The 56935-nt window shown below is 61.0% G+C and carries 51 protein-coding genes (1 of these 51 cut by a window edge); 17 read left to right on the forward strand and 34 right to left on the reverse strand.

What is annotated here, in order from left to right:
• Positions 1-101: 101 nt before the first annotated feature.
• The 4 genes from KGB24_RS04240 to KGB24_RS04255 are packed head-to-tail and all read right to left on the reverse strand — an operon-like array spanning position 102 to position 5231.
• Positions 102-1691, reverse strand: coding sequence for an ABC transporter substrate-binding protein (locus tag KGB24_RS04240; protein WP_223416156.1), 1590 nt, complete (start codon positions 1689-1691; stop codon positions 102-104).
• A gap of 4 nt (positions 1692-1695) precedes the next feature.
• Positions 1696-2904, reverse strand: a complete 1209-nt coding sequence (locus KGB24_RS04245) for an LLM class flavin-dependent oxidoreductase (RefSeq protein ID WP_223416155.1) — start codon at positions 2902-2904, stop codon at positions 1696-1698.
• A 15-nt stretch (positions 2905-2919) separates the two neighbouring features.
• Positions 2920-4143, reverse strand: a complete 1224-nt coding sequence (locus KGB24_RS04250; RefSeq protein WP_032828708.1) for a lipase family protein — start codon at positions 4141-4143, stop codon at positions 2920-2922.
• A 14-nt stretch (positions 4144-4157) separates the two neighbouring features.
• Positions 4158-5231 carry an ABC transporter substrate-binding protein gene (locus tag KGB24_RS04255; protein ID WP_008028127.1) on the reverse strand — a complete coding sequence of 358 codons (1074 nt, stop codon included), beginning with the start codon at positions 5229-5231 and terminating at the stop codon, positions 4158-4160.
• 538 nt (positions 5232-5769) lie between these two features.
• Here KGB24_RS04255 and KGB24_RS04260 point away from each other — a divergent pair.
• Together KGB24_RS04260 and KGB24_RS04265 are read left to right on the forward strand one after the other, a co-directional pair.
• Positions 5770-6843, forward strand: a complete 1074-nt coding sequence (locus KGB24_RS04260) for a sigma-54 interaction domain-containing protein (protein ID WP_008028129.1) — start codon at positions 5770-5772, stop codon at positions 6841-6843.
• A gap of 49 nt (positions 6844-6892) precedes the next feature.
• Entirely contained in the window at positions 6893-7912 is a 1020-nt protein-coding gene (locus KGB24_RS04265) for an ABC transporter substrate-binding protein (protein ID WP_008028131.1), read from the forward strand.
• Between the two features lie 413 nt (positions 7913-8325).
• On the opposite strand, the gene KGB24_RS04270 is transcribed toward KGB24_RS04265, so the two are convergent.
• Genes KGB24_RS04270 through KGB24_RS04285 form a run of 4 tightly spaced genes read right to left on the reverse strand, consistent with a single transcriptional unit; the run spans position 8326 to position 10514 of the window.
• Positions 8326-9024 (reverse strand): dienelactone hydrolase family protein, encoded by a 699-nt coding sequence (locus KGB24_RS04270; protein WP_223416154.1) that lies wholly within the window; start codon positions 9022-9024, stop codon positions 8326-8328.
• A gap of 37 nt (positions 9025-9061) precedes the next feature.
• Positions 9062-9685 (reverse strand): glutathione S-transferase family protein, encoded by a 624-nt coding sequence (locus tag KGB24_RS04275; RefSeq protein ID WP_008043943.1) that lies wholly within the window; start codon positions 9683-9685, stop codon positions 9062-9064.
• A 56-nt stretch (positions 9686-9741) separates the two neighbouring features.
• Complete coding sequence (locus tag KGB24_RS04280; protein WP_223416153.1) at positions 9742-10257, reverse strand: DoxX family protein; 516 nt, start codon at positions 10255-10257, stop codon at positions 9742-9744.
• A 53-nt stretch (positions 10258-10310) separates the two neighbouring features.
• A complete protein-coding gene (locus KGB24_RS04285) occupies positions 10311-10514 on the reverse strand; it encodes a hypothetical protein (RefSeq protein WP_008043946.1) in 204 nt (67 codons plus the stop codon).
• 377 nt (positions 10515-10891) lie between these two features.
• Here KGB24_RS04285 and glsB point away from each other — a divergent pair, with 377 nt between their 5' ends.
• The 3 genes from glsB to KGB24_RS04300 all read left to right on the forward strand — a co-directional run bounded on the left by glsB (position 10892) and on the right by KGB24_RS04300 (position 14022).
• Positions 10892-11800, forward strand: a complete 909-nt coding sequence (glsB, locus tag KGB24_RS04290; RefSeq protein WP_008028142.1) for a glutaminase B — start codon at positions 10892-10894, stop codon at positions 11798-11800.
• A gap of 295 nt (positions 11801-12095) precedes the next feature.
• Positions 12096-13598, forward strand: coding sequence for an aldehyde dehydrogenase family protein (locus tag KGB24_RS04295; protein ID WP_223416152.1), 1503 nt, complete (start codon positions 12096-12098; stop codon positions 13596-13598).
• Positions 13599-13671: 73 nt separating this feature from the next.
• Positions 13672-14022 carry a BON domain-containing protein gene (locus tag KGB24_RS04300; RefSeq protein WP_008028148.1) on the forward strand — a complete coding sequence of 117 codons (351 nt, stop codon included), beginning with the start codon at positions 13672-13674 and terminating at the stop codon, positions 14020-14022.
• 119 nt (positions 14023-14141) lie between these two features.
• Here the strand turns inward: KGB24_RS04300 and KGB24_RS04305 are convergent, their stop codons facing one another.
• From KGB24_RS04305 to cynS, 3 genes are all read right to left on the reverse strand, one after another.
• Complete coding sequence (locus tag KGB24_RS04305) at positions 14142-14801, reverse strand: carbonic anhydrase (protein WP_223416151.1); 660 nt, start codon at positions 14799-14801, stop codon at positions 14142-14144.
• A gap of 28 nt (positions 14802-14829) precedes the next feature.
• Positions 14830-15066 (reverse strand): DUF2790 domain-containing protein, encoded by a 237-nt coding sequence (locus tag KGB24_RS04310; RefSeq protein ID WP_223416150.1) that lies wholly within the window; start codon positions 15064-15066, stop codon positions 14830-14832.
• A gap of 87 nt (positions 15067-15153) precedes the next feature.
• Positions 15154-15621 carry a cyanase gene (gene cynS, locus KGB24_RS04315; RefSeq protein WP_008043963.1) on the reverse strand — a complete coding sequence of 156 codons (468 nt, stop codon included), beginning with the start codon at positions 15619-15621 and terminating at the stop codon, positions 15154-15156.
• Between the two features lie 121 nt (positions 15622-15742).
• Between cynS and cynR the strand changes: the two genes are divergently transcribed.
• Positions 15743-16639, forward strand: a complete 897-nt coding sequence (gene cynR / locus KGB24_RS04320) for a transcriptional regulator CynR (protein ID WP_008043965.1) — start codon at positions 15743-15745, stop codon at positions 16637-16639.
• Here the strand turns inward: cynR and KGB24_RS04325 are convergent.
• From KGB24_RS04325 to KGB24_RS04345, 5 genes are all read right to left on the reverse strand, one after another.
• The gene (locus tag KGB24_RS04325; protein ID WP_223416149.1) at positions 16625-16927 is read right to left on the reverse strand and encodes a hypothetical protein; all 303 of its coding nucleotides are present in this window, start codon (positions 16925-16927) and stop codon (positions 16625-16627) included. The two genes, cynR and KGB24_RS04325, sit on opposite strands and share 15 nt — an antisense overlap.
• 256 nt (positions 16928-17183) lie before the next feature.
• Positions 17184-17513, reverse strand: coding sequence for a hypothetical protein (locus KGB24_RS04330; RefSeq protein ID WP_008028159.1), 330 nt, complete (start codon positions 17511-17513; stop codon positions 17184-17186).
• 521 nt (positions 17514-18034) lie between these two features.
• Complete coding sequence (locus KGB24_RS04335; RefSeq protein ID WP_223416148.1) at positions 18035-18538, reverse strand: GNAT family N-acetyltransferase; 504 nt, start codon at positions 18536-18538, stop codon at positions 18035-18037.
• A gap of 31 nt (positions 18539-18569) precedes the next feature.
• Positions 18570-19199 (reverse strand): glutathione S-transferase family protein, encoded by a 630-nt coding sequence (locus KGB24_RS04340; protein WP_223416147.1) that lies wholly within the window; start codon positions 19197-19199, stop codon positions 18570-18572.
• Between the two features lie 78 nt (positions 19200-19277).
• Entirely contained in the window at positions 19278-21227 is a 1950-nt protein-coding gene (locus KGB24_RS04345) for a DNA topoisomerase III (RefSeq protein ID WP_223416146.1), read from the reverse strand.
• A gap of 348 nt (positions 21228-21575) precedes the next feature.
• On the opposite strand from KGB24_RS04345, the gene KGB24_RS04350 reads away from it, so the two are divergent.
• Positions 21576-21944 (forward strand): DUF427 domain-containing protein, encoded by a 369-nt coding sequence (locus KGB24_RS04350; RefSeq protein WP_008028168.1) that lies wholly within the window; start codon positions 21576-21578, stop codon positions 21942-21944.
• A gap of 36 nt (positions 21945-21980) precedes the next feature.
• Here the strand turns inward: KGB24_RS04350 and lldD are convergent, their stop codons facing one another.
• Positions 21981-23135, reverse strand: coding sequence for an FMN-dependent L-lactate dehydrogenase LldD (gene lldD, locus KGB24_RS04355; RefSeq protein WP_008028170.1), 1155 nt, complete (start codon positions 23133-23135; stop codon positions 21981-21983).
• A gap of 914 nt (positions 23136-24049) precedes the next feature.
• Here lldD and KGB24_RS04360 point away from each other — a divergent pair.
• Positions 24050-24994: an aldo/keto reductase gene (locus KGB24_RS04360; protein WP_008034051.1), complete on the forward strand. Its 945-nt coding sequence runs from the start codon at positions 24050-24052 to the stop codon at positions 24992-24994.
• Between the two features lie 12 nt (positions 24995-25006).
• Here the strand turns inward: KGB24_RS04360 and KGB24_RS04365 are convergent, their stop codons facing one another.
• From KGB24_RS04365 to KGB24_RS04400, 8 genes are all read right to left on the reverse strand, one after another.
• Positions 25007-25810, reverse strand: coding sequence for a 2OG-Fe(II) oxygenase (locus KGB24_RS04365; protein WP_223416145.1), 804 nt, complete (start codon positions 25808-25810; stop codon positions 25007-25009).
• A 56-nt stretch (positions 25811-25866) separates the two neighbouring features.
• Positions 25867-26694 (reverse strand): glycosyltransferase, encoded by an 828-nt coding sequence (locus KGB24_RS04370; RefSeq protein WP_008034047.1) that lies wholly within the window; start codon positions 26692-26694, stop codon positions 25867-25869.
• A 67-nt stretch (positions 26695-26761) separates the two neighbouring features.
• Positions 26762-27649: a YghX family hydrolase gene (gene yghX / locus KGB24_RS04375; protein WP_223416144.1), complete on the reverse strand. Its 888-nt coding sequence runs from the start codon at positions 27647-27649 to the stop codon at positions 26762-26764.
• Positions 27650-27785: 136 nt separating this feature from the next.
• Positions 27786-28187, reverse strand: coding sequence for a heme-binding protein (locus KGB24_RS04380; RefSeq protein ID WP_223416143.1), 402 nt, complete (start codon positions 28185-28187; stop codon positions 27786-27788).
• Positions 28184-29425, reverse strand: coding sequence for a glycolate oxidase subunit GlcF (glcF, locus tag KGB24_RS04385; protein ID WP_223416142.1), 1242 nt, complete (start codon positions 29423-29425; stop codon positions 28184-28186). Before glcF ends, KGB24_RS04380 begins: the two co-directional genes overlap by 4 nt.
• Before the next feature lie 3 nt (positions 29426-29428).
• Positions 29429-30493 (reverse strand): glycolate oxidase subunit GlcE, encoded by a 1065-nt coding sequence (gene glcE, locus KGB24_RS04390; protein ID WP_008034042.1) that lies wholly within the window; start codon positions 30491-30493, stop codon positions 29429-29431.
• Positions 30493-31992 carry a glycolate oxidase subunit GlcD gene (gene glcD / locus KGB24_RS04395; protein ID WP_223416141.1) on the reverse strand — a complete coding sequence of 500 codons (1500 nt, stop codon included), beginning with the start codon at positions 31990-31992 and terminating at the stop codon, positions 30493-30495. The genes glcE and glcD overlap by 1 nt, the downstream gene beginning before the upstream one ends.
• Positions 31993-33009: 1017 nt before the next feature.
• Positions 33010-34773 carry an L-lactate permease gene (locus KGB24_RS04400; RefSeq protein ID WP_223414182.1) on the reverse strand — a complete coding sequence of 588 codons (1764 nt, stop codon included), beginning with the start codon at positions 34771-34773 and terminating at the stop codon, positions 33010-33012.
• Between the two features lie 182 nt (positions 34774-34955).
• Between KGB24_RS04400 and KGB24_RS04405 the strand changes: the two genes are divergently transcribed.
• The 5 genes from KGB24_RS04405 (at position 34956) to KGB24_RS04425 (ending at position 41014) form a co-directional block, all read left to right on the forward strand.
• Positions 34956-35192: a hypothetical protein gene (locus KGB24_RS04405; protein WP_032829165.1), complete on the forward strand. Its 237-nt coding sequence runs from the start codon at positions 34956-34958 to the stop codon at positions 35190-35192.
• Positions 35193-35282: 90 nt separating this feature from the next.
• Positions 35283-35900 carry a transcriptional repressor LexA gene (lexA, locus tag KGB24_RS04410; protein WP_008042565.1) on the forward strand — a complete coding sequence of 206 codons (618 nt, stop codon included), beginning with the start codon at positions 35283-35285 and terminating at the stop codon, positions 35898-35900.
• On the forward strand, positions 35900-36517 hold the full coding sequence (imuA, locus tag KGB24_RS04415; RefSeq protein WP_008034486.1) for a translesion DNA synthesis-associated protein ImuA: 618 nt from the start codon (positions 35900-35902) through the stop codon (positions 36515-36517). The genes lexA and imuA overlap by 1 nt, the downstream gene beginning before the upstream one ends.
• Before the next feature lie 7 nt (positions 36518-36524).
• Positions 36525-37940, forward strand: a complete 1416-nt coding sequence (locus KGB24_RS04420; RefSeq protein ID WP_223414183.1) for a Y-family DNA polymerase — start codon at positions 36525-36527, stop codon at positions 37938-37940.
• The gene (locus tag KGB24_RS04425; protein WP_223414184.1) at positions 37916-41014 is read left to right on the forward strand and encodes an error-prone DNA polymerase; all 3099 of its coding nucleotides are present in this window, start codon (positions 37916-37918) and stop codon (positions 41012-41014) included. The genes KGB24_RS04420 and KGB24_RS04425 overlap by 25 nt, the downstream gene beginning before the upstream one ends.
• A gap of 697 nt (positions 41015-41711) precedes the next feature.
• Here the strand turns inward: KGB24_RS04425 and KGB24_RS04430 are convergent.
• From KGB24_RS04430 to KGB24_RS04460, 7 genes are all read right to left on the reverse strand, one after another.
• Positions 41712-42374, reverse strand: a complete 663-nt coding sequence (locus KGB24_RS04430) for a flavin reductase family protein (RefSeq protein WP_008031517.1) — start codon at positions 42372-42374, stop codon at positions 41712-41714.
• Between the two features lie 12 nt (positions 42375-42386).
• The gene (locus tag KGB24_RS04435; RefSeq protein WP_223414185.1) at positions 42387-43874 is read right to left on the reverse strand and encodes an amidohydrolase family protein; all 1488 of its coding nucleotides are present in this window, start codon (positions 43872-43874) and stop codon (positions 42387-42389) included.
• Positions 43871-45067: an amidohydrolase family protein gene (locus KGB24_RS04440; protein WP_223414187.1), complete on the reverse strand. Its 1197-nt coding sequence runs from the start codon at positions 45065-45067 to the stop codon at positions 43871-43873. Before KGB24_RS04440 ends, KGB24_RS04435 begins: the two co-directional genes overlap by 4 nt.
• A 131-nt stretch (positions 45068-45198) precedes the next feature.
• On the reverse strand, positions 45199-46251 hold the full coding sequence (locus tag KGB24_RS04445; RefSeq protein WP_223414188.1) for an extracellular solute-binding protein: 1053 nt from the start codon (positions 46249-46251) through the stop codon (positions 45199-45201).
• A 20-nt stretch (positions 46252-46271) separates the two neighbouring features.
• On the reverse strand, positions 46272-47060 hold the full coding sequence (locus tag KGB24_RS04450; protein WP_008031524.1) for an ABC transporter permease: 789 nt from the start codon (positions 47058-47060) through the stop codon (positions 46272-46274).
• Positions 47057-47974, reverse strand: coding sequence for an ABC transporter permease (locus KGB24_RS04455; RefSeq protein ID WP_223414189.1), 918 nt, complete (start codon positions 47972-47974; stop codon positions 47057-47059). The genes KGB24_RS04450 and KGB24_RS04455 overlap by 4 nt, the downstream gene beginning before the upstream one ends.
• Before the next feature lies 1 nt (position 47975).
• Positions 47976-49061 (reverse strand): ABC transporter ATP-binding protein, encoded by a 1086-nt coding sequence (locus tag KGB24_RS04460; protein ID WP_008031528.1) that lies wholly within the window; start codon positions 49059-49061, stop codon positions 47976-47978.
• Between the two features lie 140 nt (positions 49062-49201).
• Here KGB24_RS04460 and KGB24_RS04465 point away from each other — a divergent pair, with 140 nt between their 5' ends.
• From KGB24_RS04465 to KGB24_RS04480, 4 genes are all read left to right on the forward strand, one after another.
• Complete coding sequence (locus KGB24_RS04465; protein ID WP_008031530.1) at positions 49202-49891, forward strand: GntR family transcriptional regulator; 690 nt, start codon at positions 49202-49204, stop codon at positions 49889-49891.
• Positions 49892-50192: 301 nt separating this feature from the next.
• Positions 50193-52256 carry a PAS domain-containing sensor histidine kinase gene (locus KGB24_RS04470; RefSeq protein ID WP_223414190.1) on the forward strand — a complete coding sequence of 688 codons (2064 nt, stop codon included), beginning with the start codon at positions 50193-50195 and terminating at the stop codon, positions 52254-52256.
• Positions 52257-52421: 165 nt separating this feature from the next.
• Positions 52422-55055, forward strand: a complete 2634-nt coding sequence (locus KGB24_RS04475; protein ID WP_223414191.1) for an excinuclease ABC subunit UvrA — start codon at positions 52422-52424, stop codon at positions 55053-55055.
• A gap of 128 nt (positions 55056-55183) precedes the next feature.
• On the forward strand, positions 55184-55417 hold the full coding sequence (locus KGB24_RS04480) for a hypothetical protein (protein ID WP_008031536.1): 234 nt from the start codon (positions 55184-55186) through the stop codon (positions 55415-55417).
• Between the two features lie 155 nt (positions 55418-55572).
• Here KGB24_RS04480 and KGB24_RS04485 read toward each other — a convergent pair whose 3' ends face one another.
• Together KGB24_RS04485 and KGB24_RS04490 are read right to left on the reverse strand one after the other, a co-directional pair.
• Positions 55573-56664 carry an SMP-30/gluconolactonase/LRE family protein gene (locus tag KGB24_RS04485; RefSeq protein WP_223414192.1) on the reverse strand — a complete coding sequence of 364 codons (1092 nt, stop codon included), beginning with the start codon at positions 56662-56664 and terminating at the stop codon, positions 55573-55575.
• Positions 56661-56935, reverse strand: the 3' portion of a protein-coding gene (locus KGB24_RS04490; RefSeq protein ID WP_223414193.1) for a sterol desaturase/SRPBCC family protein. 865 nt of this gene lie beyond the right edge of the window; 275 of the gene's 1140 nt are visible here — the last part of the coding sequence; its start codon lies off the right edge, out of view; it ends in the stop codon at positions 56661-56663. The genes KGB24_RS04485 and KGB24_RS04490 overlap by 4 nt, the downstream gene beginning before the upstream one ends.

Consider the following 56935-nt stretch of genomic DNA (forward strand, 5'->3'; position numbering starts at 1 on the left):
CGATGGCGTCATAACGGCCACCACCGCCATCGCCAGCAAGCCGGCTCCTACAGGGGCGTGGTGTGTCAGTTGAATCGCATCAGCAAGCTGGCTGCGGTGGGTTACGCCGTGTCTTTCAACCAGAGCTTTTCAAACCGCCAGGTGCTGAACAGCGACTCTTCTGCCGCCGCGCCGCCTACGCGGTTGGCCACGCTGTCGAGCAGGTCGGCGTAGCCCCAGATCAGCATGCCGCCGCGTTCGTACTGGATCTGTTGAACCTGATGCACCAACGCTTTGCGTTTCTCCAGATCGGGCTGGGCCATGGCTGCCAGAAACAGCTCGCTGAACTGTGCATCCTTGAAGTGCGTCTTGTTGGCCACGGCAAACGGCGCGTCGGTGTGGATCGCACTGGCCAGGAACGGCGCGCCGATGCTGCCGCCGGTGCTCAAGGTCCAGTCGGTGCGCAGCGGTCCCTGGAACGTGGCCAGGTCCACTTGCTTGACCTTGAGCGTGACGCCAATGCGCTTGGCCTGTTCGGCCAGTACCAGCGCCGACGTCAGCCCCGGCCCCGGCGTGGTCACCAGTTCCAGTTCGAGGTTTTCGTAACCCGCCTCCTTGAGCAATTGCGCCGCGCGCTGCGGATCGTGGGGACGCGGCCCGAGCGTGTGGTTGAAGGTCGGATCGCTCGGCGCATACAGGTCGTTGGCCACGCGGCCCTGACCGTTGAGCGCCCGGCGCACCAGTTCTTCGCGATCCGCCAGCAGGCGGAAGGCCTCGCGCACCCGTGGATCGTTGAACGGTGGCTTGTCGAGGTTCATGTCGAACGACAACCAATTGCCGGTCACCGATTTCAACACCTTGAGCCGAGGATCGTGCTGCAGCACTTCCAGCTGTTCGGTGGGCATCACATTGGCCATGTCGATCTGCCCGGAACGCAGGGCCGCCAAGCGCGAAACTTGATCCTTGAAGTCGATGATTTCCAGCTCGTCGGCGTAGGGTTTGCCGTCCTTGTAGTAGTTCTCGAAGCGGGTGAACAGCGAGCGCTGGCCTGGGGTGAAGCTTTTCAGTTTGTAGGGGCCCGCGCCCACCGGGTTGCTCACCGGGTGATAGTCCACCGGCACGATGCCGCCGAAGTTGACCCAGGTTTCCGCCAGCGGCATATAGCTGCGGCCTTCGCGGAAGTTCAGGCGCACGGTGCGCGAGTCAAGCTTGACCAGGTTGTCGCGGTCCACCCAGTGCAACAGCGCGGCATAGGGCGAGGCCAATTGCGGGTCAGTGAGGCGGCGGATCGAGAAGATCAGGTCATCGGCATCGATGGTCTTGCCATGGTGGAATTCCAGCCCGGGGCGCAGGCGCAATGTCCAGCTGCTGGCGTCGGCATTCGGCTCGGCGAACTCGGCGAGGGCCAGGCGCGGCTGCATCTGTTCGTCCCATTCCCACAGCTTGCTGTACAGCGCAAAGCCGCGAACGATGCCGCTGCCGATGGGTTTGTGCGCATCGAGGTTGCCGCTCTGGTTGCCGTCGAGAATCCCCAGGCGCAGGCGTCCGCCATAACGCGGCTGATCGTCGGCAATGGCAATCGCCGCCGCCGGTTTTTCGCCGCTCGGGCCACACCCGGTGAGCAGGCCGCCACCGAGCAGCAAACCGCCGCCAAGCAGTGCGCTGTGACCGAGAAAATCCCGGCGACTGAACAATGAATGATCCTCGCTCATGGCATCAGGCTCCGGCCGGGCCGTTGGCGGAACGCAGTTCCAGCGGCGCCGGCAGCGGGCGGCTCAGTTCGGCGCGCTCGCCGCGAAAGTGCGGCAGGATGTGCTCGCCCAGGCGATAGGCTTCCTCCAGATGCGGGTAACCGGCGAGGAAGAACAGGTCGATGCCGATGGCGTTGTACTCACGAATCCGCGCCACGACATTTTCATAGCTGCCCACCAGCGCGCAGCCCGGCGGAATGCCGATGTAGCCGAAACCGGTCCACACATTCGGGTGGATGAAAAAGTCATCGAAACGCTGGGTTTCCGTCTTCTGCGCGAACTCGTTTTCATAGCTGAGTTTGCGCGCGGTGCGCAGCCCGGCATGCGCGGCCACGGCCTTGACCGCGCCCCTGGCGATGCCTTCATCGAAGAAGCGCCTGGCTTCGGTGCGGGCCAGTTCCTCGGTTTCGCGGGTGATGACGTCAATCGACAAACCGAAGCGAATGTCGCTGCGCCCGTACTTCAGTGCGCGCTCGCGAATGTCGGCGATCAGCGCGGCAATCTCGTTCGGGTGCTCGGCGCGCATCAGGTAGAAATCAGCGTGTTTGGCAGCGAATTCCCGGGCCGGAATCGACGAGCCGGCGGTGCAGATCAGCGGCAGCTCGGCTTTCTTCAACGGCCCGCGCAGGCCACCTCCCTCGGCCTTGTAGAATCTGCCCTCGTAGTGGAAATTCTCGTTGTGCCAGTAACCCTTGACCACGTCCATGAACTCGATGGCGCGCTCATAACGTTCATCGTGATCACTGAAATCGCCGACCTGGCGCTGAATCGCATCCGAACCACCGTTGATGATGTTCCACACCAGCCGGTTGCCGGTCGCCCGTTGATAGGTCGCGGCCTGCTGCACCGCTACCCACGGCGTGTAGTGATAGGGCTGGAACGCGGTGACGAATTTCAGCGTGCGGGTTTCCCGGGCCAGCAGCGAGCAGACCGTCCACGGCTCCTCGCCGGAGGGCGCGTTGACCATCAGCGCACCGCCGAAACCGTTGATCTCGGCAGCCTTGGCGATCTGCCCGAGGTAGTCGATGTAGGTGAAGTGATCGCCGACGCTGAACCCCGAGACCGCGCCGGTGCTCGGGCCGCCACGGTGCCAGTCGCCACGGTTGCGCGGGTCGCCGGGGAGGAATTGGGTTTCGCCATGCAGGGGCAGGCGGGTGAAGAATTCAATACTCATGTCGAAGGCTCCGTCTTACTGCACGCTGGGGCTGCAGATCGGGGTGATGGGCTGGTCGTTGATGACCTTGTGCGCGAACGGCACCGAGTCCTTGAGCGAGGCGTTGACCGTTTCGCTGTGGCCCAGCCCTTTGTAGAGATGGCCTTCAACCACCGAGCCGGTCTTGCAGGCGTCCTGCATCAGCGCGACTTGCGTCGAGGCGGCCGGGGTTTTGTCTTCGGCGCCGGTGCCGATGAAGATCGGCTGGGCCAGTTTCAGCGTCGGGTAGGAGACCTGTTTTTGCCACGCGGCGAGCTGGTCGCCCTTGTAGTCTTTCTTGGCATTGGCCGGGGTCAGGCCGACGCCGACCACATCGCTGACCAGCGCTGCCAGGCAACTGGTGCGCGCTTGTTCGAACAGCGGCAGGGCCTTGTCGGTATAGAAATCCTTGGGGTTGATGCTCGGGTCGTATTGCTGGGCCGCGAGCAGGGTGTAGAAGCCGTAGGCGAGGGACGCATCGACTTTGTTGACGTCCTGTTCACCGACGTTTTTCGCGCCGACGGTGTAGATCACACCAGTGCCAATGCTGCCTTTGACGCCGAGGTCCGGTGCATAGGTCGGTGCATACGCCGCCGAGGCGAAGGCGCCTGCGCCACCTTGGGACTGACCGACGATCAGCACTTTGTTGGCCAGCCCCGGAACACCCGCAACCACGGCTTTTGCCGCGTCGAGAATGCCGTAGGCGGCCATGCGATTGTTCAGCAGCGGGTGACCGCCGGGGACGCCGAGGCCCTGATAGTCAGTGGCGACGATGGCATAACCTTCATCCAGCCAGCGGCTGAGGTATTGCACGTCACGGTAGGAGCGACCTTGCCAGGACGGCGCGCACACATCGGCCACACCGACCGTGCCATGCCCCCAGCTGGCGACCGGCCAACCACCGGCGGGCGCCTTGCCTTTGGGCAGGAACAACGTGCCGGAGACCACGATCGGCGTCTTGTTGTCGATGCCATCGGTGGAGGTGTAGAGAATCCGCTGCGCGCTGGCGGCGTTGGGCAGGCTCAGGGTTTTTTCCAGCGGCTCGCTGCGCAGCAGTTTGCCTGGCGTGGCCGGGATCACCTCTTGCCAGGTGTAGAACGCCGAGACGCGGCCATCGCCTTGTTGCGGGTCGGGTTTGGGGGCGTGGGCACCGGCGGCCATGGCACTCATGGACAGCGCCAGGACGCTCAGACCGAAAACGAATTGTTGCGGCAGTTTCATCTGGATTTCCCTATTCATGGATTGTTGCTGACCTGGCCGCGCAGGGCCGGCCAGTAGTCGGTGAGTTTCAGATCGATCAGCGCCTGGTTGGTGAAACCGGTGGCCAGCGAAGGGGTGATGTCGTAGGTGTCGCGAATCAGGTGATTGGCCAGCGCATAGGCGGTCAGCGCCTGATAGTGGGCCTTGAGTTGCTGGTCGCTTTTCGGCGCCCAACGGTCTTTCCAGGCCACGGGATCGTTCTGGTCGTCGCGACGCAGCACGCTTTCAGCGGTGCCGGCGCGGGAGGAGAGTTCGTAGTAGGCGTCCTGGTTTTGTTCCTGGGAGATCCACCAGGCGGCTTTGATCCAGGCGGTCGCCAGCAGTTGAGTAATGTCCGGGTGCTGCGCGACAAAACTGTCGGTGCCCCAGAGGTCGGAGACCAGACGCCAGTCGTTGGCGCCTTGCTTGGTCGACCAGATGATCTTGCCGACACCTTTGTCTTCCAGCGCATAGGCTTCGCTGAGCAATACGGCCGCATCGACTTTGCCAGCGGACACCGCTGCGGCGCCGACTTGCGGATTGAGGTTAGCGATCTTGAAATCGTCGAGCTTCAGGCCCTTGCTGGCGAGGAAGTTGCTGAACGCGAACTCCCACGGACGACCGCGATGCAGGGCCAGGCGTTTACCCTTGAGGTCGTCGATGCTGTTGGCGCTGGAACCGGCAGGCACCACCAGATAGATGTTGTTGCCGCTGCCCCCGGGCACGATCAGCTTGCCCGGCACGCCGCCAGCCCCGGCAATGACGGAAGGCAGGTCGCCGCGCACGGCAAAGTCGATGCTGTTGTTGCTGAAGCCTTCGTTGATCTGCGGCCCGGCACCGGCGTGGGGCAGGGCGATCCAGTCGAGCTTCACGCCGCGTTGCGCCAGTTGCTGTTCCAGCCAACCGTCCTCGATCACCCGCCCGGCGATCCCGCCGAATACCGGTTTGCCACCCTGCGTATACGCGACGATAGCGATCTTCACCGACGCCGGTGCCTGTCCGGCCAGCGCCGTGGCACTGAGCAGAAACCCGGTCAAGGCGACCAGGCTGTTGCGCCAGAAACGTTTCATTGAACTCTCCCTAAATGGCTATTGGCGAAACACAGTCTTTGTAGGAGCCGGCTTGCCGGCGATCTGGCCTTCAAACCTGGCGGCGTTTTTGCCGACGCCATCGCCAGCAAGCCGGCTCCTACAGGGTTTTGCGGTGTCCGATGCTGCTGCGTTGTGAACACAGCCTTTGTAGGAGCCGGCTTGCCGGCGATGGGGCCTTCAAGCCTGGTGACGTTTCTGAGGACGCCATCGCCGGCAAGCCAGCTCCTACAAAGTTTTGCGCTGTACATGGGAGAGAGCAGATTGCATGCCACTGCGCGAAAAACGCGCTGCAGGCCGCGCAGGGACTGGGTTTCAGGGCGAGGGGAGGGAACTGCCGGGAGCGTGGGGTGTTGATGTGCAAGCAGGCCGGTGCGTGCCAATTGCTGCTCCAGCAGCAGGCTGGCAGCAGTTGCGTTGCATATGGTTTTTGGGAATATATAAATACTAATTAAGAATTTTTTAGTCTAAACAACTTCATGCACTATTGAGCACGCGCTTTTACTGCCAGGAATGCACCATGTCGCTGATCACTCATCCAAACGCTCGCGAATTGACCAAGTCGGTGCGGGCCACCGTCCTGGTGTTCAAGGACCCGCGCTCCCAGGAATTGCTCAGCCGCATCGAGCGCCTGGCGCCCAGTGAAGCCAACACATTGATCATTGGCGAGACCGGCACCGGCAAGGAACTGGTCGCTCGGCATATCCACAATTTGAGCCGCCGCGGACGCGAACCCTTCGTGGCGGTGAACTGCGGTGCGTTTGCCGAAACCCTGGTGGAAAGTGAGCTGTTCGGCCACGAAAAAGGCGCCTTCACCGGCGCCACGACCAACAAGGCCGGGTGGTTCGAAGCGGCCAATGGCGGCACGCTGTTTCTCGATGAAATCGGTGATCTGCCGTTGAACATGCAGGTCAAACTGCTGCGGGTCTTGCAGGAGCGCGAAGTGGTGCGCCTGGGCTCGCGCACGCCGATCCCGATCAACGTAAGGCTGGTGGCTGCAACCAACGTCAACCTCGCGGATGCGGTCGTCGCCGGGCATTTTCGCGAGGACCTGTTTTACCGTCTGCACGTCGCGACCATTCGCCTGCCGCCCTTGCGCGAACGACCGGGCGACATCCTGCCGCTGGCCGAGTTTTTCCTCGAAGAACATTGCCAGCGCCTGGGCTACAACCGCGCGTCGTTGAGCGTCGAAGCCGAACGCAAGCTGCTGGAGCACAGCTGGCCAGGCAACATCCGCGAGCTGGAAAACTCCATTCACCACGCGTTGCTGGTGTGCCGCAATCAGCGGGTCGCCCCGGCGGATCTGCACCTGGTGGACATGCGTTCCTCCGGCATCCGCCAGGAACAGGCCAGCCAAACCAGCCACGCCGTCGCCGGCCCGGTGGACCTGGAAGCCGCCCTCAACGCGCTGTTCGAACAGAACATCCCGGACCTTTACGAACATATCGAAGAAACCATTTTCCGCGCGGCGTACCGGTTCTGCCACGGCAACCAGTTGCAGACCGGACGCCTGCTGAACATCAGCCGCAACATCGTCCGGGCGCGGCTGGAGAAAATCGGGGAGTTGAACAAGACACTGGCGGTGGAGGAATAGTCCTCGTCGTCGTTTTATTTCTGATTCGTCCACTCACAGCGAGCATTTCATGGCAACTCCTTACAAGCGTTCAGCGTTGACCCTCCTGGCGGCCTCCCTGGCGGCGATGAGTGCGTTACTCAGTCCCGGCGCGCAGGCCGAAGGCAAGATCAGCATCGCCCAGCAATTCGGCATCGGTTACCTGATTCTGGATGTGGTCCGCGACCAGCAACTCATCGAGAAGCACGGCAAGGCCCAGGGCCTCGACATCAAGGTCGACTGGAACAGCATCTCCGGTGCCACGGCGATGAACGAAGCGCTGTTGGCCGGCGCGCTGGATGTGGTGTCGGCGGGCGTGCCACCGATGCTGACGATCTGGGATCGCACCAAGGGCAAACAGAACGTCAAGGCGATAGCCTCGCTGGGCTCGATGCCCAACTATTTGCTGACCAACAACCCGAATGTGAAGAGCCTGAAGGACTTCACCGAGAAGGATCGCATTGCCGTGCCTGCGGCCGGGGTAGGGTTCCAGTCACGCACCTTGCAGATCGAAACGGCCAGGCAGTTCGGCAATGATCACTACAAGAAATTCGACGATATCTCGATCAGCCTGGCCCACCCGGATGCGACGGCGGCGTTGATCGCCGGAGGTTCCGAGATCAACGCGCACTTCTCCAGCCCGCCGTTCCAGTATCAGGAATTGCAGAATCCCAACGTGCACAAGGTGCTGAGTTCTTACGACGTGCTGGGTGGCCAGGCCACGTTCAACGTGCTGTACACCACGGAAAAATTCCACGACGAAAACCCGAAAACCTACAAGGCGTTTTACGACGCATTGGCCGAAGCGGAAAAAATCATCAAGGCCGACAAATCCGCCGCCGCCCAGACCTACATCCGCGTCGAACAATCGAAGCTGGCCCTGCCGCTGGTTGAGAAAATCGTCAACGATCCAGAGATCAATTTCACGGTGGTGCCGCAGCGCACGGCGGTCTACGCCGAGAAACTGCAGGAACTGGGCGTGCTGAAAAACAAGGCCGCCAGCTGGAAGGACTACTTCTTCGAAGAAGCACACGGCGGCGCCGGCAGCTAAATACACCGCCAAACCACTGTAGGAGCCGGCTTGCTGGCGATGACGTCCTCAAATCCACCGCAACGTTTGAAGGCCCTATCGTCGGAACGCCGCCCGCAGCAAGTCGGCTCCTACAAGACCGTGTTCGCAGCTCCGAAGCATCTGCACACCACAAATTCCTGTAGGAGCTGGCTTGCCAGCGATGGCGCCCTCAGCAACGCCGCAGGGTTTGAAGGCCTCATCGCCGGCAAGCCGGCTCCTACAGGTCCGTGTTTGCAATGCGGCTGCATTTAGTAGAGGCCGGCTCTTAAAGGTTCGGCGCAATCCCTCTATCCCGAATTCACCCGAAATCTGTAGGAGCCGGCTTGCCGGCGATGGCGTTCATGAAAACGCCATCGCCGGCAAGCCGGGCTCCTACCAAAAGCGTGTCGGTCTTAGAGCTCCATGCCCAGGAAGATCAGTGTATTGCCATGGGCTTCAGCCGCGGCACGTTGGTTGTAGCTGTCGCGATGTGAGCAGTTGAAACCGTGCTCGGCTTCCGGGTACACGACAATTTCCACGTTATCGTTGTTGTCGAAACACTCGGCGATTTTCTCCACGGCTTCCAGCGGGATATGGCTGTCCTGCTCGCCGAAGTGCATCAGCAGCGGCACTTCGATTTCGTCGGCGCGGTCCAGTTGGTTCTGGATGCCGCCGCCGTAGTAGGCGATCGCCACGTCCACCAGCCCATTGGCAGCGGTGTGGTAGGAGAGCAAGCCGCCGAAGCAGTAGCCGATGGAGGCAATGCCGCCATCCAGACCCGGTTGTGCTTTCAGGGCGTCGATGGCCAGCTCGATGTCTTTCTGCGCTTTGCCGACGTCGGTGGCGTTCATCAATTCGACGGCGCGTTTCCAGCCGGCTTCGTCGTAGGTCAGTTCAATGCGCGGGCCGTTGCGCCAGAACAGGTCCGGTGCGATCACCAGGTAACCATCGGCGGCATATTGCTCGGCGACCGAGCGGATGTGTTCATTCACACCGAAGATCTCCTGGATCAGCACAATCCCCGGGCCTTTGCGGGTATGTGGAATCGCCAGGTAAGCGCCGAATTTACCTTCAGCGCTGTCGATCTCGATCCATTGGGTGGTCACGCTCATGGTGGCTCCTGTCTTCGCAAGTGAGTTGGGGCGTAGCTTAATGCGGCTGTGTGGCTTTGAAGCTCGTCAGCCCCTGCATCCGTTTCCACCAGCTGTTGAAGCCGTCCACGGCAAATACCTGCGGCGCATCCGGGGTCATCGCGATGTAGGCGCAACCCGGTGCCAGGTAGAAGTCGCCGATGCTCGGTTCAAGGCCGGCGATATACGGATCGGTGCCTTTAATCTTCATCAACTCGCGCAGCACTCGTTTCGAGTTCTCGATGCCTTGGCGGCGCGAATCCTCATTCTGCCCGCCAATGAAGTCGGGAAACAGATGGTAGCCGAACACCGAGACCAGCGCGCCATAACCGTAGGAATCATAAATGCCCTGGGCCATGTGGGTGCGCGCACGGTCGTGGGCGTTGTCCGGGGTGATTGACGGGCCGGGCAGGACTTCGTCCAGGTAGGCAATGATCGCGCCGGTTTCGATCACCCGAAAGCCGTCGTGGTCGACGACGGGCACCTTGCCGAACGGGTGACGCACCAGATGCTCCGGCAGGTGCGGTTCCCCTTTGATCACGTTGACCTGCACCTGCTCGAAGTCCGCGTCTTTTTCCACCAGCAACATCTTCACTGTGCGCACATAAGTACTGCCGTCAAAACCGTAGAGAGTGAGACTCATGGCGATTGCTCCTGTTCTATTGGGAGTGGCAGGTACGTTATCGAAACGCTGGCGCCTCAGCGGTGGTTGCGACGCCAGAAGAAGCGAGCCAACAACGTATCGAGACTGAGCTTGCCGGCACCCGAGAGCAACAGCGGCATCAGGGCGGCGAGGTAAATCAGCGGCAGTTTGAAGTTGCCGTGGCCCTTGTTGCTGATGGAGTAACCCTGAGCAAGCTCACTCAATGTAGACCAATCGGCCGGCCAGTGGACGGCTGCCGTCGCAACGATGGTGACCACGATCAACGCGATGGCTGAAATCCGCGTGCCAAGGCCGACGAGGATGGCGAGGGCGCAAAGCAGTTCAGCCCACATCGACAGTTCCCAGTTCAGCGTCGCCGGTATCTGGTCGAAGGGAAACGGGAAGCGATCCTGAATGTCGGCGAACCAGTTTTCGCCATTCCATTTTTCCAGACCTGACTCGAAAAATTCCCAGGCAATGAACAACCGCAGGGTCAATGGGGCGAGCCAGCTACCGGCACGATCGAGATTCAGGTGCAGGCCTTTCACGGCCGACGAGATTGCAGAGTTCATGGACGTGGTCTCCGTTCAGTCAGGGATGCGGGGCTCGCGGCCCCGCGCAAGGGTTACTCGCCGGCGCCGCACTTGCCTTCGCCGCATTTGCCTTCAGCCGGTTTTTCCGCGGTGTCGGCGTGGGCCTGGCTGTAGCCGTGGGCCAGCTGTTTCATGCTGAACGCTTCGGACTCGGAGGCCGATGCGACGTTGGACAGGGCCAGGCCGCCGGCGATGATCAGGCCGAGGGTCAGGGAAGAAGTCGAGAGCTTGAACATGGTGATACTCCGTAGCATTGAGTGAGTTGAGCGCTTTGATCGGCTGAGCCAATCGACAGGCACATTTCATCAATCGGGTGTATCTGCGATGTGTCGTTGGGGTGGGGTTTTATGGACGGGGTGTGTCAAGGACGGGGCTGTACACACTCTGATACGTAACCCCCGAAATTTCCTTGGCCTACACAAATCCTTCTAGGAGCCGGCTTGCTGGCGATAGCGGTGGGTCAGTCGATACATTAATTGCCTGAACGGACGCTATCGCCAGCAAGCCGGCTCCTACAATGGCATTCCAATTCACAACTGTGATCCGCTGCTGACCACCAGCGTCTAGCGTCAGTGTCCCCGCAATCCCTTGGGGCGAGACTTCGGAACCCGGCATGCAAGCGCTGTTGAACGAGATCCTTGACGCAGTTCGGCCCCTGATCGGTCAGGGCAAGGTGGCTGACTACATTCCTGCCCTCGGCACCGTGCCGGCCAATCAACTGGGCATCGCCGTGTACGGCAATGACGGCGAACTGTTTTGCGCCGGTGACGCCCACACGCCGTTCTCGGTGCAGAGTATTTCCAAGGTGTTCAGCCTGGTGCAGGCTATCGAGCACTCCGGCGAAGCCATCTGGCAGCGCCTGGGGCACGAGCCTTCCGGGCAGCCGTTCAACTCGCTGGTGCAGCTGGAATTCGAACGCGGGCGCCCGCGCAATCCGTTCATCAACGCCGGTGCGCTGGTGATCTGCGACATCAACCAGTCGCGCTTTGCCGCGCCAGCGCTGTCGATGCGCGATTTCGTCCGGCGCCTGTCGGGCAATCCGCAAGTCATGGTGGACGGCAAGGTCGCCGAGTCCGAATACCAGCACCGGGCGCGCAACGCCGCCATGGCGTACCTGATGCAATCCTTCGGCAATTTTCACAACGATGTCGAAGCGGTGCTGCGCAGCTACTTCAGCCATTGCGCCCTGCGCATGAGCTGCGTGGACCTGGCGCGGGCGTTCTGCTTCCTGGCCAACGACGGCTTCTGCAAGCACAGCGGCGAACAGATCCTCAGCGGCCGCCAGACCCAGCAAGTCAATTCCATCATGGCCACCAGCGGCCTCTACGACGAGGCGGGCAACTTCGCCTATCGCGTCGGTTTGCCCGGCAAGAGCGGCGTGGGCGGCGGGATCGTCGCGGTGGTGCCGGGGCAGTTCACGGTGTGCGTCTGGTCGCCGGAACTCAATGCCGCCGGTAACTCACTGGCGGGAATGGCCGCGCTGGAACTGCTGAGCCAGCGGATTGGCTGGTCGGTGTTCTGATAGCGCGGGGTTGTGGCCGGCGCGACTACCGCCACAGCCGCCGAGGCGGCCTGTCTCTTTGTTCGTACGCATTCCCCTGTAGGAGCCGGCTTGCCGGCGAAAAACGTCGGGGCAACGCGTTTATTCAGACAGCCCGCGTTATCGTTGACGTCCATCGCCGGCAAGCCGGCTCCTACAGGGGATTTGCGTACGGTTTCGCAATCGAACGAAATGCGCCGGATGGCCACCGGTTAATGACGCTCCAGAAATTTTGCTATACATTTTCCGACCGCCCATTGCATGGTGAAACCGCTTCATGTCTCTTGCGCTCGAACGTCTAGTCGCTGGCACGCCAATCCCTTTCGCTGGTAACCGCGTCACTGTGGTCAGCCCCGAACTGGCGTTGCGCTTTCAGCCCGGGGACCACCTGTTGGTGGAGCAGGTCAGCGGCGAGTTGCTGCTGATTCCCGTTGCGGACCAGAAAGCAGCGGCGGTCGCGATTGAGCGGGCTGAAGCGGCGTTTACGGCAATGTCCGCCGTTTCCGATCAGGCGATCAGTGCGTTTTTCGACCTTTTTGCCCAACGCCTGGAAAACCAGGACTGCTGGGACTTGATCGAAGCAGCCAACCGGGCCGACATCGAATGGGCCAAGTCGCGTGGACGCTCCACCACACGGTTGCTGGCCGATGAGCGCATGCGTCGTGACATGATCGCGGGCCTCCGGGCTTGGCGCGATGCGTCAGCCTCGCGTGGCAAAGTGATCAGTTGCGTCGAGCATGACGGCTGGAAAGTCGAGCAGGTGGTTTCGCCGTTGGGCATCGTCGCCTTCGTCTTCGAGGGCCGGCCGAATGTTTTCGCCGACGCCGCTGGCGTGTTGCGCACCGGCAACACCGCGGTACTGCGCATTGGCAGCGATGCCTTGGGCACGGCGCAAGCCATTGTCACCCACGCGTTGAATCCGGCATTGAGTGAGGCCGGTTTGCCGGTGGGCGCAGTGTCGCTGGTGGAAAGTGTCAATCACGCCGCCGGTTGGGCGATGTTCGCCGACCGTCGCCTGTCGTTGGCGGTAGCCCGTGGTTCGGGGCGTGCGGTCAGTCAGTTGGGCAGCATCGCGCAACAGGTCGGCACTGCCGTCAGCCTGCATGGCACCGGTGGCGCCTGGCTGGTCGCCGACAAGGACGCCGACGCCAAGCGTTTTGCCGCCGTCGTGCGCAATTCCCTGGACCGTAAAGTCTGCAACACCCTGAACGTCTGCCTGATCCACCGCGATCGTGCCGCCGAACTGGTGCCGCTGTTTCTGGACGCCTTGGAAAAAGCCGGCAGCGCTCGGGAAGAGGGCTGCAAGTTGCACATCGTCGAGGGCAGCGAAACGTATTTGCCTGGCCGTTGGCGGAGTGCAACCGTCGAGGTCTACCGCCCTGACGGCTACCAGACCGAAGCGTTGGCCGAACCACTGCCCGAAGACCAGTTGGGCCGCGAGTGGGAGTGGGAAGAAACCCCGGAAGTCAGCCTCAAGATCGTCGACGACCTGGGCCAGGCCATCGCCTTGTTCAATCGCTACAGCCCGCAGTTCACCGTGTCGTTGATCAGTGAAGATGCCGAGGCGCATGAGCGCTTCTATAACGCAGTCAACGCACCTTTTGTCGGCAACGGGATTACCCGTTGGGTTGACGGGCAGTACGCGCTGAATAAACCGGAACTGGGGCTTTCGAACTGGGAGAGTGGTCGCCTGTTCGCTCGCAGCGCGATTCTCTCGGGCGATGGCGTGTTCACGATCCGTAGTCGCATGACGCAGATCGATCTGTCGGTCAAACGCTGAGAACCCGACCTCAAGCGCAGACCGCACTATAATTAAGGGTGTCTGCGACTGCGTCTTGAGACAGGGGTCCGCCATGAAACTTCAATCCTTCGATCATTACTCTCATAAGCTGGAAATGGCCGCGCATGACGCGTGGCTGACAGCCCGGGTGAAGTCGGCCTTGGCGTTGGCCGATCCGACCCTTGGCCTGCAAGTCCATGTCAAAACCCTCGCGGGAATGGTGATGTTGAGCGGTCGCGTCAACACGCATAAGCAATGTGAGCAGGCTGTTGCGCTGGCTCGCACGGTCAGTGGTGTCAATGAAATCGATGCCAGGGAATTGCTGACTCACGTGTTCACGCCTGGAAGCTTTCCAACACCGCCCAACGCCGAGGAAAATCCGGAGATCCGGCCATCCTCGTCAGCCAAACCGGAAGACAAGTAAAGCGGGGTGCAGCGCTTCCGTGAATCGGGCGCGCTGCATTTTCACTTCGCGGCTATTGAGCGCGGATGCTGACTGGCTGCACGGTGCCAGCTGAGGGCGATGGCTCTCTGGTGCACGGATCAAGCCGCTTCAACCGCTTTGCCGTAAACGGCGCACGTGGTTGGGTGCTCGACCAGCGACACGAACGTGCGGCTGTTGGCATCCAGTGCATCGATCGACCCGGTTTCGATGTCGTAGACCCAGCCATGCAGGTTCAGCAGGCCTTTTTCCTGAGCCAGTCGCACGCTCGGGTGCGTCTGAATGTTCGCCAGTTGCGCGATTACGTTTTCCCGCACCATCGAACTCACTTTCGCCGCGTTGCTGGCATGAGGCCGGGATTCGTTGATGACTTTCGCCGATTCCGCATGTTGCAACCAGCCGCTGACGGCGGGCAGGTGATCCATGCATTTGCAGCTGGCGACGGCTGTCATCGCGCCACAATCCGAATGGCCGCAAATCACGATGTCGGTGACGCCCAGTACGGCCACCGCATATTCGACCGTGGCCGATACACCGCCCGGATGCGGGCTGTAGGAGGGCACGATATTGCCGGCGTTACGGATCACGAACAGTTCGCCGGGTTCTTGCTGAGTCAGCAGTTCCGGCACGACACGGCTGTCGGAACAGGTGATGAACAGCGTGCCGGGGTGTTGCGTGGTGGCCAGGTGTTTGAACAGGTCGGTCCGCTGTGGGAAGGCTTCCGTCTGGAACTTCAAAAAACCGTCGATGAGCGCTTTCATGGGGAATTTCCTTTCAAATGATGGGGGATCAGTTCGAGCAGCCGGTGCCAAACACGCTGTAGTCCAGAATGTGGGTGGCGCCTGTGGAGTCCAGGTACGTCATTTCCACGGGGACGACCCCGCACTCATCGGCAATCGGCGTGATGCTCACGACATGCGCGATGTCCAGTTTCATGGCGTACTCGTACGCGACGGCCGTTTCTTCTGCGTGAACCTGGGCAGACATGCCCGCTAACAACGACAGCACCAACAGAATTTTTTTCATGGGGGCATCCTCCAGGCCAATGTGGTGAACAAAGAAACAAGCGGGGTTCTGGAACTGGCCCGCACTTGAGTGCGGGCCGGGATCAAGTCAGAAAGGACGCAGTGGCAGGAACTTGCCGTCGAGGGTGATCACGGCGCGGGAGCCGCCTTCCGGGTCTTCGACTTTTTTCATGTCGAGCTTGAAGTTGATCGCGCTGATGATGCCGTCGCCGAATTGTTCATGAACCAGGGCTTTGAGCGTGGTGCCGTAGATCTGGATCATTTCGTAGAAGCGGTAGATGGTCGGGTCGGTCGGCACGCCAGAGAGGCTGCCGCGCAGTGGAATGATTTGCAGGCGGGCCACGGTGTCGGCGTCCAGGTCGAGCTTCTCGCCAATCACTTTGGCGGCGCTTTCCGGCAGTGGGTGCTGACCGAGCAGGGCGGCGGTGACGTAGGCCAGGCCGAGGCCGGTGCCATCGGTCAGGTCCTGCCACGACAGGTTCTTACGCGCCTTGGCATCGAGGATCGAGGTGGTCAGGGCCAGGCTCGGGTCGTTGTAAGCGTGGGACTGTTGCATGGTGAATCTCCTATCGGATTGAGTACTGCGTGGGTGTGAAGCAATCTTCTGCCGATTGATTCATAGCGTCCAAGACCGATATACAATGCATTGCATAAGTCCTGCCTATAGGTTGATCCCGATGTTGCTCCGACATTTGCGCTACTTGCTGGCGGTCGCCGACCACGGCGGCTTCACCCGTGCTGCCGAGGCATTGCACGTGTCCCAACCGACCTTGTCGCAACAGATCCGCCAATTGGAGGAAACCCTCGGCGTGAGCCTGTTCGATCGCACCTCGCGCACGGTCAAGCCGACCGATGCGGGGGAGGCCTACATCGAGTGCGCTCGGCGGGTGCTGGTGGAACTGGAGGCGGGTAAACGGGCGTTGCATGACGTGAAGGACTTGTCCCGGGGGACGTTGCGATTGGCGATGACGCCGACGTTCATGGCGTATCTGGTCGGGCCATTGGTGCGCGACTACGTGGCGCGCTATCCGAACATTCACCTGGAGATTTTCGAGTTGTCGATGGACGACATCGAGGCCGGGCTGCTGGATGACTCACTGGACATCGCCATTGCGTTTGATCAGGTCAGGAATGCCGACATCGAGTCGATTCCGGCGTTTACCGAGACGCTGGGCGTGATGGTCGGGCGGGATCATCCGTTGTACGAAAGCCGGGTCGCGTTATCCGCTGAAGCGGTGGCCCAGCTGGAGTTTGCCCTGTTGGCCACGGACTTCGTCACCCGAACCCGAATCGATGAGTATTTCGCTGAGCAGCAGATCACGCCAAAAGTGGCCATTGAGGTGAACTCGGTCAGCACCTTGCTGGAAGTCATTCGCCACACGGCGATTGCCACCATCCTTCCGGAACCCATCGCCACTCAGGACCGCGCTTTGCGCAGGATCCCGTTGCTGGGTGAGGCGCCCAAACGCGGGGCCGCGCTGCTGCGGCGTAAAAACAACTACCACAGCGCGGCGTCGGTGGCCTTCATGGAACTGTTGCTGGGAACCGTTGAGGCGACGTCAGTCATCCACTGACTGGCACACGCCGTTGGAGGCCTTGCCGGAGGAGGTCACGGCGACCGAATCGTCATCGGCGAGGACAATTGACAGGGTGATACCGGAGCCTTTGGCTTCGAAGCGGCGCTCACTGATGATTTTGGTGTCGGCTTCCTTGCCGTTGATCATGACCGGCCCATCCTGATCCGCCTGGACGAGAAACTTGCCGGGGCACTCCACCGCGAATGACGGGACACCGTCGACGCTGTTTGCCTGAGCAACACTTGTCAGAACCAGCAACAGCGGGAACATCAGCTTGTTTTTCATCGCAAGTCTCCAGTGACCAACAGCGGATAGGCTTAACAATAGCTTTGTTTAGCAAAACGGAGACAAACAAAAAGGCCCCGCTCGTTTATTCGAGCGGGGCCTTTTTTATGGGGCCTTCATTGGTTTGAACACCCATTCAGCCCATTGTAGGAGCCGGCTTGCCGGCGATGGTCGTTAACGATAACGCGTACTGACTGTTTCACCGCGGTGTAGTTGAGTCCATCGCCGGCAAGCCGGCTCCTACATCTATGGATTATCAGTAGAACCGATCAATCACCCGAACTTCATTCTGGTTCTGCATCGAGTCCCAGGCCTGTTTCAGCGTTTGCAGGACATTGCCGATGAAGTCTTTGTCGGCTGCAGCTTTCTTGCCGACATAACCCTGGCCGCGACGGTACATTTTCAGTCGGGCCAACAGGTTCTGGTTGTTCTGGTCGAATTCGGCTTCATGGGCATGCGGCGACAGGCAATCGATATGAACCTGGCCCGATTTGCTGATCCACAGAATGTGGCTGTCGTGGCTGTCTTTTTGCGCAGCGAACATACGAGCCAGTTCATCGATAGTAGGTTGATTGTTCAGATTCATAATATGCCCCTTGACCATTTGGTGATCTTTCAAAGTTGATTCGCTAATACAAGTAGCCCATCGGTTAGTTGATCCCTGGCACCGAAACCAGGACGTCAGCGTTCGGCCGTCGAGAGTGACGGGGTTCCGCGTCTGTTGCATGTAGTCGTGTTGAATAACTGCTACGCAATAGCGTCACAACGAAGAGAAGCAGCGAATACCTTCAGGCCACTGCCGACGTTTTCAGGGTCGGCCACAAGCTTCATGAGGATTGATCGCCAGCGCTTCTCGTCCTTGTACTGGACGTTCGGGCCAGGTCAGCTTCTTCAATCTGCCTTGTGGGCAGCGTGTATCCGGGAAAAACAGCTCGGCGGTCAGACGAGCTTGCTCAAACATGTTGCTGTACTCCCGATCGGGGAGATGTCTGCATCATGCAAGGGCAAATCGGAGGCGTCAACGGTTTTGTAGTGATTATTTTCAGTCACTACATATTGTCGGACAAAGCTGTTTGGAATTAGAAAGCAGCAGGGAGAAAGTGCCACTCAGGACGAGGGCGGCGCGCTTTGGAAGCGGTAAAAGGTGCAGGGATAACCGTCTACTGGCTGATGATGCCGGGAGAACGCGTCACCCGTGAGGCCAGGTATCACACGGGCCCAGAACTGCCGTGCAGGCGGGTTGGCGTCGATGTGGAAAATCTGCCATTGCCCGGGCAGCTGGCTCAAGAGGGTAGAAACGACAAACGTCGCGATTCCTTGGCCACGAAAGCGTCGACTGACAAAAAGGTAGCCGATGTTGTACTGCGCGCCAGGCAGATGGGTGTTGTCATCCACGGTCACAAAACCGGCCAGCTCCCCGTCGACCTTGATCAGGAACGGGCGGGTTGCGGGGTTGCGCCAGTAGTCCTGTTGCGGCTGGATGCGGAAGAAGCCATGCCCGCCGAGTTTGAGCGGCAGCCACTCACTGAGGTCGTACATATAGAACTGCATCAGGTTTTCGAGCGTTTCCAGTTCGTCGCGCTGAGCGGCGTGCAGTTCTATCGAGGGCATGCGGGCTGGCTCCTGTTCAGAGCGGAATCAATCAGTGAGGCGCGAAGTCGTATTTGCCACCTTTCTTCAGTGCGGCTTGATAGGCCGGGCGCGCCTGGAAGCGCTCGATCCAGGCCGCTACATGAGGGTAGTTGTCGAGCTTGCCTTGGGCGCGGGCGATTTCGCCTATAAAACTCATCTGGATATCGGCTGCGCTGAATTCCTTGCCCAGCAGGTAATCGGACTGGCTCAGTGCCGTGTTCAGATAACCGAGGTAGTTGGCCACTTCCGAGTTGATCCGCGGATGCAGCGGTGCGCCGGCTTCACCGAGACGTCCGACATACAGGTTCAACATCAGCGGCAACATGGCCGAGCCTTCGGCGAAATGCAGCCACTGCACGTATTCATCGTAGGCCGGGGTGGACGGATCGGGTTGCAGGCGCCCCTCGCCATGGCGACGAATCAGGTAGTCGATGATTGCGGCGGACTCAATCAGTTTCTGCGTGCCGTCTTCGATGACCGGCGATTTGCCCAGGGCGTTGATCGCTTTCAGTTCCGGCGGGGCCAGGTTGGTTTTCGGATCGCGCTGATAGAGCTTCAGTTCGTAAGGAATGGCCAGTTCTTCCAGTAGCCACAGAATGCGCTGGGAGCGGGAGTTGTTCAGGTGGTGCACGATAATCATGGTCGATGCCTTTTCAGGAAACAGGGTTGTAGCCGGGCTTGAAGAACACTAGACCATCGCTGTCCATTCGAAGTGCCATCAAGCTTTACCCGGCGTTTTTGCTGCACGTTTGGCGCCGGTCGATGGCTTGCGTTTGGCCGGCTTGCGTTTGTTTTTCCAGGGTGTGGCACCTCGCCCGGCAGGGCTTGCAGGCCCGCTGATGGTCAGGTTCAGGCCGGAGCAGCGGGCAACCTGCTTGCTCATCCACGCCGCCTGTTTGGTGACGAACTCTTCCAGACTCATTTCGCCGTTCTGCACCATGTCCAGCGCCTGCTCCCAGATCGCTGTGGTGCCAGGGTCGGCAATCGCGCGCGGCACGGCGTCGATCAGGCTGAACGCCGCCGGGGTGGCGGCCAGGGCCTTGCCGTTCTTGATCAGATAACCACGGTCGAGCAGGCCCTGAATGATCGAGGCGCGGGTGGCCTCGGTGCCGATCCCGGTGGTGTCCTTGAGTTTCTGTTTCAGCAGTGGATCCTCGACCAGCTTGGCGACGTTCTTCATCGCCTTGATCAAATCACCTTCGGTAAACGGTTTGGGCGGCTGCGTCCAAAGGTCCTTGAGCCTCACTTCGGCCACCGCGCAATCACGGCCTTCGCTCAATGTCGGCAATGTTTGCGGTGCCGGTACTTCGCGGCCCTTGGCCGGAGCAAGGGCCTCGGGCAGGGCGCGTTTCCAGCCGGGTTCGACGATCTGCTTGCCGACCGCGCGCAAGGCTTCACCGGCACAGTCGAAGTCGGCCTGGGTCCGGTCGTATTCATGGTTGGGCAGAAACTGCGCCAGATACCGCGCACGGATCAGCGTGTAGACCGCTCGCTGCTTGCCCGCCAGTCGATCCAGGTTCTTTGCCGCAGCTGTGGGGATGATGCCGTGGTGAGCACTGACCTTGGCGTCATTCCAGGCCCGTGAGCGCCGTTGCGGTTCAAGGTGGTCCTGCAAGGCGTTCAGCGTCGGATCTGCTTGCCGCAGGGCGGCGAGAATACCGGGCGCTTCACTGTGTTGACTCACCGGCAGGTAACCGCAGTCGCTGCGAGGGTAGGTGATGACTTTATGGGTTTCGTAGAGTGCCTGGGCGATGTCGAGGGTTTCTTGAGCGCCGAGCCCGAGTTTCTTCGAACAGACTTCCTGCAAGGTGCCCAGATCGAACGGCAACGGCGCCACTTCACGCATGCGCTCGGTGCGCAGCTTGATCACCCGGGCGCTCGCCGCGTTGCCAATCGCCGCCGCTGCCTGTTGAGCGAGTGCCTGATTGAGGCAGCGATCCTGATCGTCGCAAACGTCGGACGGCGCATGCCACTGTGCGGTGAACGCGGTGCCATCGTGCAGCAGCTGCACGTCGATGGCCCAGTAAGCCACGGGGACGAAATCGGCGATGCTGCGGTCGCGGTCCACCACCAGGCGCAGGGTCGGCGTTTGCACTCGACCGACCGGCAATACGCCCTGATAACCGGACTGGCGCCCCAGCAGCGTGAACAACCGGCTCATGTTCATGCCGATCAGCCAGTCGGCCCGTGAACGGCCCAATGCCGAATGATAAAGGCTGAAGGTCTCCGCCCCCGGCTTCAGCGCAGCCAATGCCTTGCGGATTGACGCATCGTCCAGCGCCGACAGCCACAACCGCTGGATCGGCCCGCGATAACGGCAATGCTCCACCAGTTCCCGGGCGATCATTTCGCCCTCACGGTCCGCGTCGGTGGCGATCACCAATTCATCGGCCTCGCCGAGCAAGCGCTTGACGGCTTTGTACTGACTGGCGGTGCGCGGTTTGACGGTCATTTTCCATTTGTCCGGAATGATCGGCAGATCCGCCAGCACCCAGCGCTTGTAGCGTGCGTCGTAGGCATCCGGTGGCGCGGTTTCCAGCAGATGGCCGATGCACCAGGTCACCGTGACGTCCGTTCCCAACCAGCAGCCGTCGCCGCGACGCCGGGCGCCGAGCACGGCCGCAATGTCTTTGGCCTGGGAAGGTTTTTCACAGAGGTACAACCGCATAACCACCATCGTTCATCAATTGCCGGGAGGTGCACAGAATGGCCGCTGATGAGCGATGGAGCAATCTTTATCTGTATGGATGTACAGCTCGTGCGTTTCGAGTCATTGCAACGAACTGCATCTCGCTTCTACCTTTGACGTTATCCGCCTATGCGCTTGTGCCGGTCCTCCGACAGATAGCTTCAGCGCCCCGTTCGGCTGTGAAGCCGTCGCGCTGACGAAATCTGGGTTATACCTGACAAAGTTGTGTTCTCAAGTTTTGGGGCACTGTGCGACCCATTGCGGGCAAGTCGGATCGCCGCATCGCACGCTCCCACAGGTTTTTCACCGTCCCGAGGAACGCATTTCATGAAAAGCTCCGGTCCTAGCCCTGTCATTACCATCGCCGAGCAGCCCGGCTGTCTGTTGGTGAAGTTTCACGGCATTCAGGTGGCTGCGTCGGCGCGCGCGCTGGTGCTGCTGGAGGCCAATTACCCTCCGGTGTACTACGTGCCCCGGGAGGATATCGACGAGAAGTATTTTGCCCGCACCGACCACACGAGTTACTGCCCCTACAAGGGCGATGCGAGCTATTTCAGCCTGCAGGTCCCGGGGCATGAGGGCGCGAATGCAGCATGGAGCTATGAAGATCCCAAAGTGTCGGTAGAACAGATACGCGGTTACATTGCGTTCTATCCCGATCAGGTGAAGTTCGAGATTCTCAAAGACGTCGAGTGATTGAAAACGCCCTGCATAGACAGGGCGTTTTCACGATCAAGCGTTCAGCTCACGAACCGCCTGCACCAACGTTGACTCATCGATCTGAGCAATCGAAGTCACCCCGGTCAACGTCATCGCCACGCGCATCTCTTTGGCGAAAATATCCAGCATGTTTTCCACCCCGCGTTGACCGTCGGCGGCCAGGGCATAGGCCATGGATCGCCCCAGCAATACACCTTTCGCGCCCAGGGCCAGCATCCGCACGACATCGAGCCCCGAGCGGATCCCCGAGTCGACCAGCACCGTCAGATCATTCCCCACAGCTTGTACGATGGGCGGCAATGCCTTGGCGGTGGAAAGCACACCGTCCAGCTGTCGTCCGCCGTGGTTCGACACCACAATGCCGTCCGCGCCAAAGCTGACGGCGTCTCGCGCGTCCTGAGGATCGAGAATGCCCTTGATGATCATCGGGCCTTTCCAGAAGTCACGAATCCACTCCAGATCGCTCCAGCTGATCGACGGGTCGAAGTTGTTCGCCAGCCAGCCCATGTAGTCTTCGAGCGTGACGGCTTTGCCAAGGTACTTCGAGATGTTGCCCAGATCGTGCGGGCGTCCCATGACGCCGACGTTGAAGGCCCAGTCGGGTCGGGTCATCGCCTGAAGTATTCGCCGCGATGACGCAAACGGCCCGGACATGCCCGAGTGAGCATCCCGGTAGCGCGCGCCGGGCGTGGGCATGTCGACGGTAAACACCAGGTTTTTCACCCCGGCAGCCTTGGCCCGTTCCAGGGCGTTTTTCATGAAACCCCGGTCTTTCAGCACGTACAGCTGGAACCAGATGGATTGTTGGCTTTGCGCCACCACTTCCTCGATCGAACACACCGAGACTGTCGACAGGCACAGGGGAATGCCTTTGTTTTGCGCCGCTTTCACGGCCTGTACTTCGCCTCGACGGGCGAACATGCCTGTCAGGCCTACCGGTGCCAGGATGATCGGCATTGCGAGGGGCTGGTCGAAGAGGGTGGTTTGCAGGCTAAGGGTTTCGACGTTTTTCAGAATGCGCTGACGCAGGCTGATGCCTGTCAGGTCGGCGCTGTTGGCCCTTAGTGTGTGCTCCGCATAAGCGCCTCCATCGATGTAATCGAACAAGAAGCGGGGGAGTTTGCGGCGGGCTGCCTCGCGATAGTCGGATGCGGATGAAATGATCATGGTGCCTCGGTCGGGTGAGTGGCGGGGCGATGGGTGCTTGGAGCCAGAGTAGCGAAAACGGCTCGTGTTTGCGGTAATTCTGTTTTTCGCGGTGTTGGTGGGACCTGCTTGCGAAGGCTTTGTGTGGGTGTGTTTTTTTTTTGGTGTACATATCCATTGCTGCGGTAACGGCTGCTTATGGTTTCGCTTTTACAGCGAGTCACTTGGAAGAGCCCCAAGTAACCAAGGGCTCTTGCCCCTTTCGTTCGGTGCCTCGCCTAGGCTCGGCATACCCTCGCTCCGGTCCTGCTCCGTGGGCCCGCCGCCATCGGCCATCCATGGCCGGGGGCGGCTAACCCGGCATCCATGCCGGGTTGCCCACTGCGCAGAACCTGCGCTCGGCCTCTCGAGGGGGCGACCACCGCCACAGCCGCCGAGGCGGCCTGAAAGCCGACCTGGCTCTTTAGATGTCCGCGTTGTCCTTCTCTGCTGCGACCACTCATTCCGGACATGTACACCGCTCCCCTGTAGGAGCCGGCTTGCTGGCGATGGACGCCAACGATAACGCGGGCTGTCTGAATGAACGCGTCGTCCAGACGTATTTCGCCGGCAAGCCGGCTCCTACAGGGAATCCCATACGCCTTTGATTTTCATTACTCATCAGGTCGAGCGTTAGCTCGCCTTCAGCTTTTGATCTGAGCGCCCCCTCGAGGGCATGCCGAGCATTAGCGAGGCACCGCTAATGAAATGGCTACCCCCGCTGCCCTCTGTGATCGCCCACCAGCACTTGAGACCTCGTTGTATTTCAAGCAGGGACGAATTGCCGCCGGCAGCTATTCTCTTGGCTAACAGAGGACTCGTGGCGCCGGTGATCGCGGCGTTTGCCGCGCAACAAGCGCAAAAGGCCAACCGCCAGGCAGTGGAAGGACACAACCATGAGCCACACTGATGGATACACGCGTCGACGAATACTCACGCTGGCTGCCGGTGCTTCGGCGGTGCTCACTTTCGATCCGGCCTTTGCAGCCACCGTGCCGTCGAAGGAAACAGGAGGCAAGAACATGCTGACCCGCGCCATTCCTTCCAGCAACGAGCCATTGCCCCTTGTCGGCGTGGGCACCTATCGCGGCTTTGATGTCGCACCTGCCGAGCCGGCCTACAAAAACCTGCCCGCCGTTCTCAGCGCGTTATTTGAAAAGGGCGGCACGGTGATCGACAGCTCACCCATGTATGGCCGCGCCGAGCAGACCATTGGGGAACTGCTGTCGATCCACAAGCCGCGTTCACCCGCGTTCCTGGCCACCAAGGTGTGGACCCGTGGCCGCGAAGAAGGCATCGCGCAGATGGAGCAATCCTTCAAACTGCTACAGACCGACCGGATCGACCTGATGCAGATCCATAACCTGCTGGACTGGAAAACCCATTTGCCTACATTGCGAAAATGGAAGGAAGAAGGGCGGATTCGCTACATCGGCATCACCCATTACACCGCGTCGGCGTATGACGAAGTGGAAGCGGTGCTCAAAGCCGAGCCACTGGATTTTTTGCAGATCAACTATGCGCTGGACGATCGCGGGGTCGAGAAACGCATTCTGCCGCTGTGTCGCGAACGCGGCGTGGCGGTGATCTGCAACCGGCCATTTGGCGGCGGTGATTTGCTTGCCCGCTTGAAGGGCAAACCGCTGCCCGGCTGGGCCTCGCAAGTCGGCGTCACCAGTTGGGCACAATTGGCGCTCAAGTATTTGCTGGCGCATTCGGCAGTGACCTGCGTCATCCCCGGCACCGGCAACCCGCGTTACATGGCGGACAATGCCGGTGCCGGTTTCGGCCCGATGCTGACGGGGGCGCAACGCGAGCAGTTGATCGATGTGGTCGGATAACCGCAGGTGCCGTCAGTTTTTTTTCTTGATGAGTTTGTTGAGGTAGTACTTGAGGCTCAAGCGATCCTTGGGCCTTGGTTTGTAGTGGGTTTTGTTTCTTTGCGCAGGATCAGCCGCCACCGTTGCTGCGGTGTAGTAGTAGAGCGCGATGGAACGGCGTGTAATGTGTTCCGGCGTCGTCAGAGGCTCCGGGTGTCCATGATTGCTGTCCTTGTCGGTGTTGAAAATGACACAGCGGTTGTAGATCGGCAGGACTTTCTTGAGGCAAGTCTTCATCCCGACGTCCCATAGCTCCAGGTTGCCGCCGTATGCCTCTTGCCAATCCGGATTCAGGTAAATAATGGCATTCAGCCTGCGCTCGATATTCAACTTTTTGTTGAGCCGGAAGTCCGAGTGCACCCCCAGGAACCCACCTTTTTTCGTTTCGTGCAGTCCGCCGCCGGTAAAGTAAGGATCGGGAATCAACCCCTCGATACCTGTGAGCTGTTCAAGAAACTGCAACATGGGCGCCGAGTTGAAGGCGTTGAAAACCGTCTTCAAGTAGGGATCGCATTCGTTGGGGCTGACTTGCCGTTTGTGCTGACCCTTATAGCCACGCTCATAGAGCATTTCGTTGTTGGTTGGCTCCACGGGAAAATGCGCGCAGATGCTCGCAATCAGGTCCTGCGGTAAAAAATTGTCAATGACGATGTGTGGAAAGGGGGTGGCTTGAGCATAAGTACTGGCTAGCGAGTGACCGAAAGTGCTGGCAGCGTTCTGGTCAAAATCCAGCTCCGGGGTGGTGACGATGGGAAGTGTCTGAGTGATCGGTGTCATTACCGCTCCAATAGTCTGTTCATAACAACCTGCGAGTGCTTCCTGCAAGAGGGGCGCTACTTGTGACGCGCTGCCGATACCTGGTTGTTGTCGCCCTTCAAACGTTTAAGGATGTCGTTGTACATCTTCGTTCGTCTGTGCGTTGTCGCATAACCGCCAGCGGCCGCGACGGTGCCCGCTTGAATATGGTCGAGGTAGCTGAATATCTTGCGCGGGGACAACAGTTCAACAACATAGCCCAACTGGGTCATGCGGTCCTGGAGGGTATAACCGGGTACGCGCTCATCCATCAGGAAATGCATGCCGTGTTGCTTCATCAGCTTGCAGTTCCATAAGGTACAGAAGCTTTTCAAATAAACTTCCCTGTAGGGCTTTGGCTCTCTGGAACGTAGTCCCAGGGACAGTTTGAGGCGTCTGACGTGATGTTTTACCAGTCGTGAGCTAAAGCGCCAAAGGGTTCTGGTGGTGCCGCGGTTAAGTTGTTCTGTGCACCCGACGGCCACGACATTCGGGTTTTTAATGCACTTGTTCAACATCATTGAAAATACATTTTTGTCGAAAATAAACGTATCGGTGTGCAGCAGGAACAGAAAGTCGGTCTCAACCCGTTCCAGCACCAGGTCGAGTGCTTTGCCATGCGCGATATGACCATGCTCCGGCTCGGGAGCTTTTCGCTCAATCAGGTTGATCCAGTCCAGTGTGCGCAGATAGTCGGTGCTTTCATCGGCCGAGTCGTTATCAACCACCCAGACCGGAATGTTGCTGTCGCCCAGGTGCTGATGTAGCAGGTCGAGGCAAATCCGGGTTATTTCGATGGTTTTGTAGTTGACCAGGACAATGCTGAAGGGTGGTTTCTGTTGCGACAGAAAATCATTGTTATTCATGTGTGATGCACTCTTTAAAAACCTGGAAACAGCAATAAAAATTCAAGACTACTTATTGCTTGCGGCGCTAAGACAGGTATCGCCGGAACCAGTTTAGCGTTCTTTCCCAGGCAAGTTTGGCTGCGGCCTCATCGAATCGAGGCGTGGAATCGTTATGGAAGCCGTGGTTGGCACCGGGGTAGATGTAGGCTTCATAGGTTTTGCCGGCTGCTTTTAATGCCTGCTCGTAGGCGGGCCATCCTTCGTTGATGCGTGTGTCCAGTTCGCCAAAGTGAAGCATCACCGGCGCCTTGATCCGGGGGACATCCCTGGCGTCTGGTTGCCGGCCATAGAAGGACACGGCAGCCCCGAGTTCGGGATAGGCCACGGCAGCCGCGTTGGCCACGCCACCGCCATAGCAGAAGCCGGTGATGCCGACTTTTCCGGTGGTCGTATCGTGTTTCATCAGCCACTCGATCGCGGCGAAAAAGTCATTCATGAGCTTTTCAGGATCAACGGTCGCCTGGAGTTCCCGGCCTTTGTCGTCGTTGCCGGGATAACCGCCCACCGACGTCAGTCCATCGGGGGCGAGGGCGATGAACCCGGCCTTGGCCACGCGTCGGGCAACATCTTCGATGTAGGGGTTGAGCCCGCGGTTTTCATGCACGACCACCACGGCCGCCACTTTGCCGGTGGCTTTTGCCGGACGCACCCGATAGGCCCGAACCTGCCCGTGGCCCTTGGGCGAGGGGTAGGTGACGTACTCGGCGATGATGTCCGGATCGGTAAACGCCACTTGTTCGGCCAAGGCATAGTCGGGACTCAGGGCGGCGAGGAGCGCGCTGGCAGTCAGGCCGCCAAGGGTGAATAACGCCGCCCGGTCGAGAAACTCTCGCCGGTTGATCTTGCCGTGGGCGTAGTAGTCGTAGAGTTCGAGCAGCTCAGGGGCAAAGTCTTTCGCAGTAAGACGATTCATCTTTGCGCTTCCTTTGAAGTGGACGGTTGCTCTGTCAGTTCGAAAAAGCGGCGACAACTATCAATTCTAGCCGCGCATAAAAAAAGAGACGGAAGTCTCTTTTTTGTTTCTTCTGATTACGCTCCTCGAGCACGGTTCAGTTCAGGCATTGCGCCCCAGCCCTGGCCACTTGCGCATCCTGCTCGGCTTTTACGCCGGACACGCCAACCGCACCCACCACCTGACCGTCGACGATGATCGGCACGCCGCCTTCCAGGGACGTCAGCAAGGGGGCCGACAAAAACGCGAAGCGCCCGCCGTTGACCATGTCTTCATAACCTTTGGATTCGCGCCGGCCCAACGCCGAGGTGCGTGCCTTTTCGGTGGCGATGTACGCGCTGATGGGCGCGCAGCCGTCGAGGCGTTCGAGGGCGAGGGGGTGGCCTCCGTCGTCGACGATCACGATGGTCACGGCCCATTGGTTATTTTGTGCTTCGGTGCGTGCGGCCGCGAGGATCCGGCTGACTTCGGTCTGGCTCAGGACGGCTTTGCTTTTCATGGGGAATCTCCGGTGATCGATGAGGGCAGCGCCGCGTCGAGCAGTTCGATCCAGTGCCGGACCGGGGTTCGGCCCGCGCCGTCGAGGTGCGACTGACAGCCGATATTGGCGGTAACGATAACTTCAGGATGGCCACTTTCCAGCGCATTCAGTTTGTTGTCGCGCAGTTGCCGGGACAGTTCGGGTTGGGTGATCGAATAAGTGCCCGCCGACCCGCAGCACAAATGGCTGTCGGGCACAGGTGTGAGGTTGAAACCGAGGCGAGCAAGAAGCGCTTCCACCGCGCCGCCGAGCTTTTGCGCGTGCTGCAAGGTGCAGGGGCAATGGAAGGCCAGGCGCTGGTCACTGTGGATGCCGAGTGTTTCCAGCGGTTCGTCGCGCAACACTTCCACCAGGTCCCTGGCCAGCGCGCTGACTCTTTTTGCCTTCTCGGCGTAGGCCGGATCGCGTTCGAGTAAATGGCCATAGTCCTTGATGAAGGCGCCACAGCCACTGGCGGTTTGCACGATGGCTTCGGCGCCGTTCTCGATACTCGGCCACCACGCATCGATATTGTGGCGAGCGCGGTCGAGGCCAGCTGCCTGAGCGTCGAGGTGATAATCCACAGCGCCGCAACACCCGGCTTCGCTGGACGGAGTAACACTGATACCCAGTCGATCCAGCACCCGCGCCGCTGCCGCATTGGTGTTGGGCGACAGGCTCGGCTGTACGCAACCTTCGAGCATCAGCACCTGGCGGGCATGGCGCGTGGTGGGGCGTGGCCGTGGGAGATAAACATGGCGAGGCAACTTTGCCTGCAAGGTGTTGGGCAGCAGTGCCCGAAAAACCTGACCGCTGTTGATCAGCGCTTTGAACAGTCCCGGATTAAGGACGACGCTGCGCAATCCCTCACGCAACAGACGTTGGTCGATGGAGCGCGGCACCGCCGCATCGACCACCGCCCGGCCGATGTCGAGCAAGTTGTGATAGTCGACCCCGGAAGGACAGGTGGTTTCGCAATTGCGGCACGACAGGCAGCGGTCCAGATGCTGCTGGGTTTTCTGCGTGACCTCGTTGCCTTCCAGCACCTGTTTGATCAGGTAAATGCGGCCCCGTGGCCCATCGAGTTCATCGCCGAGCAATTGATAAGTCGGGCAGGTGGCATTGCAGAAGCCGCAGTGCACGCAGGTGCGCAGGATGCTTTCGGCTTCTTCGGCGCGGGGCAGCTGCCGGGCGGTTTCGCTCAGGGTTGTCTGCATGGTTCAAAGCTCCGCGTACAAGCGTGCCGGGTTGAAAATGCCCCGAGGGTCGAGTTGTTGCTTGAGGCTGCGGTGGTAGCGCATCAACGCGGCAGGCAACGGCTGGAACGGGCTGTCGATCAGGCCATGGCTGTAGCAGGTCACATGGCCGCCGACCTCATCCACGACCTGGCGAATGAACGCCGCTTCGGCGTCAGACTTGAGCCAGCGCTGGGCGCCGCCCCAGTCGAGCAGTTGCCGGCCGGGCAGGGACAACCGCGGCGTGTTGTGCGGGACGGACAGGCGCCACAGTGGCTGGCCCTCGTCGAAGAAACTCAGTCGGTGCTCGTTGAGATCCGCCCAATACGAGGCGTCCAGCTGCTCACCGCCCAAACGGTCATGAGCCGCCGCCACCGAGCCTTCGCCGCCCTCAAGCCGCAAGTGCAGGCGTTGCCCGTCGTGGCACGCGGCACTGATCGGCAACGGCTGCTGGCCCCATTCCGCGAGACGCAGCAAGGCACGATCGCTGTCCATCTCCAGGCTGATGCTCAGGGTTTGCCGTGGTTTGGGCAGGACCTTGAGCGAGACTTCGGTGATCACCCCAAGGGCGCCGAAACTGCCGGCCATCAGGCGCGACAGGTCGTAACCGGCGACGTTTTTCATCACTTCGCCGCCAAAGCGCAAATGCTTGCCGTGCCCCGTGATGACCCGCGTGCCGAGGACGAAATCGCGCACCGAGCCTGACCAGGGACGACGCGGTCCCGACAGGCCACTGGCGATCATCCCGCCGACGGTGGCATCGTCGCCAAAGGACGGTGGTTCGCAGGGCAGCATCTGCTGCGCTTCATCCAGCACGTGCGCCAGTTCGGACAAGGGCGTGCCGCAGCGGGCGGTGATCACCAGCTCGGTAGGGTCGTAGCTGACGATGCCTCGGTGGCTGCGCGTGTCGAGTACTTCGCCCGCAACGATGCGCCCCAGAAACGCCTTGCTGTTGGAGCCCTGAATGCGCAGCGGCGTGGCGTTTTCCAGCGCTTGATTGACCTGCTCCAGCAGCACGCCGCTGTCATCGATATCGAGTTCGCTGCGCATCAGAATCGCTCCAGATCAGGGAAGGGCAACTGACCCAGGTGCACGTGCATGGCGCCAAATTCGGCGCAGCGGTGCAGCGTCGGAATGTTCTTGCCGGGGTTGAGCAAACCGCCGGGATCGAACGCGGCTTTGACGGCATGGAATAGCGTCAGCTCATCGGCGTTGAACTGCGCGCACATCTGATTGATCTTCTCGCGGCCCACGCCGTGTTCGCCGGTAATGCTGCCGCCGACTTTCACGCACAATTCGAGGATCTTGCCGCCCAGCGCTTCGGCGCGGTCGAGCTCACCCGGTTGATTGGCGTCGAACAGAATCAACGGGTGCATGTTGCCGTCTCCGGCGTGGAAAACGTTGGCGACGCGCAAGCCATACTCGGCGGACAACGCGGCAATGGCGCGCAGCACGCCGGGCAACTCACGGCGTGGGATCGTCCCGTCCATGCAGTAATAATCCGGCGAGAGCCGACCGACCGCCGGAAAGGCATTCTTGCGTCCGGCCCAGAAACGCACGCGCTCGGCTTCATCCCTGGCCTGGCGCACTTCGGTGGCGCCGGCCTGTTCCAGCACCTCGCGCACGCGGTCGCAATCATCGTGGACATCGGCTTCGACGCCATCGAGTTCGCACAGCAGGATGGCTTCGGCGTCCACCGGGTAGCCAGCGTGGATGAAGTCTTCAGCGGCGCGAATCGCCAGGTTGTCCATCATTTCCAGACCGCCCGGAATGATACCGGCGGCGATGATGTCACCCACCGCTCGTCCTGCTTTTTCGACAGAATCGAACGCTGCCAGCAGCACCTTGGCGGACTGCGGTTTGGGCAACAGTTTGACGGTGACTTCGGTGATCACCCCGAGCATGCCTTCGGAACCGGTGAACAGCGCCAGCAGGTCGAAGCCGGGTGAATCGAGGGCATCGGAGCCCAATGTCAGGTGCTCGCCGTCCACGGTCAGGATGTCGACCTTGAGCAGGTTGTGCACGGTCAGGCCGTACTTCAGACAATGCACGCCGCCAGCGTTTTCGGCGACGTTGCCGCCGATGGAACAGGCGATCTGTGAGGAAGGGTCTGGCGCGTAGTACAGGCCGAAGGGGGCTGCTGCCTGGGAAATAGCGAGGTTGCGTACGCCGGGCTGGACCCGTGCGGTGCGGGCGGCCGGGTCGATGTGCAGGATGTTGTTGAAGCGCGCCATGACCAGCAGCACGCCTTTTTCCAGCGGTAACGCGCCGCCGGACAAACCGGTGCCGGCGCCACGGGCGACCACCGGCACGTGCATTTCATGGCAGAGCCGGAGCACGCCTTGTACTTCGTCGAGATGGCGTGGCAGGACCACCAGCAGGGGCGCGGTGCGATAGGCCGAGAGTCCGTCGCATTCGTATGGCTTGAGTTCTTCTTGCTGATGCAGCACTTCCAGGCCTGGCAAACGGGTTTGCAGGGCTTGCAACAGTGCTGACTTGTTGACGTCGGGCAGCGCTCCGTCAACGCGTTCATCGTAGAGAATGTTCATGGTCGTTTTACGATACTCCGATCGTGTGTGTCCGGGCAGCGGCCTGTTTACTTGGGTTTTGTGTGTATATCCATTTTTTGGGTGATGGCTGATATTGGTTTCGCCCTTACGGCGAGTCACTTGGAGAAGCGCCAAGTAACCAAGCGCTTTTGCCCCTTTCGTTCGGTGCCTCGCTGTGGCTCGGCATGCCCTCGCTCCGGTCCTGCTCCGTGGGCCCGCCGCGATCGGCCATCCCTGGCCGTGCGCGGCTAACCCTGCATCCATGCCGGGTTGCCCACTGCGCAGAACCTGCGCTCGGCCTCTCGAGGGGGCGTGTACCTCAAGATCAAAAGCGGAAGGCGAGCTAACGCTCGGCCTGATGAGTGGTGAAAATCAAAAGCGTACGCGATTCCCCTGTAGGAGCCGGCTTGCCGGCGAAAAACGTCGGGGCAACGCGTTCATTCAGACAGCCCGCGTTATCGTTGACGTCCATCGCCAGCAAGCTGGCTCCTACAAGGGAAATGCATATGCATTTGGATAAATACGATCCTCTGTAGGAGCCGGCTTGCTGGCGATAGCGGTGGATCAGTCAACGTATGTATTGGCTGGACAGACGCCATCGCCAGCAAGCCGGCTCCTACAGGGGGAATGTGCAAACATCCAAAATTAGTGCAGCCACCACAATGTGGGAGTGTGCACACGACCAAAGAGCCAGGTCGGCTTTCAGGCCGCCTCGGCGTCTGTGGCGGTAGTCGCCCCCTCGAGAGACCGAGTGGAGGTTCTGCGTAGTGGGCAACCCGGCATGGATGCCGGGTTAGCCGCCCCCGGCCATGGATGGCCGATGGCGGCGGGCCCACGGAGCAGGACCGGAGCGAGGGCATGCCGAGCCTAGGCGAGGCACCGAACGAAAGGGGCAAAAGCGCTTTGGTTACTTTCGCGCTTTTCGAAAGTGACTCGCTGTAAGAGCGAAACCGCCAGCCGCCATCACCGAAGAAACGGATATGCCCACCATCCCGTCCACTCACCAGGCAGCTCCGCTCAATGCCCCCCCACAACCATATGACTAAACGGCGCCACATAAGCCTGCAACGTCACCAACCCCCCCACCAGAATCGCCAGAATGATGGAATGGAAGAACACATAACGCAGAATTTCCCCCTCATGCCCATACCAACGCGTAGCAGTGGAAGCCACCACGATCGACTGCGCATCGACCATCTTGCCCATGACCCCACCGGAACTGTTGGCAGCAGCCATCAACACCGGACTCAGCCCCAATTGCTCAGCCGTCACCCGCTGCAGCCCGCCGAACAGCACGTTGGACGCCGTGTCCGACCCAGTCAGCGCCACGCCGAGCCAGCCGAGCAAGGTGCCAAACATCGGGTAAAAGATGCCCGTCGCAGCGAACGCCAGGCCCATGGTGGCGTCCAGCCCCGAATAGCGGGTGAGGAAACCGAGCGCGAGCATCGCGACGATGGTAATCAGCGAGTAACGCACGACCCAGATCGTGCGCAGATAGTGTTTGACCAACTGCGGGATGGAGTAACCCATCAACAGCCCGCCAAAGATCGCCGCCAGCAAGATGCCGCTGCCGGTGCTGGTCAGCCAGGTGAACTTGTAGACCGCGTCCTCAGTTTTAGGCGCAGGCACCACCGGCGGGACCTTTTCGATTTGCTGGTGGATCGTGCCGAAGGTGACGACCGGCGCAAAGATCGGGTTCGCTTCGCGCAGCGGTTTGCCTTGCGGATCGAGCTTGGCCGAGTGGGTCACGGGATCAATCGCCGGGCGTGTATCGAACAGGTTTTTGAAGCCTTGGGTGCCCCAGGCGAACACGAACACCGTGAGGATGATCCACGGCATCCACGCGCGCATGACCGCAGGTTTGGCATCGCTGGCGAAGGTCGCGCTGGCGATGGGTTTCTCGTCATGCTCTTCGGCTATTTTGGAGTTGTCGACGCGCCCGGACAGCGCGGCAGAGGTGTGCACGGTCGCGGGTTTCCACACCTTGAGAAAACCGGTGAGGCAGGCCATGGAAATCAGCGCGGCGATCACGTCCACCAGCATCGGCCCGTGATAGTTGGACACCAGGAACTGCGGCACGGCGAAACTGACCCCGGCGACCAGGATAGCCGGCCAGATTTCCAGCATCTTGCGCCACCCGGCAAAGGCCCAGATCAACCAGAACGGCACGATCACCGAGAAAAACGGCAATTGCCGACCGACCATCATCGACAGTTCCATTTCGTCCAGGCCGGTCACTTTGGCCAGGGTAATGATCGGCGTGCCGAGGGCGCCGAACGCCACGGGCGCGGTGTTGGCGATCAACGCCAGGCCCGACGCCGCCAGCGGCGAGAAGCCCAGGCCAATCAGAATCGCGCCGGTCACTGCCACGGGTGTGCCGAAACCGGCAGCCCCTTCGAAGAAGGCACCGAAGCAGAAGGCAATCAGCAGCAGTTGCAGGCGGCGATCGTCGGTAATGCGCGCCAGCGAGTCCTGCAGCACTTTGAATGAGCCGTTTTCGGTAGTCAGCCGGTGCAGGAAGATGATGTTCAGCACAATCCAGCCGATCGGCAGCAAGCCGTTGGCGGCGCCGTAAAGGGCGGCCGAGCCTGCCATGTTCGCCGGCATGCCGAAGGCGAAAATCGCGATGACCAGCGCCGAGGCGAGGGCGAGCAAGGCCGCCAGATGGGCCTTGATGTGGAAAAAGGCCAGGGCTGCGAGCATCACCACGACCGGTACAGCGGCCATGATGGTTGAAATGACCGGGTTGCCGAACGGATCGTAGATTTGCTGCCAGATCATGTTCCACCTCTGCTTTTTATTGTTTGGATTGCAGACCCCGAGGGGGCGGTGGCTTGTAGTATAGGTGGCATTACGCCGCTGTCTTGTGCCCCATAAATCACGCCTTTTGGCGGATGGGTCGAACTTGAAACAGGGACTGCAGATCGCCTTTACTGGATTCAATCACCCGGAGGAACGCGATGATGACTGAGCGCCACATGGTTCATACGGAAACGCTGTCGAACGATTGCAGCATCAAGGTCAAGGCCGAGATCCTGCGAGACGGTTCGTTGGGAATGTTCATCGGGGTATACCGACCCGATGGCTCGGCCATTGAGGAGAATGATCACCCGGCGTTGCATTTTCTCGACATGGAGGCCGCGATGGAGTGGGGGATCGAGAAAGCCAAGGGTATCGGCAATGGCCAGCGGACGCTGTAGGGCCTGACTCTGGATGTGCGGTATGCCGGACTCCGTGATAAAGGGGAGCTGACTGGCGGGCCTTGCCATAAAAAAGCCAAAAGAGTACAAATGTACTCCATGACGACTTTAACTCCCCGCCGTACTGCCATCCTGACGTTTATCCGTGATCGAATCGCGGAGCACGGTCAGTCCCCGAGCCTCGCTGAAATCAGCGAGGCCTTTGGTTTCGCCTCCCGCAGCGTGGCGCGCAAGCATGTGCTGGCGCTGACCGACGCCGGTTTTATCGAGGTCAATCCGCATCAGGCCCGAGGCATTCGTTTGCTCGGGCAACCGGCGCGCCCCGAGCTGCTGGACATTCCGGTCCTCGGCCGGGTGGCGGCGGGGGCGCCGATCGGTGCCGATGCCGAGGTGCACAGCCGCTTGCTGCTCGACCCGTCGATCTTCTCCCGGGTGCCGGATTACATGCTGCGGGTCCAGGGTGACTCGATGATCGAGGACGGCATCCTCGATGGCGACCTGGTGGGCGTGCATCGCAACCCCGAAGCGCTCAATGGCCAGATCGTCGTGGCGCGGCTTGACGGTGAAGTCACCATCAAGCGTTTCGAGCGGGTCGGCGATGCGGTGCGCCTGTTGCCGCGCAACCCGGCCTATAAGCCGATCATCGTCGAGGCCGATCAGGACCTGGCCATCGAAGGGGTGTTCTGCGGTCTGGTGAGGCAAGGGTGATGGGCGCCGTCGTTGCGCTGGACACGCTGTTCAATGGCGGCCAGGTCTGGAAGGGCCGGCCTGCGCCACCGACGGTCAGCCCGCAACCCACCGGGCATGCGGCGCTGGATGCGGCGTTGCCCACCGGTGGCTGGCCGGAAGCGGCGCTGACCGAAATCCTCCTGGCCGGGCAGGGCGTCGGCGAGTTGCAACTGGTGTGGCCGGCGCTGGCGCGGTTGTCGGCGGCGGGTGAGCGCATCGTGCTGGTGGCGCCGCCGTACGTGCCGTATCCGCAAGCCTGGCAGAACGCCGGGGTTGATCTGCGCCAGTTGTCGATCATCCAGGCCAGCGAGCGCGATGCGCTGTGGGCGGCGGAACAATGCCTGCGTTCGGGCAGTTGCGGCGCAGTGCTGTGCTGGCCGCACAAGGCGGATGACCGCGCCTTGCGGCGCTTGCAGGTGGCGGCGGAAACCGGCTCGACCCTGGCATTCGCCTACCGCTCGATCCATGAAGCGATCAACCCGTCACCGGCCGCGCTGCGCATCGCCATCGATGCCAGGCCTGCGCAATTGCGCGTGCTCAAGTGCCGGGGAGGGTTGGCCCGCTCGGCGCCGATTGCCTTCCCTGTGGGGCATTGAGGTTGCCATGCGCTGGGTGTGCATTCTCTTCCCGCAATTGGCGCTGGACGCGGTACTGCGTCAGCGCCCCGATCCCGATGAGCCGCTGGCGCTGCTGACCGGTCCGGCGCAGCGTCGGGTGTTGCAGGCGGTCAACGCTTCGGCGCGGGCGCTGGGCTTGCGCCCCGGCATGTCGATGACCGCCGCGCAGGCCTTGAGCAAAGACTTTGTCACGGCGGAATACGACGCGGCCGAGATCGAGCACTGGCAGCAGTTTCTCGCGGCCTGGGCCTACCGCTTCAGCTCCCAGGTCAGCGTGCATTACCCGCGTGCGGTGGTGTTTGAAATCGAGTCCAGCCTGGGACTGTTTGGCGACTGGCCGCAATTCGAAGCGCGCTTGCGCACCGAACTCGGCGAACTGGGCTTTCGTCATCGGATTGTTGCCGCGCCCAACCCGGTGGCGGCGCGGGTATTGGCCAATGCGTATGACGGTCTGGTGGTGCCGGACGCTCAAGCCTTGCAGCATCATCTGGGGCAATTGCCTGTCGACCGGATCGCTCTGGAGCCAGCGGTGGCCATAGCGTTGTCGCGCATGGGGTTGCGCACTTTGAGCCAGGTGCAGGCGTTACCGCGACAGAGTCTGGCGCGGCGTTTCGAGGCCCAGGTGCTCAAGCATCTGGACGCGCTGTCTGGCGAACGACGGCTGGCGCTGGCGTTCTACCTGCCGCCTGACCGCTTCGATGTGCGCATCGAGCTCAATTTCGACGTGCAATCCCATCAGGCGCTGCTGTTTCCGTTACGCCGGCTGACCGGCGATCTGTCGGCGTTCCTGTGCGGTCGCGACAGCGGTGTGCAGCGTTTTGACCTGCATCTGGAACATGCCGGCTTGCCGGACAGCGTGATCAAGGTCGGTCTGCTCAGCGCCGAGCGCGATCCGGCGATGCTCTTCGAACTGGCCCGGGGGCGGTTGGAACAGGTTCAGGTCGAGGCGCCGGTGCGCGGGTTTCGTTTGCGCGCCGAAGACTTGCCGGCCTTCGTTCCGCAGTATCAGGAACTGTTCGATGATCGCCCGCAGCAGTCCTTGCCCTGGGAACAACTGCGCGAACGCTTGCGCGCGCGGCTGGGGGATGACGCGGTGCAGGGCCTGCGGTTCCAGGCCGATCACCGGCCGGAGTGCGCGTGGCAGGCCAGTGCCGAGAGCCAGCGTTGCGCGGTGATGCCTGGCGTGCAGCGTCCGGGCTGGTTGCTGACGGAGCCGCAAGCGGTACACGAAGGTTCGACGCGCATCCTCATGGGCCCGGAGCGTATCGAGTCCGGTTGGTGGGACGGCGCCGATGTGCGCCGCGACTACTACCTGATCGAAACCCGTTCCGGCCAACAGGGCTGGGCCTATCGTGCGGTCGGTGAGGACGGCCCGTTGTGGTTGCAGGGGTGGTTCGCATGAGCATTGATTATGCCGAGCTGCACTGCCTGTCGAACTTCAGTTTCCAGCGTGGAGCCTCCAGCGCCCTCGAACTTTTTCAGCGGGCGAAAAAACTGGGCTATCAGGCGCTGGCGATCACCGACGAATGCACGTTGGCGGGCATTGTCCGCGCCTGGCAAGCGGCCAAATCCGTGGAGCTGCCACTGATCATCGGCAGCGAAGTGCGCATCGAGAACGGTCCGAAACTGGTGCTGCTGGTGGAGAGCCTTGAGGGCTACCAAAACCTGTGCCGGCTGATTACCCGGGCGCGGCGTCGTTCGCAGAAAGGCCGGTATCAGGTGTTGCGGGAGGATTTCAACGAGCCTTTGCCGGGGCTGTTGGCGTTGTGGGTGCCGGATGCGCCGGATGATTTTCAAACCGGTCACTGGCTGAAGCAAACCTTCGCCGAGCGCCTGTGGCTGGCGGTCCAGTTACATCGCGGCCAGGACGATACCGGGCGATTGAGTGCGTTGATGACGTTGGCAAGGGAGCTGCGAATCCCGGCAGTGGCCAGCGGCGATGTGCACATGCACACGCGTGGGCGGCGCGCCTTGCAGGACACCATGACCGCAATCCGTCATCACCTGCCGGTGGCCGAGGCCGGGTTGCGCCTGCACCCCAACGGCGAGCGGCATCTGCGCAGCCTCGACGTGCTGCAATCGATCTACCCGCAAGCATTGCTCGATGAAACCTTGATCATCGCCCGGCGTTGCACCTTCGACCTTGGCCAGTTGCGATATCAGTATCCCCGCGAGCTGGTGCCCGAAGGCCAGACGGCCTCGTCCTGGTTGCGTCATTTGACCGAAGAAGGGATCACATGGCGCTGGCCAAAAGGCCCGCAAGCCAAGGTGCTCAAACAGATCGACAAGGAACTGGAGCTGATTGCCGAACTGGGCTACGAAAGTTACTTCCTGACGGTTCACGACATCGTCCGGTTTGCTCGTGAGCAAAAAATCCTCTGTCAGGGCCGTGGTTCAGCCGCCAACTCGGCGGTCTGTTATGCCTTGGGAATCACGGAAATCGATCCGGATCGCACCACGCTGTTGTTCGAGCGCTTTCTCTCCAAAGAGCGCAACGAGCCGCCGGACATCGACGTCGATTTTGAGCACGAGCGACGCGAAGAAGTCTTGCAGTACGTGTTCCAGCGTTATGGCCGGACCCGTGCGGCGTTGACGGCGGTGGTCAGCACCTACCACGCGGCCGGCGCGGTACGCGATGTGGCCAAGGCGTTGGGTTTGCCGCCGGACCAGATCAATGCCCTGGCCGATTGCTGCGGCCACTGGAGTGATGAAACACCACCGGTGGAGCGCCTGCATGAAGGCGGTTTCGATCCCGAGAGCCCGGTGTTGCGCCGGGTGCTGAGCCTGACCGGGCAACTGATCGGTTTCCCCCGGCACCTGTCCCAGCACCCGGGCGGCTTCGTCATTTCCGAACAGCCGCTGGACAGTCTGGTGCCGGTGGAAAACGCCGCCATGGCCGAGCGCACCATCATCCAGTGGGACAAGGACGATCTGGACGCGGTCGGTTTGCTCAAGGTCGATATTCTTGCGCTGGGCATGCTCAGCGCCATCCGCCGCTGCTTTGATCTGCTGCGACGGCACCGTAACCTTGATTTAAGCCTGGCGATGATCCCGTCCGAAGACCCGCAAACCTACGACATGATTGGTCATGCGGACACCATCGGCGTGTTCCAGATCGAGTCCCGGGCGCAGATGTCGATGCTGCCGAGGCTTAAACCCCGGAATTTTTATGACCTGGTGATCGAAGTGGCGATCGTCAGGCCGGGGCCGATCCAGGGTGGCATGGTGCACCCGTACCTGCGACGGCGGAACAAACAGGAGCCCGAGACTTACCCGTCTCCAGAGCTGGAAGCGGTACTCAAGCGCACGCTCGGCGTACCGCTGTTCCAGGAACAGGTGATGCAGATCGCCATCGTTGCTGCCGACTACAGCCCCGGTGAAGCCGATCAATTGCGCCGTTCCATGGCCGCCTGGAAGCGCCATGGCGGGCTGGAACCACACAAGGATCGCCTGGCCGCCGGAATGAAGAAAAACGGCTACACACCCGAATTCGCCGCGCAGATTTTCGAGCAGATCAAAGGCTTCGGCAGCTACGGATTTCCCGAGTCCCACGCCGCCAGTTTTGCCTTGCTGACCTATGCCAGTTGCTGGTTGAAATGCCACGAACCGGCGGCCTTCGCCTGTGCGCTGATCAACAGCTGGCCCATGGGTTTCTACAGCCCGGACCAGATTCTGCAGGATGCGCGCCGGCATCATTTGCAGATCCGCCCGGTGGACGTGCGTGCCAGCGACTGGGATTGCAGCCTCGAACCCGTCATCGGTGCGCAGCCGGCGATTCGCATGGGACTGCGGATGATCAAGGGTTTTCGCGAAGACGATGCGCGGTGTATCGAAGCCGCGAGGTCCAAGGGGGCGTTTATCGACATCGCCGACCTCGGCGAACGGGCGCGGCTCGATGCCCGTGCGCAGGAGCAACTGGCCGATGCCGGCGCGTTGCGTGGGCTGGCCGGTGATCGTCATCGAGCACGCTGGGAAGTGGCGGGGGTGCAGAAGCAATTGGGTTTGTTCGCCGGTTTGCCGAGCCAGGAAGAGGACGCGGTGGCATTGCCCAAACCCACGGTGGGCGAAGACCTGCTGGCGGATTACAACAGTCTCGGCACCACCCTCGGCCCGCATCCACTGGCCCTGTTGCGGGGTGAGCTGAAAGCCCGGCGCTGTCGCAGTTCGCGGGAGTTGCTGGACGTCGAGCATGGTCGCCCGGTCAGCGTCGCCGGGCTGGTGACCGGTCGGCAGCGACCGGGCACCGCCAGTGGCGTGACTTTCGTCACCCTCGAAGACGAGTTCGGTAACGTCAACGTGGTGGTCTGGCGCGACCTGGCCGACCGGCAACGGCAGGTGTTGGTCGGCTCGCAGTTGCTCAAGGTCGACGGGCGCTGGGAGAAGGAAGGCGAGGTGCGGCATTTGATTGCCGGACGCTTGAGCGACCTGAGTCCGCTACTGGATGGCATCAACGTACGCAGCCGGGATTTCCACTGAAGTAATCACACACCTGTAGGAGCGGCCGGGCGGCGTTCCGCTTGCCGGCGATGACGTCATCACGGCCACCTCCGCTTCGCCAGCAAGCCGGCTCCTACATGATTGTGGGTATGCCGTTAATATTTCGCACAACACCGAACCTGTAGGAGCCGGCTTGCCAGCGATGGTGTCATAACGGCCACCACCGCTTCGCCAGCAAGCTGGCTCCTACATGATTGTGGGTATGCCGTTAATATTTCGCACAACACCGAACCTGTAGGAGCCGGCTTGCCGGCGATGACGTCATCACGGCCACCTCCGCTTCGCCAGCAAGCCGGCTCCTACATGATTGTGGGTATGCCGTTAATATTTCGCACAACACCGAACCTGTAGGAGCCGGCTTGCCGGCGATGGCGTCATCACGGCCACCACCGCTTCGCCAGCAAGCCGGCTCCTACATGATTGTGGGTATGCCGTTAATATTTCGCACAACACCGAACCTGTAGGAGCCGGCTTGCCGGCGATGGCGTCATAACGGCCACTACCGCTTCGCCAGCAAGCTGGCTCCTACATGATTGTGGGTATGCCGTTAATTTTCTGCACAACACCGAACCTGTAGGAGCCGGCTTGCCGGCGATGGCGTCATCACGGCCACCACCGCTTCGCCAGCAAACGGAACGCCGCCCGGCCGCTCCTACAGGTCGTGGTGATTCTCTGATTATTTAGCCTCTGGCCAAAACCGCTCGCCACCACCCGGCGCATCCGTCCAGGCCTGCAACGACCGGGTCGGCAAATCGAAGTAATCCCGCGTACGCGCATACCCATGCCCACCCATTCGCCCGATCGCATCAAGCCCCAGCTGATCGATGTACAGGGTTTTCGGGTCGATCAGTTCATCCCGAACATGCGCCATCAGCACTTCGCCGAAGATGATCTCCCGCGACTGCCCGATGGACAGCGCCATCATCCGTCGGCATTCCAGCGCCACGGGCGCCTCGCCGATCCGCGGGCATTTGACCGTGGTGCCGGGAATCGCGGTGAGTCCAGCGGCGGTCAGTTCGTCGAACCCGGGAGCGAAAGGCACGGCGCAGACGTTCATCGCTTCCACCAGCGCATCACTGACGATATTGACGGTGAATTCCTGATTGAGCTGGATATTGCGCGTGGTGTCCTTGGGGCTCTGGTCCCCATAGTTTTCCACGCCCAGTGCGAGGATCGGCGGGTCGGCGGACAGCGCATTGAAGAAGCTGAACGGCGCGGCGTTGATCCGTCCTTCGCCATCAATCGTGGTGACCAGCGCGATGGGCCGAGGCACCACGCTGCCGATCAGAATCTTGTATTTGTCCCGCGCACTGAGGGTGCTGAAGTCAAAGCTTTGCATGGGCAGAAATCTCTAAGGAAGGGGATCAATCGCGCTCAGCGGCGCTTGTGCGCTGTAGTCATCGGCGAACGGGATGGCCGGTTTGAACAGGCTTTTCCAGTCCGGTCGACCGAAGGCCCGGTCGCTGTGGCTGCGCATCAGTGTTTCGAATTGTCGTTGGGCCTGGCGTTGCAGGGCGGGGTAGTCGGCGCCTTGAACCTGTCCGTCCTGCATCACGCAGCGGCCGTCGATGTAGCTGGCGATGCAGTCGTCACCGCGTCCGGCCAGCACCAGGTTTTTCAAGGGATCGAACAGCGGCCCGAGGTGCAGGCCGCGAAGGCTGAATACCGTGATGTCGGCCTTGGCTCCCGGCGCCAGACGACCGATGTCGTCACGCCCCAAAGCCTTGGCGCCCCCGAGCGTGGCCGCGTTGTAAAAATCCAGGGCGCTGCTCAGCGAACCGCCGCCCTCCATCAAGCGAGCGATGTTCAACCCCTGACGCATGTTCTCCAGCAGGTCCGCCGGCCAGGTGTCGGTGCCCAGCGCAAAGTTGATGCCCTTGGCCCGATAGCGTCCGAACGAGTTCAGCGCTTCGCCGTCCCGGGCAAACACCACCGGGCAATGCACCAGGCTCGCGCCGCCATCCACCAGCCGTTGCAGGTCTGCATCACCTTGGGTGTAAATGCCGTGGGGCAGCAGGCTGCGCGGGGTCAGCAGGTTCAACTGCTCCAGCCAGGCCAGCGACGAAACGCCCCGCAACTGCTCGACCATCGCCACTTCGCCGAGGCCCTGACAGCAATGCAAGCGCATCGGCGCGTTCAGCTCGCGGCTCAGCGCGGCAGTGCGTTGCAACAGCGTCGGGGTGCAGGTCTGGATGCGATCCGGCAGCAGCGCGCCGCGAATCAAACCGTCATGTGCACCGTCGAAATCCTGGAAAAAACGGGTCGCAGCGTCGAGCCCGGCCAGGCCCCGCGCTTCATCCCAGTGATGCCCGAGGCTGCCATCGGCGCGCCAATAACTCATGCCACTCATGTAGCAGGGCCCGAGGTAAGTCCGCAGCCCCAGCTCGGCCGCCACACCGGCCACCGCAGCAAATTCGTCGTAGGTCTCGGCCCACTCGCGGTAATACATCGAGGTGATCGGCATGGCGGTGGTGATGCCATTACGGATCAGTTGCGTGAAGGCGTAGCGGTATTTGAAGACTTCTTCGTCCGTGGTGTAACTCTCCCGCGGACCGGCTGCCAGATAGTCCTCGGACCACATCCGCCCCATGTCGCGATCATCGCCGTTGTCCAGCGTCAGCACCGTGGAATCGAGGTCGCCGAGTGCATCCAGATCGATGAAGCCGGGACCGATCAACGCGTTGCCGTAATCGATCCACTGATCCACCGGCCCCGAATAACCGCGCCCGACAAACACAATGCGCGAGCCCTCGAACACCACTTCGCCGTCGCGCCACAGCACATGCTGCGTGCCGTCGAAGCCGACCACGCAGCTGCTTTTCAGGGCGATGCGCTTCACAACCGGCTTTCCAGCAGTCGACCACCTGCGGCAATCAGCTCGCCGCGCCGATAGACCTGTCGCGGCGGCCGAGCCACCACGGCTTCACCCAGCGTCTGCACCGGCATCAACAGGAAGTCCGCCGGTTGACCGAGCTCCACGCCATAATCCTCGCAGCCCAATGCCAGCGCACCATTCACCGTCGCCGCTGCAAACGCCGCCGCCAGTTCCTCGTCCTTGTTCAAGTCGAAACGGAATGCCAGCAGCATCGCCCGTTCCAGCATGTCGCCGTTGCCCATGGGCGACCAGGCGTCGCGGATGCCGTCCGAACCCAGGCACACGTTGACCCCGGCCTCGCGCAACGCCAGGAACGGCGGCACCGCGCAATCGGCCGGTGCCGAACTCATCAACGAAATGCCCAACGCCGCCAAGCGTTCGGCCACGGGTTTGACCTGGCTCCAAGGCAACATCCCGAGGCAATAGGCGTGGCTGATCATCACTCGGCCATGGCGCCCGAAATGCTCGGTGTAATCGGCGATCAGCGCGATTTGCCACAGGCCCAGCTCACCTTTGTCGTGCAGGTGAATGTCGACGCCACGGTCGAATTCGCTGGCCAGTTTGAACACGAAATCCAGTTGGGCGACGGGGTCGTTGTCGATGCCGCACGGGTCGAGGCCCCCGACGTTCTCCACGCCGAGGGCCATGGCCTCGCGCATCAGCTCGGCGGTGCCGGGGCGGCTGATCAGGCCGGTTTGCGGGAATACCACCAGTTGCAGGTCGATCAGGTCGCGGTAGCGTTCGCGCAGTTGTTGCATGGCTTCGACATGACGCAGGCCGAAATCCGGGTCGATGTCGACGTGGCAACGCATGGTCAGCGAACCACGGGCGATGCAGTTTTCCAGCAGGGCGCCGGCACGTTCGGCGATGGGGCTGTCGATTTCACGCAGTACGCGGCGCTCGTTGGCGATGTAGTCCTTGAGCGTCGGCCCGGCGCTGTTCGGGCGCCAGGGTTGGCCCCAGAGGGTTTTGTCGAGGTGGACGTGGCTTTCCACCAGGGCCGGGGTGAGGAGCTGGTTCTGGCCGTCGATGTCGGTGGCATTCAGTGGCGCGGACGATGCCGGACGGCGTTGTTTGAACAGGCCGTTTTCGATCAGCAGGTCTTCAGCGGTGGAACCGTAGGGCCGCACGTTGCGCAGCCAGCGGGGGTGATTCATTGCATACCTCAAGCTTTGTGGTGTTTGGGCAGGCCTCTTCGCGGGCAAGCCTCGCTCCTACAGGTCCTGCGCTGCTCTTGTAGGAGCGAGGCTTGCCCGCGAAGGCCGCAACTCGGTCTCAAGCCGAGCAATCAGCCCTTGAGCTTCGACCAGATCCGGTCCTGCAGCTCCCGCGCCTTGTTGCTGCACTCTTTCTCAGGGCGCAGGCGCGAGGCGAACTCGTCGGGCATGTTGATCGCGTCCATCACCCGCCATTTGGCGTCGATCAATTTGTCGCTCTGAATGCCGTTGTCGTAGGCGATTGCATTGGACACGGCGGCGGCGTTTTCCGGTTTCATCATCCAGTCGATGAAGATCTTCGCGTTGCCGGGGTGCGGGGCGCTTTTCGGTACGGCGAAGTTGTCCTGGAACATCGCCAGGCCTTCGCGCGGATACACGTACTTGATGCTGCTCTTCTGCAACGTGGCCCGGGCGGTGGAGCCGTTCCAGTTTTGCATCATGATCACTTCACCGGAGGCCATGCGGTCGACGGTGTTGTCCGAGCTGTACATCTTCAGGAACGGTTTCTGCTTTTGCAGCAGTTCCAGAATGCGCTTGGCGTCCTGCGGGTTTTCGCTGCACTCGTCGACGTTCAGATAGTGGCTGGCGGCGTTGATCACGCTGCTGGAGGTGTCGAGTGCGGCGAGCTGGCCTTGCAGTTCCTTGCGTGGCTCGAAGAATTCCTTCCACGAATCGTCCAGTTTGCCGCCCGGCACGCGTGCGCTGTCATAGGAAAACCCGGTGGTGCCCCACAGGTACGGTGCCGAAAATTTGCGACCGGGGTCGAAGCTCGGGTCGCGGAACGCCGGTTTGACGTGCTGGAAATTGGGCAGGGCCGACGCGTCGATTTCCAGCAGCAGGTTCTGATTGATCAGCGTGCGCATGATCGACTGCGACGGCACGATCACGTCATACGCCGCCCCACCGGCCTGCAACTTGGCGAGCAGGGTTTCGTTGCTGTCGTAGCCGTCCATGGTGACCTTGATGCCGGTCTCCTTTTCGAATTTGGCCAGCAGGTCCACCGGGTAGTAATCGGTCCAGTTGTAGAAGAACAACTCCTTGGGCTCAGCGGCCTGGGCGCCGAACGCGGTGAAGCAACTCAGGGCCAGACCGGTGACGGCGAAACACAGTTTTTTCATTTTCATGTTTTTGTGCGCTCCAGGATTTATTGGTTTTTGCCGCGCTGTCCCAGCCAGAAGGCCAGCACCACCAGCACGATGGAAATCACCAGCATCAGGGTCGAGATCGCGTTGATCTCCGGCGTCACGCCGGCCTTGATCGCCGAGAAGATGTACACCGGCAAGGTCGTCGAACCCGGCCCGGCGACAAAGAACGTCATGATGAAATCGTCGAGGCTGACCACGAACGCCAGCACCGAACCGGACAAAACCGCCGGCCACAACAGCGGTAACGTCACCCGGCGAAACACCTGCCACGGGTTGGCGTACAAATCGTTCGCCGCCTCCAGCAGGCTTTTGTCGAGATCATTGAGCCGCGCGCGAATCGGCAGGTACGCGAAGGGAATGCAGAAGCCGACGTGCGCGACAATCACCGTCAGCAAACCGAGCTTGATCCCCAGCGCCATGAACAGCAGCAGGGTGGCAACAGCGGTGACGATCTCCGGCAGGATCAGCGGCAGGTTGATCCCGCCCTCGACCATTTTCTGCCCGTAGAACGGCCGGTAAGTCGCCAGCGCCGCGAGCAGCGCAATGGCCGTGGCGCAGACCGTAGCGATGCTGGCGACGATGATCGAGTTGAGCGCTGCGGTCTGGATCGACGGGTTGGCCAGAATCCGCCCGTACCAGGCGAACGAAAACTCGGTCCACACCGTCGCCGAGCGGTTGGCGTTGAAGCTGTAGGCGATCAGCACGAAGATCGGTACGTACAGGTACGCGAGGATCAGCAGGCTGACTTCGCGGGTCAGCGGCAGTTTTTTCAGGTGCAGGGCGATCATGCGGTGGCTCCCTGACGTAGAGTTTTGGCGGCACTGCGGCTATAGAGGGCGTAACCCACCAGCGACAGCAGCAGAATCCCCAGCAACAGGAACGACAGCGAACTGCCCAGCGGCCAGTTGCGCGCAGTGCCGAACTGTTGCTGGATCAGGTTGCCGATCATCAGCGTCTTGCCGCCGCCGAGAATCGCCGGGGTGATGAAGGCGCCGAGGCTCGGCACGAACACCAGCAGCGCGCCGGCAATCACGCCGGGCATCGACAGCGGCAGGATGATTCGCTTCAGCGCGTGCCAGCGGTTGGCGCCCAGGTCGTAGGCCGCTTCCACCAGGCGCCAGTCGAGTTTTTCCAGGGTCGAATAGATCGGCAAAATCATGAACGGCAGGAAGCTATAAACCAGCCCGACGCTGACGGCGAAGTCGTTGTAGAGCAGGGTGATGCCGCCCGCCTGCGGGAACAGCGTGTTGAGGCTCTGCGCGACCCAACCGTGTTCGCGCAGGATGATCAGCCACGCGTAGTTGCGGATCAGCAGGTTGGTCCAGAACGGAATGGTGATCAGCAAGACCATGAGGTTGCGCCGGCGCGGGGTCAGGCTCGACATCCACAACGCCACCGGGAAACCGAACAGGAAACACAACAACGTCGTGCCGCCGGCCTGGAACACCGAGCGCAACAAGGCTTGGGCGTAGACCCAGTTCAGCTCCAGTTCACCGTCGAATCCTTCCTGGAAAAACAGCTGCACGTAGCTTTGCAATTGCCAGTTGGCTTGCCAGTCGACGCCGCCGTAGACGTTGCGCGGCAACAGGCTGATGTAGCCCATGATGCCCAGCGGAATTGCGATCAGTGCCAGCAAAGTCAGAACCACCGGGCTGAGCAACAGCGCGCGGTTGAGAGCGGGGGAAGTGCTGCTGACGCTCATCTCAGGCCTCCATCAACAGGCAGGCGTGGGGCGGCAGATTGACCGCGACACGATCACCGACCACTCGGCCACGGTTCAGGCCTTCGTTGTTCTCGCGCAACATGACCTTGATGTCGTTGTTCAAGCGGCACTGATAAAGCGTCGCGGTGCCGACATACAACACCGCTTCGATCACGCCGCGCAGGTGATGAGGCTGCCCGACGTCGACCAGTTGCGAGCGCTCCGGGCGGAACGCCAGTTGCACGTTGTTGCCGTCGAAACCCTGGGCCGGGCAGGGGATCTCCACCGGCATGCCGCTGGGCACGAAGAGCTTTTCGTTCTGTTGGCCGCGCTTGAGATGACCGGGCAGGAAATTGATGTCGCCGATGAACTGGGCGACGAACTGATGCTGCGGCCGTTCGTAAATATCGTTGGGGGTGCCGATCTGCAGGATCTTGCCGGCGGACATCACGGCAATGCGGTCAGACAGGGTCAGGGCTTCTTCCTGATCGTGGGTGACGAAAATGAAGGTGATCCCGGCTTCCTTCTGCACGCGCTTGAGTTCGACCTGCATCTCTTTACGCAGCTTGAGGTCGAGCGCCGACAGGGGTTCGTCGAGCAACAACACTTTCGGTTTTGGCGCCAGGGCGCGCGCCAGAGCCACGCGTTGTTGCTGGCCACCGGACAACTCGGCGGGTTTGCGTCTGGCCAGGTGTTGCATTTGTACCAGCGCCAGCATCTCATCGACACGCCGAGGAATAACCTTGTGATCAAGGCCCTGCATCTCGAGCCCGAAGGCGATATTCTGCGCGACGCTCATGTGTGGAAACAGCGCATAGCTCTGGAAGACGGTATTGACCCGACGCTTGAACGGCGGCAAGTCGTTGACCGGTTCGCCGGCGAGACGGATCTCGCCATCGCTGACGTGTTCGAAACCGGCGATGGTGCGCAGCAGGGTGGTTTTGCCACAGCCGGACGGGCCGAGCAGGGTGAAGAATTCGTTGTCGGCAATGTCGACTGACACGTTGTCGAGGGCTGGAGCCAGCCCCGGATCGTCGGAATACCGCTTGGAGACGTTACGCACTTCGATTGCTATTGGTTGACCCATGATGGTGCAATCCTCTAATTATTGTATGCAATATCTGGATGCAATCTACAAATAACCGGATTAATCTGCTCGTGCAACCCCCTTTTTCAAAGGCTGCTCATCGCCTGGGGCCGGTTGTTTAGCGCTAAAGGAGTGTTGAGATGACCGAGAAGAAACTCGAGACCACGGTCGACCGCGTCTACCAAGGGGTTTACGAGGCGATCAGCAAGCGTTCGTTGCGCCCTGGCATGAAGCTTGGGGAGACTTCGCTGGCCGAACTTTTTAATGTCAGCCGAACGTCGGTTCGTGCCGCGCTCAAGCAATTGGAGGCGGATGGATTGGTGACGACCGAGCCCAATAAGGGTGCATCGGTGTCGTTGCCCAGCGATGAAGAGATCCGTTCGCTGTTTGAAACGCGACGCCTGATCGAGATCGGCATCGTCACCGAACTCTGCCGGCGTCGCGACACCGCCGTGACCCGGGACCTGCGCGATCACCTGTTGCTCGAGGATGAAGCGCACCGCAACGGCGACCATGAACGGCTGATCCATCTGCTCGGCGAGTTCCACATCAAACTCGCGCAAAGCCTGAACAATCCGGTGTTGCTGGACTGGTTCCGCAAACTGATCTCCCGCGCCTCGCTGTACGCCGCCGCGCTGGACGACGACAGCCACGAAGCCTGCCGCGACGATGAGCACCTGCGCCTGATCGAGTACATCGAGGCCGGTAACCAGAGCGCCGCCATCGAACTGACCTGCATCCATTTGAACGGCATCGAAAAGGCGATCCTGGACGTCGCCGCGACGTTGAAGACTGGATATCACCCGCTCAAGCACCTGATCGAGGTGTAGCCACAAAACCTGAATCTGAAGTTGCACCCTGTGGGAGCGAGCCTGCTCGCGATAGCGGTGCAACAGTCGATGAAGATGTCGAGTGTCACGCCCTCATCGCCGGCAAGCCGGTCTCGCTCCCACAGGGATTTGTAGCAGCCGCAGATTCCCGGTCCCTGAGGGGGCCGCGAGAATCAGCTAACCTCTATGAAACCATTGGCATCCGCAGTGCTCGAAACAAACGGGCGCCAATCACAGGACACAGAGCCAGTCGATGCAGTTTCTAGACGATAGCCACGGGTGTGCTGGATGGAACGGTGAAATGGCCGGACGCATCCGTGCGTTCGACTGGCGTCGCACTGAACTGGGAAGCCTGGAGACCTGGCCCGCCAGCCTGTGCAGCGCGGTGCAATTGTTGCTCGCGTCGCCGCTGCCGATGGTGATGCTCTGGGGCCGCCCCGGCTACATGATCTATAACGATGCGTACTCGTCGTTCGCCGGTGGCCGACATCCTTATCTGTTGGGCTCTCCGGTGGAGCTGGGCTGGCCGGAAGTCGCCGATTTCAATCGTCACGTAGTCGACACTTGCCTGGCGGGTGGCACGTTGTCCTATCGCAACAAGGAGCTGGTGCTGTTGCGCGACGGCGTCCCCGAAAACGTCTGGCTGGACCTCTATTACAGCCCAGTGGCGAATGACGAGGGGACCCCGGCCGGGGTCATGGCGATGGTGGTCGAAACCACGGAGCATGTGATTTCCGAACGCCGGCGCCAGGAGGCCGAAGACGCCTACCACGCCGACAATGAACGGGTGCGCCTGGCGTTGAATGCCGGTGCCTTGCTCGGCTCGTTCGTCTGGGACATCAAAGGCAATCGGCTCTCCGGCGATGAACGCTTTGCCCGGACCTTTTCCTTCCCGGCCGAGCATGACCTGGGCAACCTGCCAACGGAATTCGCCGAAGCGCGGATTCATCCCGACGACCGCAGTTGGGTCAATGAGCAAGTCAATCAATCCATCACCACCGGTGAGCCTTTCAACGCCGAATATCGGGTCCTGCGTCCCGACGGCAGTTACCTGTGGGTGCAGGCCAGCGGTTGCTGCGAATTCGATGATCAGGGTGAGCCGTTCCGCTTTCCCGGCGTGTTGATCGACATCCACGAACGCAAGACCGCTGAAGAATCCCTGCTCAAATTCACCCGAAACCTGGAGCAGCGCGTCGCCGACGAAGTCGAAGCGCGGCTGGCGGCGGAAGAACAACTGCGCCAGTCGCAGAAGCTCGAAGCCATCGGCGGTCTCACGGGGGGCGTGGCCCATGACTTCAATAACCTGCTGCAAGTGATCGCCGGCAACCTGCACCTGCTGGCGCGGCATGAACCGGACAATGCCAACGTGCAGCGTCGAGTCTCGGCGTCGATTGCGGCGGTGGAGCGTGGCGCGAAACTGTCTTCGCAATTACTTGCTTTCGCCCGCCGTCAGCCGCTGTCTCCAGCGGTCTGCGACCCACGACAGATCTTCGAAGGTCTGGGCGAGCTGCTGCAACGGGCGTTGGGTGAAACCATCCAGATCGATGTGCGGTTGCCTCAAGCGTCCTGGCACATCAACGTTGATCGCAACCAACTGGAAAACGCCATTCTCAATCTCGCGATCAATGCCCGTGACGCCATGGCGGGCGAAGGCACCATTGAATTGAGCGCCGAGAACGTTACCCTCGACCGCAAGTTTTGCGCGGGCAAAGGTATTTCGCCTGGCGATTACGTGCGCGTCGCCGTGGCGGATACCGGCCTCGGCATGCCACCGCAAGTGCTCGCGCAAGCGTTTGAACCGTTTTTCACCACCAAGGCCGATGGTCAGGGTACGGGGTTGGGGTTGAGCATGGTGTTCGGTTTCGTCAAACAGAGTGACGGGCACATCGAGATGTCCAGCGTCGAAGGACAGGGCACTCGGGTGCAGCTGTATTTTCCGCGCAGCCTGCGCCCGTTGCTCAGTGAAACAGCGACCCATGACACGCAGCAACGCGGTGGGCATGAAACCATTTTGGTGGTCGAGGACAATGAAGCGGTGCGCGCTTCGGCGGTGGAATTATTGAGCGAGGAGGGCTATCAGGTCCTGACCGCCGCCAACGGTGATGCCGCCATGCAGATGCTGCTCGACGGCGTGGTGGTTCAACTGATTTTCACCGACGTGGTCATGCCCGGCCTGATCAAAAGCTCGGACCTGGCCGCCTGGGCCAAAGTGCAAACGCCACCGGTGGCCGTACTGTTCACGTCCGGCCACACTCGTGACATTATTTCGCGCAATCACCAGCTCAGCCCCGACACTTTTTTGCTGAGCAAACCCTATGGTCCCGAGGCGCTGACCCGAATGGTCCGCACCGTCCTCAACGGCTGAACCCCGATCCCTTGTAGGAGCCGGCTTGCCGGCGATGGCGTCCTCCCAGCCGATAAAGATATCGCCTGATACACCGCTATCGCCGGCAAGCCGGCTCCTACAATTGGATCGCGTAAATTCCTGGCAATGCGTTAATCCTTCGAACTTTTTGATCAAGGCCACCTGATGACTTCAAAGCGCACCTCCAATCCTCCTTCCGGCATGGTCAGGGTACGCGGGGCCCGTGAGCACAACCTCAAGAACATCGACGTCGATATCCCCCGTGATGCGCTGGTGGTGTTCACCGGCGTCTCCGGTTCAGGGAAGTCATCCCTGGCGTTTTCGACCCTGTACGCCGAAGCGCAACGCCGTTATTTCGAATCCGTGGCGCCGTATGCGCGGCGTCTGATCGACCAGGTTGGTGTGCCGGATGTCGACTCCATCGAAGGCCTGCCGCCAGCGGTCGCCTTGCAACAACAACGGGGCACGCCGAGCACGCGGTCTTCGGTGGGCAGCGTGACCACGTTGTCGAGCCTGATCCGCATGCTGTATTCGCGCGCCGGCAGCTATCCGCCGGGGCAACCGATGCTCTACGCCGAAGACTTTTCACCGAACACGCCCCAGGGCGCCTGCCCTGAATGTCATGGTTTGGGCCGGGTCTATGAAGTCACCGAAGCGCTGATGGTCCCGGACCCGAGCCTGACCATTCGCCAACGCGCGGTCGCTTCCTGGCCCACGGCGTGGCAAGGACAGAACCTGCGGGACATCCTCGTCACCATGGGCTACGACGTCGATAAACCCTGGCGTGACCTGCCGAAAAAGCTCCGCGACTGGATTCTTTTCACCGAAGAAACCCCGACCGTTCCGGTGTATGCCGGGCTCACACCCGAAGAAACCAAAGTCGCGCTCAAGCGCAACATGGAGCCGAGTTACCAGGGCACCTTCACCGGTGCCCGGCGCTACATCCTGCACACGTTCACCCACTCGCAAAGTGCGCTGATGAAGAAGCGCGTCTCGCAATTCATGCTCGGCAGCCCCTGCCCGCTGTGCGACGGCAAGCGCCTGAAACGCGAGGCGTTGTCGGTGACCTTTGCCGGTTACGACATTGGCGAGTTGGCGCAAATGCCGTTGCTGCAAGTGGCCGACGTATTGAAACCAGTGGCGGCGCACAGTTACCTCGAGCAGGCCGATGAGGCAGGCGAGGTCTTGACCCACGAGCAGACCCGCGAAGCCCGTGAGCAGCGAGTGGCCCACGGCGCCAGTGGTCACGCCCATGCACCGGATGTGCGCCACACGCCGAACCTGTCGGTGGAAAAACGCCTGGCTGCGCAACGCATCGCCCAGGATTTGCTGGAGCGGGTCAGCACGTTGACGGACCTGGGGCTCGGTTACCTGGCACTGGAGCGCAGCACGCCGACGTTGTCGTCCGGCGAATTGCAACGCCTGCGTCTGGCGACGCAATTGGGTTCGCAATTGTTCGGGGTGATTTACGTGCTGGACGAACCGTCGGCCGGTCTGCACCCGGCGGATGGCGAAGCGCTGTTCGAAGCCCTGCAACGCTTGAAAGCGGCGGGCAACACGCTGTTTGTGGTCGAGCATGATCTGGAAACCATGCGCCGCGCCGACTGGCTGATCGATGTCGGGCCGGCGGCGGGTGAGCATGGCGGCCGGATTCTGTACAGCGGTCCACCGCAGGGCCTGGCCGACGTAACGAACTCGCAGACCCGCGCCTACCTGTTCGCCGATCAGGTCAGGCTGCCGCGAGCCAGCCGCAAGCCGGCCGATTGGCTACGGCTGGAAGGCATCACTCGCAACAACCTGAATAACCTCAGCGTCGAGTTTCCGCTGGGCTGTTTCACCTCGGTGACCGGTGTGTCGGGTTCCGGTAAATCAAGCCTGGTCAGTCAGGCGTTGCTGGAACTGGTGGGTGCGCATCTCGGGCGCGCCGCCAGTGACAGCGAGGCAGAAGAATTGAGCCTTGAGGACGATGCACCGCAAGTCAGTGGCGGTCAGGTCAGCGCAGGGCTGGAGTCGATCAAGCGGCTGGTGCAAGTCGATCAGAAACCCATCGGCCGCACGCCGCGCTCTAACCTGGCGACTTACACCGGGCTGTTCGACAACGTGCGCAAACTCTACGCCGCCACGCCCGAGGCGCAAGCCAAGGGCTACGACGCCGGCCAGTTCTCCTTCAACGTCGCCAAGGGTCGCTGCCCGACCTGCGAAGGCGAGGGTTTTGTCAGCGTCGAATTGCTCTTCATGCCCAGCGTCTACGCACCATGCCCGACTTGCCATGGCGCCCGCTACAACCCCGAGACGCTGGCGATTACCTGGCAGGGATTGAGCATTGCGCAGGTATTGCAATTGACGGTGGATGAAGCGGTCGAGGTGTTTGCCGAGCAATCGGGTATTCGCCGCTCACTGGAAGTGCTGCGCGATATCGGCCTGGGTTACCTGCGGCTCGGCCAACCGGCGACCGAGTTGTCGGGCGGCGAAGCCCAGCGCATCAAACTGGCCACCGAACTGCAGCGCAACCAGCGCGGGGCAACGCTTTACGTGCTTGACGAACCCACCACCGGGTTGCACCCGCGGGATGTCGATCGCTTGCTCGAACAGTTGAACACGCTGGTGACGGCGGGGCACACGGTGATCGTCGTCGAACATGAAATGCGCGTGGTAGCTCAAAGTGACTGGGTGATCGACATCGGACCGGGGGCCGGGGATCAGGGCGGCAAGATTGTGGTGGCGGGCGCGCCGCAGAAAGTCGCCAGCAGCAATAAAAGCCGAACCGCGCCGTTCCTCGCCAGAACCCTCAATACGTAGCGCCAGGACGACGAACGGACACCGCTGGTCTGATAGGCGGTCGACAGAACCTGCCAACCGAGGCCATTCTGATAGTTGGTGAACGCAATCGATCGCGTTTGCCGCCGATCAACAAACGGAGGTGTTCCATGCCGGTGCCACACGACCTTTATCAGGATTTGAAACTTTCAAAGGAAGATATCCAGCAAAAACGCACCAAGGATCCGTTACTGGATTCACTGATCAACAAGTATTCGCAGGCGGATGCCGAAGTGGTGAAGGCAGAGCAGGCCAAGTCCAGCGATGACTCAGTGAAGAAGCTCAAGGAGAAGCGTTTTCAGGTCAAGGAGAAGATCGTCCAACAGCTTCAGGTCCCGTCCTGACGTGTCGCTCCCGAAAGGAAACCGACAACGCAGAACCCCATAGCGAAATGGATCCCCGTTAACTTTTGAACGACACCGAACCTGTAGGAGCCAGCTTGCTGGCGAAGCGATGGTGGCCACGATGACGCCATCGCTGGCAAGCCAGCTCCTACAGGTCAGTTCGACAACGCGGTGGCGAGCGGCAATCGCACCATGTGCCTGGCCTTCAACGAGCCGAAATACAACCACTCCCCATATTCACGCACCGTGGTGATCGGTGAGTAGTTACCGCTGCTGCCATCCTGCAGATTGGCGATCACTTTTCCCTCCAGATTCAGCCCCAGGACAAACCCGCGTTTCTCTATGGGTTTGGGCAAGACCGTCATCGCCCGCACAATCATCTTGCGCACGAAGGGATGCGGCGCCGTGGCATCGAGCAGGGCGTTGCGCGGTGCATACAGCGCCACCCAGAAACGGTCCCGGCCATTGAACGCCAGGTTGTCCGGCAAGCCCGGCAAGTTGTCGATAAACAGATCGTGGGTACCGGCCTTGGGGCCGCTCAGCCAGTAACGGCTGATGCGATAGGCGCCGGTCTCGTTCACCAGCACAAAGGCATCGTCCGGGCCCAGCGTCACGCCGTTGGCGAACTCCAGCTTATCCAGCAGGACCGTGGTTTTACCGGTCTGGAAGTCATAACGCAGCAAGCGACCGTCGCCGCCATGCTCGATGATCGCGTCGCCATCGCTGCCATAGCCGAAGCGGCTGGAAGCATCGCTGAAATAGGCGTAGTGCCCCGACTTGTCGATGACCACGTCATCAGTGAAACCGAAGGGCACGCTGTTGGCCTCTGTGGTCAATGGAATCAAGCGACCCTGGGCGTCCAGCGACAACAAGCCCTTGATCCCGTCGGCGATCACCAGCAAACCATTGGGGTGACGCGCCAGGCCCAGCGGTCGGCCGCCGGTATCGGCCAGCACCTTGGTGGCTTCGCCGTCGAGGCTGGTGCGGATCAGACGGCCGTCATGCAGGCCCGTAATGAGCGCATTGTTCTCCAGCAGCAACGCTTCCGGCCCTTCGATATCCGCCGCGCCGACACGCTCCACACCTTTGAGGCGTTGATTGTCGGCGTAGGGGCCGCTGGTGAGGGACGGTGCCGGGGGCGGAGTCCAGGCCACCGGTTGCACCTTGGTCGGCATCAGCAGCAGAAAGGCCGCGATGGCCACGATCACCAGCAACACGACATGGCGAAACTTGATGGTTCGACTCACGCGTTGGCTCCTGCGGCGGCCAGGTGTTTGTGCGCCATCTCGCGCAAGGCCTGCATCGATGCTGCCGATTCACGGTCAATGCGCCGCTTGAGCAACAGTCGATTGGCGATGCGCATTGCCAGGCCGCTGAACTGATAGTCCAGGGTACGGACAAACCGCGTGCCATCGCCCTCGGCCGTGCATTCGTAAGTCACCACCAGCGACAGTCCATTGTCACCATGAGCCCGAGCGATCCAGCGGCGACCGGGCAGGTACTCGTCGACCACCCAGC

The sequence above is a fragment of the Pseudomonas sp. BF-RE-25 genome, assembly GCF_019956105.1.
GTDB classification, from domain to species: Bacteria; Pseudomonadota; Gammaproteobacteria; order Pseudomonadales; family Pseudomonadaceae; genus Aquipseudomonas; species Aquipseudomonas migulae.

Excerpts from the sequence above, each read along its gene's own strand:
- KGB24_RS04240 (WP_223416156.1), bottom strand. The coding sequence starts at position 1,691 with ATGAGCGAGGATCATTCATTGTTCAGTCGCCGGGATTTTCTCGGTCAC.
- KGB24_RS04245 (WP_223416155.1), bottom strand. The coding sequence starts at position 2,904 with ATGAGTATTGAATTCTTCACCCGCCTGCCCCTGCATGGCGAAACCCAA.
- KGB24_RS04250 (WP_032828708.1), bottom strand. The coding sequence starts at position 4,143 with ATGAAACTGCCGCAACAATTCGTTTTCGGTCTGAGCGTCCTGGCGCTG.
- KGB24_RS04255 (WP_008028127.1), bottom strand. The coding sequence starts at position 5,231 with ATGAAACGTTTCTGGCGCAACAGCCTGGTCGCCTTGACCGGGTTTCTG.
- KGB24_RS04260 (WP_008028129.1), top strand. The coding sequence starts at position 5,770 with ATGTCGCTGATCACTCATCCAAACGCTCGCGAATTGACCAAGTCGGTG.
- KGB24_RS04265 (WP_008028131.1), top strand. The coding sequence starts at position 6,893 with ATGGCAACTCCTTACAAGCGTTCAGCGTTGACCCTCCTGGCGGCCTCC.
- KGB24_RS04270 (WP_223416154.1), bottom strand. The coding sequence starts at position 9,024 with ATGAGCGTGACCACCCAATGGATCGAGATCGACAGCGCTGAAGGTAAA.
- KGB24_RS04275 (WP_008043943.1), bottom strand. The coding sequence starts at position 9,685 with ATGAGTCTCACTCTCTACGGTTTTGACGGCAGTACTTATGTGCGCACA.
- KGB24_RS04280 (WP_223416153.1), bottom strand. The coding sequence starts at position 10,257 with ATGAACTCTGCAATCTCGTCGGCCGTGAAAGGCCTGCACCTGAATCTC.
- KGB24_RS04285 (WP_008043946.1), bottom strand. The coding sequence starts at position 10,514 with ATGTTCAAGCTCTCGACTTCTTCCCTGACCCTCGGCCTGATCATCGCC.
- glsB (WP_008028142.1), top strand. The coding sequence starts at position 10,892 with ATGCAAGCGCTGTTGAACGAGATCCTTGACGCAGTTCGGCCCCTGATC.
- KGB24_RS04295 (WP_223416152.1), top strand. The coding sequence starts at position 12,096 with ATGTCTCTTGCGCTCGAACGTCTAGTCGCTGGCACGCCAATCCCTTTC.
- KGB24_RS04300 (WP_008028148.1), top strand. The coding sequence starts at position 13,672 with ATGAAACTTCAATCCTTCGATCATTACTCTCATAAGCTGGAAATGGCC.
- KGB24_RS04305 (WP_223416151.1), bottom strand. The coding sequence starts at position 14,801 with ATGAAAGCGCTCATCGACGGTTTTTTGAAGTTCCAGACGGAAGCCTTC.
- KGB24_RS04310 (WP_223416150.1), bottom strand. The coding sequence starts at position 15,066 with ATGAAAAAAATTCTGTTGGTGCTGTCGTTGTTAGCGGGCATGTCTGCC.
- cynS (WP_008043963.1), bottom strand. The coding sequence starts at position 15,621 with ATGCAACAGTCCCACGCTTACAACGACCCGAGCCTGGCCCTGACCACC.
- cynR (WP_008043965.1), top strand. The coding sequence starts at position 15,743 with ATGTTGCTCCGACATTTGCGCTACTTGCTGGCGGTCGCCGACCACGGC.
- KGB24_RS04325 (WP_223416149.1), bottom strand. The coding sequence starts at position 16,927 with ATGAAAAACAAGCTGATGTTCCCGCTGTTGCTGGTTCTGACAAGTGTT.
- KGB24_RS04330 (WP_008028159.1), bottom strand. The coding sequence starts at position 17,513 with ATGAATCTGAACAATCAACCTACTATCGATGAACTGGCTCGTATGTTC.
- KGB24_RS04335 (WP_223416148.1), bottom strand. The coding sequence starts at position 18,538 with ATGCCCTCGATAGAACTGCACGCCGCTCAGCGCGACGAACTGGAAACG.
- KGB24_RS04340 (WP_223416147.1), bottom strand. The coding sequence starts at position 19,199 with ATGATTATCGTGCACCACCTGAACAACTCCCGCTCCCAGCGCATTCTG.
- KGB24_RS04345 (WP_223416146.1), bottom strand. The coding sequence starts at position 21,227 with ATGCGGTTGTACCTCTGTGAAAAACCTTCCCAGGCCAAAGACATTGCG.
- KGB24_RS04350 (WP_008028168.1), top strand. The coding sequence starts at position 21,576 with ATGAAAAGCTCCGGTCCTAGCCCTGTCATTACCATCGCCGAGCAGCCC.
- lldD (WP_008028170.1), bottom strand. The coding sequence starts at position 23,135 with ATGATCATTTCATCCGCATCCGACTATCGCGAGGCAGCCCGCCGCAAA.
- KGB24_RS04360 (WP_008034051.1), top strand. The coding sequence starts at position 24,050 with ATGAGCCACACTGATGGATACACGCGTCGACGAATACTCACGCTGGCT.
- KGB24_RS04365 (WP_223416145.1), bottom strand. The coding sequence starts at position 25,810 with ATGACACCGATCACTCAGACACTTCCCATCGTCACCACCCCGGAGCTG.
- KGB24_RS04370 (WP_008034047.1), bottom strand. The coding sequence starts at position 26,694 with ATGAATAACAATGATTTTCTGTCGCAACAGAAACCACCCTTCAGCATT.
- yghX (WP_223416144.1), bottom strand. The coding sequence starts at position 27,649 with ATGAATCGTCTTACTGCGAAAGACTTTGCCCCTGAGCTGCTCGAACTC.
- KGB24_RS04380 (WP_223416143.1), bottom strand. The coding sequence starts at position 28,187 with ATGAAAAGCAAAGCCGTCCTGAGCCAGACCGAAGTCAGCCGGATCCTC.
- glcF (WP_223416142.1), bottom strand. The coding sequence starts at position 29,425 with ATGCAGACAACCCTGAGCGAAACCGCCCGGCAGCTGCCCCGCGCCGAA.
- glcE (WP_008034042.1), bottom strand. The coding sequence starts at position 30,493 with ATGCGCAGCGAACTCGATATCGATGACAGCGGCGTGCTGCTGGAGCAG.
- glcD (WP_223416141.1), bottom strand. The coding sequence starts at position 31,992 with ATGAACATTCTCTACGATGAACGCGTTGACGGAGCGCTGCCCGACGTC.
- KGB24_RS04400 (WP_223414182.1), bottom strand. The coding sequence starts at position 34,773 with ATGATCTGGCAGCAAATCTACGATCCGTTCGGCAACCCGGTCATTTCA.
- KGB24_RS04405 (WP_032829165.1), top strand. The coding sequence starts at position 34,956 with ATGACTGAGCGCCACATGGTTCATACGGAAACGCTGTCGAACGATTGC.
- lexA (WP_008042565.1), top strand. The coding sequence starts at position 35,283 with ATGTACTCCATGACGACTTTAACTCCCCGCCGTACTGCCATCCTGACG.
- imuA (WP_008034486.1), top strand. The coding sequence starts at position 35,900 with ATGGGCGCCGTCGTTGCGCTGGACACGCTGTTCAATGGCGGCCAGGTC.
- KGB24_RS04420 (WP_223414183.1), top strand. The coding sequence starts at position 36,525 with ATGCGCTGGGTGTGCATTCTCTTCCCGCAATTGGCGCTGGACGCGGTA.
- KGB24_RS04430 (WP_008031517.1), bottom strand. The coding sequence starts at position 42,374 with ATGCAAAGCTTTGACTTCAGCACCCTCAGTGCGCGGGACAAATACAAG.
- KGB24_RS04440 (WP_223414187.1), bottom strand. The coding sequence starts at position 45,067 with ATGAATCACCCCCGCTGGCTGCGCAACGTGCGGCCCTACGGTTCCACC.
- KGB24_RS04445 (WP_223414188.1), bottom strand. The coding sequence starts at position 46,251 with ATGAAAATGAAAAAACTGTGTTTCGCCGTCACCGGTCTGGCCCTGAGT.
- KGB24_RS04450 (WP_008031524.1), bottom strand. The coding sequence starts at position 47,060 with ATGATCGCCCTGCACCTGAAAAAACTGCCGCTGACCCGCGAAGTCAGC.
- KGB24_RS04455 (WP_223414189.1), bottom strand. The coding sequence starts at position 47,974 with ATGAGCGTCAGCAGCACTTCCCCCGCTCTCAACCGCGCGCTGTTGCTC.
- KGB24_RS04460 (WP_008031528.1), bottom strand. The coding sequence starts at position 49,061 with ATGGGTCAACCAATAGCAATCGAAGTGCGTAACGTCTCCAAGCGGTAT.
- KGB24_RS04465 (WP_008031530.1), top strand. The coding sequence starts at position 49,202 with ATGACCGAGAAGAAACTCGAGACCACGGTCGACCGCGTCTACCAAGGG.
- KGB24_RS04470 (WP_223414190.1), top strand. The coding sequence starts at position 50,193 with ATGGCCGGACGCATCCGTGCGTTCGACTGGCGTCGCACTGAACTGGGA.
- KGB24_RS04475 (WP_223414191.1), top strand. The coding sequence starts at position 52,422 with ATGACTTCAAAGCGCACCTCCAATCCTCCTTCCGGCATGGTCAGGGTA.
- KGB24_RS04480 (WP_008031536.1), top strand. The coding sequence starts at position 55,184 with ATGCCGGTGCCACACGACCTTTATCAGGATTTGAAACTTTCAAAGGAA.